General features: G+C 57.2%; 51 protein-coding genes, 1 tRNA gene and 1 pseudogene (1 of these 53 only partly in view). 21 read left to right on the plus strand and 32 right to left on the minus strand.

The features are described 5' to 3' along the window. A protein-coding gene (locus AB1724_16020; GenBank protein MEW6079315.1) for a PilC/PilY family type IV pilus protein crosses the window boundary here: on the plus strand, window positions 1-1139 show its end. 12157 nt of this gene lie to the left of the window's left edge; the window shows 1139 of its 13296 coding nt (coding positions 12158-13296); the start codon falls outside the window, past its left edge; it ends in the stop codon at window positions 1137-1139. A 61-nt stretch (window positions 1140-1200) separates the two neighbouring features. Further along, window positions 1201-1557, plus strand: a complete 357-nt coding sequence (locus AB1724_16025) for a hypothetical protein (protein ID MEW6079316.1) — start codon at window positions 1201-1203, stop codon at window positions 1555-1557. A gap of 60 nt (window positions 1558-1617) precedes the next feature. Here AB1724_16025 and AB1724_16030 read toward each other — a convergent pair whose 3' ends face one another. From AB1724_16030 to AB1724_16045, 4 genes are all read right to left on the minus strand, one after another. After that, window positions 1618-2112, minus strand: a complete 495-nt coding sequence (locus AB1724_16030) for a hypothetical protein (protein MEW6079317.1) — start codon at window positions 2110-2112, stop codon at window positions 1618-1620. A gap of 78 nt (window positions 2113-2190) precedes the next feature. Then, window positions 2191-3036: an HAD family hydrolase gene (locus AB1724_16035; GenBank protein MEW6079318.1), complete on the minus strand. Its 846-nt coding sequence runs from the start codon at window positions 3034-3036 to the stop codon at window positions 2191-2193. Beyond that, a complete protein-coding gene (locus tag AB1724_16040; protein MEW6079319.1) occupies window positions 3023-4438 on the minus strand; it encodes a hypothetical protein in 1416 nt (471 codons plus the stop codon). The genes AB1724_16035 and AB1724_16040 overlap by 14 nt, the downstream gene beginning before the upstream one ends. Window positions 4439-4632: 194 nt before the next feature. Continuing rightward, window positions 4633-5229: a hypothetical protein gene (locus AB1724_16045; GenBank protein ID MEW6079320.1), complete on the minus strand. Its 597-nt coding sequence runs from the start codon at window positions 5227-5229 to the stop codon at window positions 4633-4635. A 557-nt stretch (window positions 5230-5786) separates the two neighbouring features. On the opposite strand from AB1724_16045, the gene AB1724_16050 reads away from it, so the two are divergent. After that, window positions 5787-7019 (plus strand): M48 family metallopeptidase, encoded by a 1233-nt coding sequence (locus tag AB1724_16050; GenBank protein MEW6079321.1) that lies wholly within the window; start codon window positions 5787-5789, stop codon window positions 7017-7019. Here the strand turns inward: AB1724_16050 and queC are convergent. From queC to AB1724_16075, 5 genes are read right to left on the minus strand one after another with little or no spacing between them, the layout of a single operon-like run. Next, window positions 7010-7699, minus strand: coding sequence for a 7-cyano-7-deazaguanine synthase QueC (gene queC, locus AB1724_16055; protein ID MEW6079322.1), 690 nt, complete (start codon window positions 7697-7699; stop codon window positions 7010-7012). The genes AB1724_16050 and queC overlap by 10 nt on opposite strands. Next, window positions 7696-8334, minus strand: coding sequence for a radical SAM protein (locus AB1724_16060; GenBank protein MEW6079323.1), 639 nt, complete (start codon window positions 8332-8334; stop codon window positions 7696-7698). Before AB1724_16060 ends, queC begins: the two co-directional genes overlap by 4 nt. Next, window positions 8331-8528, minus strand: a complete 198-nt coding sequence (locus AB1724_16065) for a hypothetical protein (GenBank protein MEW6079324.1) — start codon at window positions 8526-8528, stop codon at window positions 8331-8333. The genes AB1724_16060 and AB1724_16065 overlap by 4 nt, the downstream gene beginning before the upstream one ends. Window positions 8529-8531: 3 nt before the next feature. Further along, window positions 8532-9329 carry a class I SAM-dependent methyltransferase gene (locus tag AB1724_16070; GenBank protein ID MEW6079325.1) on the minus strand — a complete coding sequence of 266 codons (798 nt, stop codon included), beginning with the start codon at window positions 9327-9329 and terminating at the stop codon, window positions 8532-8534. Then, window positions 9326-10087 (minus strand): glycosyltransferase family 2 protein, encoded by a 762-nt coding sequence (locus AB1724_16075; protein ID MEW6079326.1) that lies wholly within the window; start codon window positions 10085-10087, stop codon window positions 9326-9328. The genes AB1724_16070 and AB1724_16075 overlap by 4 nt, the downstream gene beginning before the upstream one ends. Window positions 10088-10278: 191 nt before the next feature. Here AB1724_16075 and AB1724_16080 point away from each other — a divergent pair, with 191 nt between their 5' ends. Further along, window positions 10279-12123: a hypothetical protein gene (locus AB1724_16080; GenBank protein ID MEW6079327.1), complete on the plus strand. Its 1845-nt coding sequence runs from the start codon at window positions 10279-10281 to the stop codon at window positions 12121-12123. 101 nt (window positions 12124-12224) lie between these two features. Here the strand turns inward: AB1724_16080 and AB1724_16085 are convergent. The 14 genes from AB1724_16085 to kdsA all read right to left on the minus strand — a co-directional run bounded on the left by AB1724_16085 (window position 12225) and on the right by kdsA (window position 21000). Next, window positions 12225-12310: transfer RNA gene (locus tag AB1724_16085), tRNA-Leu, on the minus strand. A gap of 17 nt (window positions 12311-12327) precedes the next feature. Then, a complete protein-coding gene (gene secG, locus AB1724_16090; protein MEW6079328.1) occupies window positions 12328-12654 on the minus strand; it encodes a preprotein translocase subunit SecG in 327 nt (108 codons plus the stop codon). Between the two features lie 11 nt (window positions 12655-12665). Beyond that, window positions 12666-13421, minus strand: coding sequence for a triose-phosphate isomerase (tpiA, locus tag AB1724_16095; protein ID MEW6079329.1), 756 nt, complete (start codon window positions 13419-13421; stop codon window positions 12666-12668). 14 nt (window positions 13422-13435) lie between these two features. Then, window positions 13436-13918 carry a ribosomal protein S18-alanine N-acetyltransferase gene (gene rimI / locus AB1724_16100; protein ID MEW6079330.1) on the minus strand — a complete coding sequence of 161 codons (483 nt, stop codon included), beginning with the start codon at window positions 13916-13918 and terminating at the stop codon, window positions 13436-13438. Beyond that, on the minus strand, window positions 13911-14324 hold the full coding sequence (locus tag AB1724_16105; protein MEW6079331.1) for a PTS fructose transporter subunit IIA: 414 nt from the start codon (window positions 14322-14324) through the stop codon (window positions 13911-13913). The genes rimI and AB1724_16105 overlap by 8 nt, the downstream gene beginning before the upstream one ends. Before the next feature lie 38 nt (window positions 14325-14362). After that, window positions 14363-15229, minus strand: a complete 867-nt coding sequence (rapZ, locus tag AB1724_16110; GenBank protein ID MEW6079332.1) for an RNase adapter RapZ — start codon at window positions 15227-15229, stop codon at window positions 14363-14365. 97 nt (window positions 15230-15326) lie between these two features. Then, window positions 15327-15785, minus strand: a complete 459-nt coding sequence (locus AB1724_16115; GenBank protein ID MEW6079333.1) for a PTS sugar transporter subunit IIA — start codon at window positions 15783-15785, stop codon at window positions 15327-15329. 79 nt (window positions 15786-15864) lie between these two features. Then, window positions 15865-16191, minus strand: a complete 327-nt coding sequence (gene raiA / locus AB1724_16120) for a ribosome-associated translation inhibitor RaiA (protein MEW6079334.1) — start codon at window positions 16189-16191, stop codon at window positions 15865-15867. A gap of 8 nt (window positions 16192-16199) precedes the next feature. Continuing rightward, window positions 16200-17633: an RNA polymerase factor sigma-54 gene (gene rpoN / locus AB1724_16125; protein ID MEW6079335.1), complete on the minus strand. Its 1434-nt coding sequence runs from the start codon at window positions 17631-17633 to the stop codon at window positions 16200-16202. Window positions 17634-17636: 3 nt separating this feature from the next. Continuing rightward, window positions 17637-18359, minus strand: a complete 723-nt coding sequence (lptB, locus tag AB1724_16130; GenBank protein MEW6079336.1) for an LPS export ABC transporter ATP-binding protein — start codon at window positions 18357-18359, stop codon at window positions 17637-17639. Between the two features lie 17 nt (window positions 18360-18376). Further along, window positions 18377-19024: an LptA/OstA family protein gene (locus tag AB1724_16135; protein MEW6079337.1), complete on the minus strand. Its 648-nt coding sequence runs from the start codon at window positions 19022-19024 to the stop codon at window positions 18377-18379. Between the two features lie 48 nt (window positions 19025-19072). Beyond that, window positions 19073-19642: an LPS export ABC transporter periplasmic protein LptC gene (gene lptC, locus AB1724_16140; protein MEW6079338.1), complete on the minus strand. Its 570-nt coding sequence runs from the start codon at window positions 19640-19642 to the stop codon at window positions 19073-19075. Between the two features lie 12 nt (window positions 19643-19654). Beyond that, window positions 19655-20182: an HAD hydrolase family protein gene (locus AB1724_16145; protein ID MEW6079339.1), complete on the minus strand. Its 528-nt coding sequence runs from the start codon at window positions 20180-20182 to the stop codon at window positions 19655-19657. Continuing rightward, complete coding sequence (gene kdsA, locus AB1724_16150) at window positions 20179-21000, minus strand: 3-deoxy-8-phosphooctulonate synthase (protein MEW6079340.1); 822 nt, start codon at window positions 20998-21000, stop codon at window positions 20179-20181. The genes AB1724_16145 and kdsA overlap by 4 nt, the downstream gene beginning before the upstream one ends. Before the next feature lie 309 nt (window positions 21001-21309). Here kdsA and AB1724_16155 point away from each other — a divergent pair, with 309 nt between their 5' ends. From AB1724_16155 to AB1724_16225, 15 genes and pseudogenes are all read left to right on the plus strand, one after another. Continuing rightward, window positions 21310-22665 (plus strand): M23 family metallopeptidase, encoded by a 1356-nt coding sequence (locus AB1724_16155; protein ID MEW6079341.1) that lies wholly within the window; start codon window positions 21310-21312, stop codon window positions 22663-22665. Window positions 22666-22696: 31 nt separating this feature from the next. After that, a complete protein-coding gene (gene lepB, locus AB1724_16160) occupies window positions 22697-23353 on the plus strand; it encodes a signal peptidase I (protein ID MEW6079342.1) in 657 nt (218 codons plus the stop codon). 8 nt (window positions 23354-23361) lie between these two features. Then, the gene (locus AB1724_16165; GenBank protein MEW6079343.1) at window positions 23362-24300 is read left to right on the plus strand and encodes an aspartate carbamoyltransferase catalytic subunit; all 939 of its coding nucleotides are present in this window, start codon (window positions 23362-23364) and stop codon (window positions 24298-24300) included. After that, window positions 24287-25594, plus strand: coding sequence for a dihydroorotase (locus tag AB1724_16170; GenBank protein ID MEW6079344.1), 1308 nt, complete (start codon window positions 24287-24289; stop codon window positions 25592-25594). The genes AB1724_16165 and AB1724_16170 overlap by 14 nt, the downstream gene beginning before the upstream one ends. A gap of 11 nt (window positions 25595-25605) precedes the next feature. Continuing rightward, the gene (locus tag AB1724_16175) at window positions 25606-27000 is read left to right on the plus strand and encodes a sigma-54 dependent transcriptional regulator (protein ID MEW6079345.1); all 1395 of its coding nucleotides are present in this window, start codon (window positions 25606-25608) and stop codon (window positions 26998-27000) included. A gap of 475 nt (window positions 27001-27475) precedes the next feature. Continuing rightward, window positions 27476-27586, plus strand: a pseudogene (locus tag AB1724_16180) (prepilin-type N-terminal cleavage/methylation domain-containing protein). Window positions 27587-28026: 440 nt separating this feature from the next. Beyond that, window positions 28027-30150: a hypothetical protein gene (locus AB1724_16185; protein ID MEW6079346.1), complete on the plus strand. Its 2124-nt coding sequence runs from the start codon at window positions 28027-28029 to the stop codon at window positions 30148-30150. After that, on the plus strand, window positions 30147-31304 hold the full coding sequence (locus AB1724_16190) for a vitamin K epoxide reductase family protein (protein MEW6079347.1): 1158 nt from the start codon (window positions 30147-30149) through the stop codon (window positions 31302-31304). The genes AB1724_16185 and AB1724_16190 overlap by 4 nt, the downstream gene beginning before the upstream one ends. A gap of 56 nt (window positions 31305-31360) precedes the next feature. Next, window positions 31361-33181, plus strand: coding sequence for a glycosyltransferase family 39 protein (locus AB1724_16195; GenBank protein MEW6079348.1), 1821 nt, complete (start codon window positions 31361-31363; stop codon window positions 33179-33181). Further along, window positions 33178-34425 (plus strand): glycosyltransferase family 9 protein, encoded by a 1248-nt coding sequence (locus AB1724_16200; protein MEW6079349.1) that lies wholly within the window; start codon window positions 33178-33180, stop codon window positions 34423-34425. Before AB1724_16195 ends, AB1724_16200 begins: the two co-directional genes overlap by 4 nt. Then, the gene (locus AB1724_16205; protein MEW6079350.1) at window positions 34422-36179 is read left to right on the plus strand and encodes a glycosyltransferase family 39 protein; all 1758 of its coding nucleotides are present in this window, start codon (window positions 34422-34424) and stop codon (window positions 36177-36179) included. Before AB1724_16200 ends, AB1724_16205 begins: the two co-directional genes overlap by 4 nt. A gap of 78 nt (window positions 36180-36257) precedes the next feature. Beyond that, window positions 36258-37424, plus strand: coding sequence for an HD domain-containing protein (locus AB1724_16210; protein MEW6079351.1), 1167 nt, complete (start codon window positions 36258-36260; stop codon window positions 37422-37424). A 194-nt stretch (window positions 37425-37618) separates the two neighbouring features. Continuing rightward, window positions 37619-37984: a LapA family protein gene (locus AB1724_16215; protein ID MEW6079352.1), complete on the plus strand. Its 366-nt coding sequence runs from the start codon at window positions 37619-37621 to the stop codon at window positions 37982-37984. Between the two features lie 58 nt (window positions 37985-38042). After that, window positions 38043-40682: a DNA mismatch repair protein MutS gene (gene mutS / locus AB1724_16220; GenBank protein ID MEW6079353.1), complete on the plus strand. Its 2640-nt coding sequence runs from the start codon at window positions 38043-38045 to the stop codon at window positions 40680-40682. Next, window positions 40679-42823: an N-acetylmuramoyl-L-alanine amidase gene (locus AB1724_16225; GenBank protein MEW6079354.1), complete on the plus strand. Its 2145-nt coding sequence runs from the start codon at window positions 40679-40681 to the stop codon at window positions 42821-42823. The genes mutS and AB1724_16225 overlap by 4 nt, the downstream gene beginning before the upstream one ends. 70 nt (window positions 42824-42893) lie before the next feature. On the opposite strand, the gene AB1724_16230 is transcribed toward AB1724_16225, so the two are convergent. Beyond that, window positions 42894-43832 (minus strand): glycosyltransferase family 2 protein, encoded by a 939-nt coding sequence (locus AB1724_16230; GenBank protein ID MEW6079355.1) that lies wholly within the window; start codon window positions 43830-43832, stop codon window positions 42894-42896. A 205-nt stretch (window positions 43833-44037) separates the two neighbouring features. On the opposite strand from AB1724_16230, the gene AB1724_16235 reads away from it, so the two are divergent. Continuing rightward, window positions 44038-45684, plus strand: coding sequence for a hypothetical protein (locus AB1724_16235; protein MEW6079356.1), 1647 nt, complete (start codon window positions 44038-44040; stop codon window positions 45682-45684). A 24-nt stretch (window positions 45685-45708) separates the two neighbouring features. On the opposite strand, the gene AB1724_16240 is transcribed toward AB1724_16235, so the two are convergent. The 7 genes from AB1724_16240 to AB1724_16270 all read right to left on the minus strand — a co-directional run bounded on the left by AB1724_16240 (window position 45709) and on the right by AB1724_16270 (window position 52225). Next, window positions 45709-46482, minus strand: a complete 774-nt coding sequence (locus AB1724_16240; protein MEW6079357.1) for a hypothetical protein — start codon at window positions 46480-46482, stop codon at window positions 45709-45711. A gap of 1 nt (window position 46483) precedes the next feature. Next, window positions 46484-47494: a transketolase C-terminal domain-containing protein gene (locus tag AB1724_16245; protein ID MEW6079358.1), complete on the minus strand. Its 1011-nt coding sequence runs from the start codon at window positions 47492-47494 to the stop codon at window positions 46484-46486. Between the two features lie 64 nt (window positions 47495-47558). Then, complete coding sequence (locus tag AB1724_16250; protein MEW6079359.1) at window positions 47559-48398, minus strand: transketolase; 840 nt, start codon at window positions 48396-48398, stop codon at window positions 47559-47561. 18 nt (window positions 48399-48416) lie between these two features. Further along, a complete protein-coding gene (locus tag AB1724_16255; protein MEW6079360.1) occupies window positions 48417-49655 on the minus strand; it encodes an aminotransferase class III-fold pyridoxal phosphate-dependent enzyme in 1239 nt (412 codons plus the stop codon). A 10-nt stretch (window positions 49656-49665) separates the two neighbouring features. Continuing rightward, a complete protein-coding gene (locus tag AB1724_16260) occupies window positions 49666-50430 on the minus strand; it encodes a hypothetical protein (GenBank protein MEW6079361.1) in 765 nt (254 codons plus the stop codon). A gap of 15 nt (window positions 50431-50445) precedes the next feature. Further along, complete coding sequence (ald, locus tag AB1724_16265) at window positions 50446-51558, minus strand: alanine dehydrogenase (protein MEW6079362.1); 1113 nt, start codon at window positions 51556-51558, stop codon at window positions 50446-50448. A 28-nt stretch (window positions 51559-51586) separates the two neighbouring features. Continuing rightward, window positions 51587-52225, minus strand: a complete 639-nt coding sequence (locus AB1724_16270) for a TetR/AcrR family transcriptional regulator (protein ID MEW6079363.1) — start codon at window positions 52223-52225, stop codon at window positions 51587-51589. Between the two features lie 235 nt (window positions 52226-52460). Here AB1724_16270 and AB1724_16275 point away from each other — a divergent pair, with 235 nt between their 5' ends. Continuing rightward, window positions 52461-53219, plus strand: coding sequence for a protein-glutamate O-methyltransferase CheR (locus tag AB1724_16275; protein ID MEW6079364.1), 759 nt, complete (start codon window positions 52461-52463; stop codon window positions 53217-53219). 13 nt (window positions 53220-53232) lie between these two features. Here the strand turns inward: AB1724_16275 and rfbC are convergent, their stop codons facing one another. Further along, window positions 53233-53787: a dTDP-4-dehydrorhamnose 3,5-epimerase gene (gene rfbC, locus AB1724_16280; GenBank protein ID MEW6079365.1), complete on the minus strand. Its 555-nt coding sequence runs from the start codon at window positions 53785-53787 to the stop codon at window positions 53233-53235. Window positions 53788-53882 lie beyond the last annotated feature (95 nt).

The following is a 53882-nucleotide window of genomic DNA, read 5'->3' on the forward strand; positions in this document are numbered from 1 at the left end:
GCAAAAACGGCCGGTCCGTGCTCTATGCCCTGCGGATCGACGCCAATAACGCCATCGTGGAGGTCAGGAAGATCGATACCCTGACCGGCAGCCAGTCCGGCGACCCGGCAAACCCCGGCGATTGTAACGGACTTTCCAATATCGCCCCAACGGACATGGATTACGATGGTAATGTGGATTATGTTTATGGCGGTGATCTTCAGGGCAATATGTGGAAGTTCGATTTGAACGCCCCCACTGCCGCCGGATGGAAGGTCGCGTACGGCACGGCCGCGGCGCCCCAGCCCCTGTTCCATGCCGAGCATACGGCCGGCGTTCCCCAGCCCATTGTCGGCATGCCCGATGTCATGCGGCACTGCCTGACCAACCGGGCCGGGTACATTGTGGTCTTCGGCACCGGCAGCTTTTTTGCCAACGGCGATTATCAGGATACGTCCACGCAGTCGATTTACGGCATCTGGGACTGGGCCGATGAACTGGCGGCGGGCGGTATCGTCAATCCGGAAAATTACCCTCTGGGCGCTCCCACCCGAATGACCGACTATGCTTCGCTGCCGGTCTCCCTGGGCGGGGCTTCGCCGGTCACGTTTGCCCTGCTGGGGCAGTCCGAGACGGCGGTATCCGACGAATTCCGGGTGACCAGCCAGGCCAAGCTGTATGACAAGTATATCGATCCGGACGGCATTCCCAATAATGCCGATGACCAGCGGGCCTGGTTTGACGCCGAACTCTGGGAGTCTGACGGCGCCGCTTATACCGGCGTCCGTTACGTGGGCTGGTATTTTGATTTGCCCGACAGCGGGGAGCGGGTCGTGGCCGATGCTACCATCCGGGCCGGCCTGGCCATCATGGTCTCGGTGGACCCGTCGCCGATGCCCTGCAAGATCGGCGGTCATTCCATCCTGCAACTCCTGCAGGCCTGCGACGGCAGCCGGCCGGATGACGAGGTTCTGGACACCAATGACGACGGGGTCATTGATGCCGATGATATTGAAGCCAACCGCAAGGACCTGGACGATATCTACTACAAGCCGGTCATTATCGAAGACAAGATGTATTTCAGCGAAGACGATCCCGAACAGGGGCCATCGGAGGCGCTGGGCGTGGCCTATTGGCGGTTCTTGAGAGTGTTGCGCTAATACGTATAAAAGCGGGGCCGTCGATCATCCGGCGGCTCCGCTTTATAGACAAGGAGGAAACATGAAAAAGGCGTTGTTCGTTCTGGGGATACTGGCGGTATTGTTGTCACCCGCGGTACTGCCGGCTGAAGAGCCGGCGGTATTTGACCCACTGCAGGGAGCGGTGAAGTTCGGGGAACACGAAGCCTGGACCGAGCTGATCTGGAAGTCCGGTCGTATCGAGGAGATCGATGCAGAGTACATGCGGGTAGCGGACCTCGGCTACGACTTTACGAAGGACACCAAATTTTACAGCGCCTCCGGGCAGCCATTGACATGGCAGAACTTCCCGCCGGGGACCGATGTCAAGTTTGTCATCCGGAGAAGTCCGAAAACCGGTTATCTTATCACCATTGTCTCGGTGGTAAAGGCAAAATAAACCGCCGGGGCTTTCATCATGCTGACGGCATGATGAAAGCCCCGTTTTTTTATAAATCCATTACGGATAATACATGTACAGCCGGTGAATGGTCTGGGCGTGCCAGCGGCCACGTCCGGAGAATGTAGGCACCTTGTTCTTGTCCAGATAGGCCGCCACTTCCTCGTAGGTCATGTTTTCATCCCGCAGTTTCTTGATCATGTCCAGCAGTTGCTGTTTGTGGGCGGAGATTTTTCTTTTTCTCGGTTCTCTCCGGAAGGGCGCGGCCTGGATCAGCTCGGGCATGGCGTCCACCACTTTCTGCAGGGCCTGGGCGTTCTTTTCGGCGGCTTCAGCCAGCCGTATCTGGCTTTCCGCGGCCTGGGCCAGATACTTCTTGACCACCGGGGCCAGGTCATCAAAAAGGGCCTTGAGGTAATCGGGGATGTCGCTGGTTTCCCTGGCGCCGCCGCCCTTGCCGCGAGGTTCGTTGCGCGGCTTTCCCTTGTGCTGGGCGTCATACTGCTTCTGGTTGAAGTTCTGGCTGTTCCGCAGATTTTTCAGGAATTCACTCATGGGTACTTCCTCCCTTTTAAAATATTTTTTAACATTAAATCAAGCTCAAACAAAAAAGCAAATATATTCGTCTCCGGATCACCCGATCCATGGTTCCAGCTGGCGCAGGGCGGTGATAATCAGATCCGGCCGACATTCCCGGTTGTTTGCCCCGCTTAAACGCAGCGAACCGGCGTCCCCGGCGAGCAGCGCCGTGAGAAAACCGGCGCCGGCGGCCGGTCCGATATCCTTGACCGGGTCATTGCCCACATAAAGGGTATCACCGGCGGAAATTCCTTTCCGGTTCAGGGCGGCGGCGGCCTGCTCGAAAAGGTACGCCGACGGCTTGGCCCGTCCGTGTTCAAAAGAGTAAAAGATCAGTTCCGGGTCGGCCCAGGAATCCTGGGGCAGCTCGCCGAAAAACCGTTTCAGCAGGTGTCCGGTGTAAAACTGGGCATTGGAAATAATCCCCGCCGGAATTTTTCGTTTCCGGATGGCCGACAGCACCGCGGCGGCGTCGGGCAGGGGGTAGACGGGATTGACCGTCATCTCAAAATCCAGGGCGAATTGCCGGGCGAAATCCCGGTTCCCGGTGCCCAGAACGGACTGCCAGACCCGGTCAATTACCACCTCCGGGTAGTCGATACCCCGGTCTTTCATCTGCGCGTGGATGGCCGCAATCTCTTCCCGCAGCGCCCGGCACAGCTCTTCGGCGGTACGGCGGACGGAATACTGGTCCAGCAGTATGGCCAGGGCCCGCCAGGGCGGGGCGACCCCACGATCGGCACCGATGTCGGCCGGAAGCGGCATCAGCAGGGTGCCGTAAACGTCGAACAGAAAGGCCGCGGGCCGGACCGGCAGGGATCCCATGGGCGTCAGCCCGTTTGCTGTTGCGGCCGCCGGCGTTGTCCGGCGGGTGTCGCGACGGCCTTCAGGCGTTGTCATACGAGCCCCACTGAAGCAGGCTGAACCGGCCGGGATGGAGAAACCGGGACAGCAGCCGTTCCCGGCTGATGTGGTGAAAAATTTTAGTCTCAGCTACTTGGCGATAGGCGGTCATCAGCCGTTCGCCGCACGTTCGTTCATTGAATTTTTCCCGGATCAGCCGATTGTTGTGAAGGACGGTGTCCCCGGTAACGGCGCTTTCCATGGCCGAGAGAAAGGGGTTCTCTTCGACCAGCCGCCGCCGGTCGGCCGGCCGGGTCAGGATCCGGTGGATGACCGGTTTTTGAAATGATTCATCCAGCAGACCGAAATCAATGTCCGGTTGGTCGGCCAGGGCCGCGAACGCTTCGGCATCGGCGGCACCGGGCAGGCCGAAGGCGCGGGTTCCGGCGGTTACGGCCTGGCTGATTTTTTTCCGCAGCCGGCCGGTATCCAGCCACTCGGCGGGCACCGACAGGCGGGGGTAGAGATGGTCCAGCCGCAGGCCGGCGGCTTCGGCTTCGGCGTGCAGATCGGGGATTTTACGTCCGAACAGGGGCTTTCGCGCGGTCCAGGGATCCAGAAAGGCGTAACCGAAGCCCTCGTTGACGCTGGTGGAAATCATGCCCCGGCAGGCGGCGACCCACTGGGAAAACGGTCGCCGGGACGAGGCCTCAAAGACCACCCTTACCGGATTGTCGCCGCAGAACGATTTCCATCCGTCGCGGGCGGCGATGTCCGCCGGTCCCCCGGGAGCCAGTGAAATGGCCAGGGTCGTCCGGTTTTCAAAGAACAAAGACAGCAGTAGGGCTTCACCGATGTTCTTGCGTCGGATAGCCCGGACCGGATAGAACATCACCGGTTCCGCGGCCGTTTCCTGTTCTGGTTCCGGCAGGGGGGTAACGGCGTTGCCGACATAATGAACCCCTTCCGGACTGGCGCCGGCGGCGATCAGGATCTCGCGGTCACGGGTATTGATGACCGCCAGATGGCAGTTGCCCGGGTATTCTTCTCCCCGGTAACAGGTGCCGGGCCTGCCGTCTTCGGCAAAATCATGGATCTGCAGCAGCAATCGCTGCCCCCTGGCCGCCAGGGCCCGGATAATCTCCAGGAAACGCCGGTTTTTGGCGATCCAGGGGTTGTGAACGTGAATCACATCACAGCCGTCCGGCCATTCCTTCTTCAACCGGCTGATGATGGCCGCGGCGGTTGCTTCCGGATCAGGACAGGCGAAACGGCCGTCAGGCCGGTCGTAAGCGATTTCCGGCACCACCGCCGTTGGCGCTGGCGCGCCGCCTTCGGGAGGTTTTTCGCCGGAGAAAATCAGGAAGCGGTTGCGGTCCCGGGTCGCCCGCACATGCTGCCCGATAACGGTCGTCACCCCGCCCATTTTCAGGTGATAATGAATGATGCCGATATTCATCAAAATGACGAAAGAACGATATTATGAAAAACGATCAATGCATGACAGACAGAAAGAAAGAGAATCAAGAATCACCCGCGCGAGAGAGGAATACGCCGCGTGTCATGACAAATGAACAGTGATGGTTAGTGAATATACCAATCCGCCGCTAAAGACAAGCGGTTTTTTATTTCTGTCACCCGGGAAGGGCGGCGTCAGATCGGGAGCGACATCTTGGCGATCTGGGTGCGGCTGGTCTGGAACATGCCGCGGGTCAGCGAGGCCATGTTGTCCGTCAGGCCGTCAAAGGGCTCCGGCTCGTAGTAATCGAAATAATCACCGGCCCGCTCCGTCGGTTCTTTTACAGGATTTTCCGACGCAAAGAGGCTGTCGGTATACAGGCATTTACGGGTCAGGATGAGCCAGGGTTTGTCCGGGTTGGTCCGGTCGACCACCAGCAGCGAAAGGCAAAGCGGCGAGTACTGGGGGTTGTTGACGATGCGGACTTCCGCGTCGCCGAAGTGAAATACCATCCCGGCCCGCGCCTTTTTGCCGTGATGCCGCTCCCGGCCTTCCAGGAAGTACACGGGTGCTCCGGTCAGTTCGGCCAGCTTCTCCTGGCCGCTTTTATGCCTGACGTGACCGGGCGTTTCGAAAATCGCGGTAATCCGCAGATCGTGCGCGGCGGCTGAATCAATATATTCACGAATATCTTTTTTGGGATTGACCACACAGGCTTTTTTCTCCCTGGGGCACCCGATGACGTAGGACAGGGCTCCGGAATCATCCATCATGATCTGCTTGAAAAACATGCCCGCCTCCTTTTCTCCAGAGGTCTGGATCCATGGACCCGGTCCTTTTCGCCCCTGGCAAAGCGCCGTCCCGGTTGTGAGTACGGTAAATTGTTTTTGGACGGCTGATATGCCTATATTCAAGAATTATGCCATCAATATGGAAATTATTTATTTAATATAACCTGTTGATATATATATAGTTCTAAAACCAAAAGCGGATCGGGCGCAAGCGCCGGTTGTTTGCCATGGCGCAATCGGGTTACGGGTTTGTGCCTTGATTTGCAAGGGCAGCGGGTAAACGAACAAAGGGATACCTTTTAATCTCAAAAAAACAGCATGTTAAATCCATGATTGACAATGCGCCCGCCGCTGTATAGGTTGACAAAAATGGGAATCCGGCTGCCAAATATTGCCAGCCGGACCATTTCCCTGTTTTGGTTCATCCACGAACCCTTTGAGTTCAGGGCTTTTGAATACTTGAACCTGTATTCCCCCCAAAACCGGGATAGTTTTTTTGATGCGATCGTAAAAACGACCTTTTTACGAGGATGTCATTTTTTGAAAGTAATGTTTTTATGAATGGGATGGCCGTCCTGATTCTCTGTGCCGTTCTGCTTCACGCCCTGATCGAGTGGATGGCGGACCGCTTGAACCTGTCGTTCCTTTCGCCCGCTCTTCCGGATGGTTTCAGGGACGTGTATGACGCGGACCAGTATGCCCGGTCCCAGCGCTACCTGCGCCAGCGGACTTTTCTGGGGCGGCTGTCGACCCTGGTCGAGCTGACGGCTTTTCTGGCCTTCTGGTTCTGGGGCGGATTCGGATGGCTGGATGAACAGGTGCGGGCCCTGGGATGGTCACCGGTCGGGTCCGGGCTGGTTTATATCGGGCTCCTGGCCGGGGCCGGAAGCCTGATGGGACTGCCCTTTTCCTGGTACGGAACGTTCGTGATCGAAGCCCGGTTCGGCTTTAACCGCACCACGCCGCGGCTGTTTATCGTTGACCGGCTGAAGGCCCTGGCCCTGGCCCTGGTCCTGGGCGCTCCGCTGCTGGCCGGGATCCTGGCGTTTTTTGAATATGCCGGGCCGCGGGCCTGGCTGTGGTGCTGGCTGACGGTGTCGGCGGTCCTGTTGATACTGCAGGTGATCGTGCCGGCCTGGATCATGCCCCTGTTCAACCGCTTTTCCCCCCTGGACGACGGTGAGTTGAAGGAGGCGGTCATGGATCTGGCCCGCCGGAACCGCTTTCCGCTGGCCAATGTCTTTGTCATGGACGGCTCCAGGCGTAGCGCCAAGTCAAACGCTTTTTTCGCCGGCATCGGCGCGAAAAAACGACTGGTTCTCTTTGATACCCTTATCCGTCAGCACCCGCCCGAAGAGATCGTCGCCATTGTCGCCCATGAAATCGGCCATTGCAAAAAGCGCCATCTGCCGGTGATGACCGCCGTGTCCATCCTGCAGACGGGACTGATGCTGTATCTATTGTCCTGGTTTATTTCCTGGCCGCCGCTGTTTGAGGCGTTTTTTGTGGAGCGGCCGTCGGTTTACGCCGGTCTGGTGCTTTTCAGCCTGCTTTACGGGGTCATTGATTTCTTCGCCGGCCTGGTCATGCTTCATGTTTCCCGGCGTCACGAGTATGCCGCCGACCGGTTCGCCGCCGAAGCCACCGGCCGCCCGGAAGTCATGACGGCGGCCTTGAAGCGGCTCAGCCGGGACAACCTGTCCAATCTGACGCCGCACCCGTTTTACGTTTTTCTGCACTATTCCCATCCGCCCGTCGCCGACCGGATCAGGGCACTGCTTCAGGCATAGCGGGTGGGATCGGGGACCCCCGCTTCCCGGAAGCCTTTCTCGCGGATGCGGCAGCTGTCGCACCGGCCGCAGGCCAGTCCTTCCGGGGTCGGGTCATAGCAGCTGACGGTAATCGAGTAGTCGACGCCCAGCGAGATTCCGGTGCGGATGATTTCCGCCTTGGTCATGCGGATCAGGGGCGTGCGGATGGAGACTTTCCCGCCGCCGGTAACGGCCGCCCGGGTGGCCAGAGCGGCCATTTTTTCAAAGGCCGCGATAAACGGGGGACGGCAGTCCGGGTAGCCGCTGTAGTCGACGGCGTTGACGCCGATGAAGATGTCGCCGGCGCCGACCACCTCGGCCCAGGCCAGGCCGCAGGAGAGGAAAATGGTGTTGCGCGCCGGTACATAGGTCACGGGGATTTCGTCCGGACCGGTGTTTCCGGATTTGGGCACGTCGATGGCGGCCGTCAGGGCCGAACCGCCGATTTTATCCAGACCGATGTCCAGGACCAGGTGCTCCCGGACGGCCATCATCCGGGCCACCGCCCGCGCCGCCGCCAGTTCCGCCCGGTGGCGCTGACCGTAATCGAAGCTGAGGCTGTACAGGTCGTATCCCCGGGACGCCGCCACGGCCATGGCGGTGGTGGAGTCGATGCCGCCGCTGGACAGGATAACCGCTTTTTTAGGCGTGGCGCTCATTTTCCCCGCTCTCCCTTCCAGATGATCCGGTGCAGTTGTACTTGCAGCCTCACCTCCAGATGATCCGTGAGGATCCAATCCGCCAGGGTAGCGGCGGAGAGAACATCTCCGACCGGAGAAAAAAGAATATTGCCCGGAGGCATATCGCGGATGTCCCGGGAAAACGCGCTGGCGAAAAGATAGTCGGTCCGGTCGGCGATGACGAATTTCACCTGGTCCCGGGCGGTGAGCTGCTCCAGAATGTCCGGCCGGTGCCGGCCGCTTTCGCCGCTGGCCGGGCACTTGATATCCACGATTTTCACGCATTCCGCCGGCAGGTCGCGCAGGTCGCGGGTGCCGTTGGTCTCCACCAGCACCTGATGCCCCGCCCGGATCAATTCCCGGGCCAGTTCCGGGGTTCGGTCCTGAAGCAGGGGCTCTCCGCCGGTAATTTCCACCAGCGGGCAGCCGTAGGCGGCTACCTGATCCATGACGCCGGCCAGGGGCATGTCCCGGCCTTCGTCATAGGCGTAACGGGTATCGCACCAGGCGCAACGCAGATTGCAGCCGGTCAGGCGGACAAAGACACAGGGCCGGCCGGCATCAAGGGATTCGCCCTGGATGCTGTAAAATATTTCGTTGACGTTCAGGGTCATGACGGGGTCTTTCCCGACGGTTCAAACAGGGGGCAGGGGCCGTCTTCGGGATGGAAAACCGTTTCGGCCGCCGGTTGTTTCCCCGCATATTCCATGGCCCGGCAGACATGGGGAAGCAACTCTCCCGGGTAAAAACCGTAATGCCGACAGGGCGTGCAGTCGGCCGTCTGGTCGGATTCCCTGATCAGTTTCATGCCTCAGCCCCGGAAAATGGTTTCATCGCCGTCGCGAACCGCTTCGATCAGCAAAACTGAACTCATGGACCGGGGCATGAGCTTCGCGTCCAGCCGGACCGGCAGCGAGAAAAGCCGGTTGCCCCACTTGAACGCGAATTCCACCAACCGGGCCGCCGCCGGCGGCATATCCGGCAGGGACCGGCGCGGCTTGCGGCGGTCGGTCAGGGAGGCCAGCCGCGTGACCGCCACCATGGTGATTTTTTCAAGCGGGCCCAGCACCTTGTGAATTCCCTTCGAAGAGAAACCCGCCCGGTTCAGCTTGCGGCTTATGTCCGCCAGGTCGTATCGGCGGTGGTGATGGACATAGACATCGTCATGGGCGAAGTAGGCGGTCCGGTGGGGGAAGGTAATGAAGCATCGCCCGCCGGGCGGCAGTATCCTGGCCATTTCCCGCAGCGCCAGCAGATCGTCGGCGATGTGTTCAATAACCTCCGAACAGACGCACCGGGAAACGGATCGGCCTTTAAAAGGCAGGGCGGTGCCGTCGGCCACGACATAATGCCCTTCCGGCATGGCAGCCTTTAATGAGCGCATACCCGTGAACGAGAGGTCGGTGTAAACCGTCCGCGCGCCGGGCAAGCAGATCGGCGATATGCCGGTGCCGACTTCGACGGTCCAGCCGGCGTTGTCCGGCGGCAGCAGGGACGTCACGGCTTTTTGTCGCAGCCGGTAATTATAGAGATGGTTTTTCAGCAGCACATAGGCGCCGGACCGGAAAAAGGCCTGAAACCGGTTGGCCTTGCGGGAGGAATCGTTCATGGGTTTTTCCGGATCGGTTTGAAAATCGCCGGCGATAGCCATCCCGTTTTTGCCAGCCGGTACAGGAGGGCGGTCTTCAGGCAGCCCAGGCCGTATTTAACGCTCGGCCAGAAACGGATGGAGGAGGCTTCGGCAAAGTAACGGGTGGGGCAGCTGATCTCGGCCACGGTGTAACCGGCCCAGAGAATCTGGGCGATCATCTGGTTGTCGAAAATAAAATCATTATCATTGGCGTCAAGGGGCAACGATTCCAACAGTTCCCGGGAGAAGGCCCGGTAGCCGGTGTGATATTCGGAAAGCTTGGCGCTCATGATAATATTTTCAGTAAAAGTCAGAAAGCGGTTGGCGATATATTTCCATACCGGCATGCCGTTTTTCAGCGCCCGCCCGCCCAGGATGCGGGAGCCCAGAACGCATTGATAGAGGCCGCTGCCGATCAGCGAGGCCATGGCCGGAACCAACAGGGGGGTGTACTGGTAGTCCGGATGTACCATGATGATGATGTCGGCCCCGTTTTCCAGCGCCAGACGGTAGCAGGACTTCTGGTTACCGCCGTATCCCTTGTTCCATTCGTGGGTATAGATGATGGCGCCGGGCAGGGTCCGGGCGATGGCGACGGTTGCATCGGTGCTGCAGTCGTCGACGATAATCACCTGATCGACGACGCCCTGGTCCATGACCTCGTCAAAGGTCTGCTTCAGGGTCGCGGCCGCGTTATAAGCGGGCATGACGACGATGACTTTTTTGTCACGATACATCTTTTAATCTCCGGTGAAGAACTGACGGCGGATGATTCCGGGCATGCCGCCACGCGCCGGATGAATCGCCGGTCGGTAAAAACATAGCAGATTCGAAAAAAAAATACCACCCGTCGCCCGATGAATTATGGTTGCAGCCGGTCGGCGGATCGGATACCTTGCTATCCATATTACCGGAGGAGCCATATCCCATGGCAGAAAACGCTTTCCGCATCACCCGGCGCGAGGGCCTGTACGCGACATTGCTGCTGCTGATCATCGGCGGCTTTCTGGCCACATCCCTGAAGACCCAGCTCAATCCGGACGGTATTTTATATGCCGCTTATCCGCGTTCGGCTTTTTTTGACCGGGACATTCTGCTGGTCAATGAGTTCAACGACATGCAGCTGCTCCCCCTGTCCCGGCATGTTTCCGCGACCGGCCTTGAAGGCAATCCGGTCGCCATCGGCACGTCTCTGCTGATGACACCGTTTTACGCCCTGGCCTTCCTGGCCGATCATGTCGCCGGCCTGGCCGGTCTGCGTCCCGGCGGTGATGGCTACCGGGGCGTTTACGCTTATGTCTTTCCGGTGGGGTCCCTGTTTTACGGTTTTCTGACCGCCCTGATGCTTTTTTCGCTGGCCAGCCGATATGGGGGCCGGGAACACGCCGTCGTATCCCTGCTGCATGTCGTGCTGGGAACGCCGTTCTTTTTTTACCTGGCCATTCATTATCACGTTTCCCATTTATGCTCGGCCTTCGGCGTAACATTGTTTCTGTACGCCTTTGAAATGATGAGCCGGGACCCCGACCTGCCCGCCCGCCGGTCGTCGTTTTTTGTGCTGGGGGCCTTCAGCGGGATCGCCATCCTCACCCGGACCCAGGACGGGCTGTTCTGGGTGATCCCGTTCTGCTTTCTGCTCTTTCAGTTGCAAAGCGGCCTTCGTTTCCGGCGGATTGTGGCCCAGGGGCTCTGTTTTCTGGCCGGAGCGGCAACCGCCGTATCTCCCCAGCTGGTCCTCTGGAAGGTGATGCACGGCCGCTGGATTCACGCGCCGGAAGCCGCCAACATCGATGTTTATAACCTTCACTTGCCGCAAATTCTGACGTCGTCCTACCATGGCCTGTTTGTCTGGACGCCGGTCGTGATGATCAGCCTGGCCGGCCTGATCCTGATGGCGCGCCACGACCCCCGGCGGGGCATCGCCCTGCTGCTGGCGGTGATGCTGCAGCTGGCCGTCAGCGCTTCCATGCGGATGTGGTGGCAGGGGGCTTCTTTTGGCCTGCGCCTGCTGGTCAATTGTACCCCCATTTTTTTTCTCGGGCTGACCTATGCCTATGCCCGGATCAGGATGGCCTGGATCCGCTGGCTGGGCGGATTGCTCGTTGTCTGGACGATCCTGCTGGGCCTGAATGTCGTGGCCGGCCGGATCGATCTTAACCGGTTCTATCCGCTGGCCGAGCTATGCCGGATTCAGGCCCGCCTGCTGGTCGATCCGGCGGGCTGGCAGCGAATGAAGGAATTTGCCGGTCTGATTCGTTATCCCGGCGGGGCCGCCATGGTGACGGCCGGAGTCGTTCTGGTCGTGACGATCCTGGTCCGGTACGGCAGGAGATTGCCCGGGGCCTGGCGACAGCGGGTTTTTTCGACCCGCGGCGCGACCGGGGCGTTGGCGACGGGCATCGCTCTTTCCGGGCTGATCGGGCTGCTGGGGGTTGCCGCGCATGACCACAAACGCCTCTGGCAGGAGGATCTGAAACGGATTGAAAACGGACTGAACAGCTATGAACGGTTTTACATAGACTATTCCTATTTCATTATGAACGGGGAATATCTGGTCGCCACCGGCCGTCTGTCGGAAGCGGCGGATGAATTTTCCCGGGCCAACGCTGTTTTCGCCATGCCGGCCTCTTTCTGGCGCCAGGCGGAAATTCTGGCGGCTGCCGGGCGGCAAGCGGAGGCCTGGGCGGTTATCGACCAGGCGCTGGAGCGGTGGCCCGACAATCAGCAGCTGCGGCGACGTGTAATGGGGGCCAGGGAACAATGGGGCAAGTGAACCCTCGACCCCTTGAATCCTTGAGCCCTCCGTACCAACTGAATTGGAGAAGAACCAAATAAAAAGGCTGCCGCCGGCTACGGTGACAGCCTTTAATTTTTTGGTGCCGAAGGCCGGACTTGAACCGGCACGGGTCGCCCCACTACCCCCTCAAGATAGCGTGTCTACCAAGTTCCACCACTTCGGCAGGAAACGATCAAGCAACTATTCTGACGCGGCCGGTGGCTGTGGCGCCGCGGGCGCTTTCTCCGCCGGCTGGCTTACCGGCGCCGGCTCATCCGTCAGAATGGATTCGGATTTCCGCGTGGCCGACGTATAGGCCAGGGTCAGGCAGGTCAGCATGAAAATAATGGCGGCGCCCGCCGTCAGCTTGGCCAGGAAGGACGTGCCGCCGGTGCTGCCGAAAAGGGTCTGGCTGCCACCGCCGCCGAAAGCCGCGCCCATGCCCGCTCCTTTTCCGGCCTGGAGCAGGATGATCACAATCAGCAGGATACAGACAATCACATGAATGAGGGTTATCAGAATACTCATTTTATTTTCCGTTAATAATTGACAATTTTGGCAAACGTATCGGCGTCCAGGCTGGCTCCGCCCACCAGGGCGCCGTCAATGTCGGCCATATTCATTAGTTCTCCGATATTGTTCGGTTTCACGCTCCCCCCGTAAAGAATGCGCAAGGCTGAAGCCAGGGGAGCACCGAACATGTTTCGGATCGCCGAACGGACATAGGCGTGAACTTCCTGGGCCTGTTCACTGGTGGCGGTTTTACCCGTGCCGATGGCCCAGACCGGTTCGTAGGCCACCACCAGATCCCGCATATCGTCCAAATCAAAGCCTTTTAATCCGTTTTGAATCTGTTTGTCAAGTACGGAAAACGTTTTTTTCGCCTCACGTTCTTCCCCGGTCTCCCCGATGCACATGACCGGAATCAGTCCGGCTGACCGGGCGGCCCTGATTTTCCTGTTGACGGTGTCGTCCGTTTCGCCGAAATACTGGCGGCGTTCGGAATGACCGATGATGGCGTAGCGGCATCCGGCGGCAGCCACCATCGACGGAGACACCTCACCCGTGTAAGCGCCTTCGGCTTCCCAGAAAAGGTCCTGAGCGCCGACACCGATGTTGCTGCCGGCCAGGGCCTGGCAGACCGGTACCAGGGCCGTGAACTGCGGGGCCACCATGATGTCCCGGCCGGCGGCGGCGGCCACCAGCCCGGCCAGGCGCACGGCCGTGTCTCTGGCTTCCTGCCAGGTCTTGAACATTTTCCAGTTTCCGGCGATGAGCGGGCGACGTTGGTCCATGATTTTTTCTCCTTTCATTGCGGTCGCGGACGAACCGGCCGTTTCCCGTCAAGTTTTCTGACCATTAAAATCGCGTCTTCCCGGTTGTCATAATAACCGGGTCTTCGTCCCGATTGGATAAAACCGTGCTTGACATACAGGTTGACGGCGGCCAGGTTCGATGCCCGCACTTCCAGGCACACCTGCCGCAGGCCTTTTTCTCCGGCCAGGGCCACCGTTTTTTCAAGAAGGCGGGAGGCGATGCGCCGGTTGCGCCAGGGATGGTCCGTGGCCACTTTCATGATGTGCATTTCATCCAGAACAATCCGGTAAAACAGATAACCGGCGATGGTCTCCGGCGGCCCCCCGATAGTGACGTAACCGCCTCCCGCGGAAAGTTCGGCCGCGCAGGCGGTCGGACTCCAGGGCGCCTGGAAGCACCGCTGCTCGACGGCCGCTATTTTGCTGATATCCGTCGCCGAGATGGGAACGGTATGCAGAATCCGCGGGTCATTCACGCTTGTTCCCCTTGAGAATACTGCTGGCGATGGAAATGCTTTTTTTGCCGAAGGCCTCGACTTCCCGGATCAAATCGGTCAGGGGCATGTCCTGGCGCGCCCTGATGGCTTTGAGCAGGATGGGCAGGTTGATGCCGGACAGAACTTCCACTCTGCCTTCCTCCAGAAAGGAGTAGCTCAGATTGGAAGGGGAGCCGCCGAACATATCGGTCAGAATCAGTACGCCTTTTTCACTTTTGACGCTTTTTATCCCCTCCGCGATTTTTTCCCGCAATTTTTCAGCCGGCTCCTTCAGATCGATGGAAACGGCTGCTACTCCTTCCGGTTTGAATCCCAGTACGAATTCGGCCGCTTCGATCATGGCTTCTCCCAGGCGCTGGTGGGTGACGATTAAAATTCCTGTCATGGCGTGTCCTGACTGTTGTTGATGATGTTGTGATCGTGTTACCGCAGCCGGATATTCCGGTGGGTGATTTCGACCGGTTGCTCCTGTTTCCGCAAATGATCATACACCGCCTCGGCGACGGCGACGCTCCGATGCAGACCGCCGGTGCAACCGATGGCGATGGTTAAATAGGCCTTGGGTTCATTGCGGTATAACGGCACCAGAAAGTCGATCATCTCCAGAAACCGGGACATAAACTCCCGGCCGGTGCCATTATGCAACACATAATTATTGACGCTTTGTGATTTTCCGTCAAGGTTTTTCAACTCGGGATCAAAGTAGGGGTTGGGCAGAAAACGGACGTCCATGATGATATCGGCGTCATGGGGCACGCCGTATTTGAAACCGAAGGAAAGAACATGGATCCGCATGGGCGAGCGGGCCGTGCTTTTCTGCAGCAGTTTAAAAATAAACGATTTGAGGTCATGGACGGTCAACCGGGACGTGTCGATGATGCGATCAGCGGACTGCCGCAGTTCCTCCAGTCGCTGCCGTTCTTCCCGGATGGCCGGAACCAGGCCTTTATCGTCGGCCAGGGGATGATGACGCCGGGTCTGACTGTACCGCTGGATGATGATTTTCTCATCGGCTTCCAGAAAGAGAATTTCCAACTGATACTGTTTGCTTTTCAGCTCCGCGAACACGGTCGGACAGGATGTCAGAAAGTCTTTTTCCCGCAGGTCCATGACAAAAGCAAGGCCCTGGACGCCTCCCGTGGCCTCCACCGGTATCTCCAGAAACTTGGGAAGCAGGGTAACCGGCATGTTGTCGACACAGTAGAAACCGGCGTCTTCAAAGGCCGCCAGAACTGTACTCTTGCCGGAACCGGACAGCCCGGTGATGATTTTTATGTCAAGACGCTGCATAAGTTATTCCGAGCAAGGTTCCGGCGTAAGACCACGGCGGTTATCGTCCGCCTCAGGCGGCGGAGTTGGCGGGAAAGGCGGCCATGAACGGTTCGCGTCAGTTGGCCTCGTCGAATTCCTCCACGATGTCGCAGATCGCGTCGGCGCTCGGCGCGTCCTGCAGGCGCTGCTTGAAGATATCATTTTTAAGCAGCTTGGATATGCGCGACAGCAGCATCAGGTGAAGGTCCGTGGCGCCTTCCGGGGTGAACAGCAGAAAAAAGATGTGGACCGGTTTCCCGTCCATGGCCTCAAACGAGACGCCCTTCTGGCTGATGCCCATGCACAGGATTTCCGCCGGCAGGTTCTGCAGTTTACCGTGGGGAATGGCGATACCGCCGCCGATGCCGGTAGTCCCGAGGCGCTCCCTCTCCATAAGCATCCGGACCAGCTGGCTGTGCTCGATTTTTGAGATGGCCGCAACCGGAACGGTCAACTCTTCCAGAACGCCCTTCTTGTCGGTTGCCTTGAGCCCTAAAATAACGGCTTCTTTTCTTAATACGTCAATTAATTTCATGCTGGACCGCCTTGCCTGTCAATGGCATCTGCCTGAAAAAGACACGCGTCTTCCCGAAAGATGTCAGAATACGATCGTTTTATTCGGTGCTTTTGGGTGAACGCCTGGCACCGGATCGATGATGGTCTTTAATCTTCTGTTTGTTCTTCTTGATCTGTTTTTCGAGCTTATCCACAACCAGGTCGACGGCGGAATGAATGTCTTCGGTCTCTTCCTTGCCGTTGATGACCAGCCGGTCTCCGGACAGGCTGACTTCCACAATGCTTCTGAATTTTTCCGTCGAGAGGATGACGTTGGCCTCGGCCGGGCCGTTAAAGAACTTGTCGAACTTGGACAGTTTTTCCTGAACAAAGGACTTGAGGCGTTCCGAGGGCTCGATGTTTTTAAAGGTAACGGATACCTGCATATGACCTCCTAAAATTGTTTTCGTTTGGTTGACGGTAAAATAGCCATAACCTCTCTGTACTTGGTAACGGTTCGCCGGGCGATGTCAATGCCGGACTGTTTCAGCATAGCGGCGATTTTATCGTCGCTGTAAGGTTTTTTCGTGTTTTCGGATTTGATGATTTGCCGGATTTGCTCCTGAACGCTGGCCGAGGCCATTGATTCCCCTTCAAGCCGGTTAATCGAACTGTTGAAAAAGTATTTCAGCTCAAACACCCCCTGGGGGGTATGCGCGTATTTGTTGGTCGTGACGCGGCTAATGGTCGATTCATGCATGCCGATATCATCCGCCACGTCCCGGAGAATCATCGGTTTTAAATGGGCGATGCCGTAATCGAAGAAATCCCGCTGGAATTTTAAAATGCTCTGCATCACGTTATAGATGGTTTTGCGTCGCTGTTGAATACTCTTTATCAGCCAGGAAGCGGAACGGATGCGCTCCCGCAGATATTCCTTGGCCTCCCTGGGCGTCCCCGAATTCCGCTGAACCGCTTTCCGGTAATAGGGATTGATATTCAGCCGGGGCAGATCGTCATCATTGAGCACGATGACAAAATCATTTTCGTGTTTGTATACGTAAATGTCCGGAATGATGTACCGGGGTTCATCTTCCCTGAACTGGCGGCCGGGCCGCGGCTCCAGATTCCGGATGACGCTGATGGCGGCCAGGGCTTCTTCCAGCCGGATTTTCAGCGCCCGGGTGATGGCCTTGTAGTTTTTGTTTTCCAGATCCTTCAAGTGGTGGGTGATGATGTCCCGGATGACGGGGTTGCTGATGCCGAGTTGATTCAACTGGATCATCAGGCACTCGGCCAGATTGGCCGCTCCGACTCCCGGCGGATCGAAGGTTTTAATGACCGTCAGCACCCCGCTGACTTTTTCCGGCGCGGCCGGTACGGCCAGGGCGATTTCCTCGATGCCGGCCTCCAGGTAACCGTCCTCATTAATATTGCCGATAATCAGGCTGGCGATCCTTTCCTCCTCCTCGCCGGGCCGGGTCATCAGAAATTGCCACAGGAGATGATCTTTCAGGGTCCGGGGAGAAGCGGTAAACGACTCGAACTGGGGCTTTTCCTTTTCTTCGGATTCAAACTGGGCGCTGCCGTAGGAATTGTATTCATTCAGATAGTTTTCCCACTCCACCTGATCGGTGATTTTATCCTCGATGGACACTTCCTTTTCGGCGCTGCTCTCATTTGTTTTTTCGGCCTCGGCTTCGGCCTGCTCCTCTCCGTCGGTTTCAGCAGGAGACTCCTCCAGCGCCGGATTCTCGGCCAGTTCCTGCTGGATGGCATCCACCAGTTCCAGACGGTTTAACTGCAGAAGGCGGATGGCCATCTGCAACTGGGGCGTCATGACCAGTTGCTGGGTTAATCCCAGTCGTTGTCTTAAATCAAGCACCATAAGCTACAGCCTGAACTCTTCCCCCAGGTAAATCCGCCGGGCGGTTTCGCTGGAGGCGATTTCCTCCGGCGTGCCGGATTCAATGACCCGTCCGTTGTTGAGAATATAGGCCCGGTGGCACACGCCCAGGGTTTCCCTGACATTGTGGTCGGAAATCATGACACCGATGTTGCGTTCGGTCAGGTGCGCGATGATGTTCCGTATGTCCACGATGGCCAGGGGATCGATTCCGGCGAAAGGTTCATCCAGCAGGATGAAAGCCGGGTCGATGGCCAGCACCCGGGATATTTCCAGGCGCCGTCGCTCTCCTCCGGAAAGGAGGCTGGCCCGCTGGCGCGACAGATGGCGGATACCCATTTCGTCGAGAATCGCGTCGGTCCGCCGGGACTGCTCCGCCCGGGTGTACTTCAGGCACTCCAGGACGATTTTGATGTTCTGCTCCACGGTCAGTTTGCGGAAGACCGATGATTCCTGGGGCAGGTAGCCGATTCCCCGGCGCGCCCGCAGATGCATGGGCAGGCCGGTAATTTCAGTCTCATCAATCAGAATACGACCGCTGTCGGCATGAATCATGCCGATGGAAATATAAAAAGTCGTGGTCTTGCCGGCGCCGTTGGGGCCAAGCAGGCCGACCACTTCATGACTGTGCAGTTCCAGACTGACCGCGTCGACAACCCGTCTGCCGCCGTAGCTTTTCTGCAAATCACGCAAAGAGAACAGGGCCATTGCGACGCCATATCCGATCAATTGTCTTTTTTCATGTCCCGTGGTTCGATAAACGCTTCCACCCGTTTGCCTTCGCCGCTTTCTACCGTGACCGTTTCGCTGTCCAGGTGCATGATAATTTTTTTGCCGGCGATGTAACTGTTGTTCTGCAGCACCATGGACTTGTCGCCGGATAGAATGATCGTTTGCTGGGCCTTATCATACACAGCCTCTTCCGTCTTTGCAATTTTTTCTCCGGAGGTGATGACGACATTTCCGCTGGCGATGATTTTTGTCAGACTGTTGCCACTGGTAATATCGTCTCCTTTTGTTTCCGGAGACGGCTGGTAGAAAATTTTCAGTTGATCGGCGGTAATATCAAAGCGGTCGCCGAAGGCATGGACGTTCCCTTTGAATTCCGCGTAATTTTCCGTGCCGCCGGGGACCGTAAGGGCGTCGGCGCTGATACGGATGGCTCCGATAACGGTCAGGTCGGCCAGATTGTTTTCACTGGCGGCGGGACCGGTCATGACGGTGATCGCCGCCAGCAGCGCCCAGAGAAATGCCGCCAGCGCGGTCCCCCCGTAGCGTCCTCTTTCCTTTCGGCCCGGCGACGGCACGGCGGCCGGGAGTCGAACCCCCTGGCACCGGTCATGCCGGAATCTATTGTTGCAAATCCTATTCAAGTAATCTGTCCTGTCGATGTCAACCGGCTTGATGAACCGCCCACTGGATCAGTTTCGGGTGAGGTTTCCGTTGATGATGCCGTTTACGTTTCCGAGCAGTTCGGCTGTCATGGAACGTAAATCATACCGCAGCCTGTTTCCCGTAAGGTGAAGAGAATCGCTTTCCACCTTAACCTGTTCATCGGCGGTTATTATATGGTCTTGATCCCGATAACGCAACGACTGTGTATATATTTTGCCTTCCGGAATATGGATAACGACGTTACCGGTGATTTCGGCGTCGCTGGAGTCAAGGGACAGCATCCCCTTGTCGGCGGTAACGCGGAAAGCGTCACCACCGGCGGTAAAGAGCGTCAGATCAATATCGGTCACCTGCGTCTGCCGGCTGCTTCGGGAGAGCCGGGCCGAGGCGGCTTTCAGCGACCATTTCCTGTCGCCGTTTTCGATAAAGGTTTGACGGATGCCCTCCAGTGACACGTCCGGCGCGGTTCGGATGAGTTTGGCCGCGCTTTCCCGCCGTTTTTCCCGGCCGCCGTCGTACAGCGCCAGGTAGGCGATCAGACCAAGAACCGGCAGGATCAGAAGCATCGGGAACAGAGAGCGTTTGGGAGAAGCCATCAGCCGGGACCTTCACAGATAGGTTGCCAGGGCCTGCTGCCAGAGCCCCTGCGACCGGAGAAGATTTTCGCAGACCTCCCGGACCGCGCCGCGGCCGCCTTCGGCCGTTGTCACCATAGCCGCCACGCGGATCACTTCCGGATGGGCGTTGGCTACCGCGATGGGCAGGCCGACCTTTTTCAACAGGGGGATGTCGGGCAGGTCGTCACCGATAAAGGCCACCTCCCGGAAGGAGCCGATCCCCGTTTCGGTCATGATGGGCGCGAGGGCCGCGCTTTTATCCCAGACATCATCATAAACGCAGGTGATGCCCAGCTCCCGGCAACGCCGGGAAAGCGCCGACGATGATCGGCCGGTGACGATACCCACCTGCAAACCGGCGGCCATCACCATTTTGATGCCGAGACCGTCCCGGACGGAAAAGGTTTTGGTCTCCGTCTCGGGACCGGAGTAGCTGATGCCGCCGTCCGTAAGCACGCCGTCGACGTCAAGCAGCAGCAGCCGGATTCCGGAAAAGAGCGTTTGAATGTCGGGCGTCATTTTACAACCTGCCGGATAGCGTCCCGGATGGCCTGCAGTTTAAGCAGGATGCCGCGAACGGAGTCCAGGTACAGGGAATTGGGCCCGTCACAAAGCGCCTTCTCCGGATCTTCGTGGACCTCCATGAAAATACCGTCCGCACCGGCGGCCACGGCCGCTCCGGCCAGAAGCGGCGCGAAGGCCCGTTCTCCACCGGAGCGCGATCCGCCGCCGCCGGGAAGCTGCACACTGTGCGTGGCGTCGAAAATGACCGGCTTGCGCGTTTCCTTCTGGATGATGGGAATGCCGCGGAAGTCCACCACCAGATTGTTGTAACCGAACATCGTGCCCCGCTCCGTGATCAGGATGTTGCGGTTACCGGAGGAGGAAGCTTTTTCCACGATGTTTTTGACATCCCAGGGCGCCAGAAACTGCCCTTTTTTAATGTTCAGCGTCTTGCCTGATCCGGCAGCCCGCAGGATGAAATCGGTCTGCCGGCACAGAAAAGCCGGGACCTGGATGATATCCAGCACCTCTGCCGCCGCCTCGACCTGCTCCGGGAGATGGACATCGGAAATGACAGCGACCCCCAGCGTCTCTTTTATCTTCTTCAGGATGGAGAGCCCTTCATCCAGCCCCGGACCGCGGAAGGAGTGAATGGAGGTTCGGTTGGCCTTGTCAAAGGACGCTTTGAAAACAAAGGGCAGGCGTAATTCGTTCGTGACGGATTTTAAAAATTCCGCCGTTCGGAAAGTGCTGTCCTCGTCCTCGATGACGCACGGACCGGCGATTAAAACCAGCGGCTCACCGCCGCCGATATGAATCCGGCCGACCGGAATCCGGTCGGTCGGGAATAGTGGTGTTGTCAACCAATTCTCCCTGATGAATTCATTATCACCTGCTCTAGGATTTACTGGACGCAAAGGGTGGCTTGTCAAACAGGGGGCGCACACAGGTGTTCCGTTCGACCCCTGACCCTTAAACCTTGAACCTAATACTATCTTCCTAACCCGACCGGCGGTGAAAGTCAAGCAGGCGGCAGTGGTTGAGGAATCCGGATATTTTAACCTTGAATATGCAGATATTGCCTGATACAGTGATAAAGATTTTTAAGGCCGGGCACATTTGCAAAGGAAGATCGAAAAAAAATGAAGAAAAAAACAGCCGCCGGGCTGCTCGCGTTACTGCTGATAATTATCATTGTTGCCGCTGTGATCTGGGTTTTCCCTAAAATGGAAGGCGAACCGCCGGCGGTGACCTTTCCCGGGCTGAAGCCGGCACTGGGGGCCGCGTCGGAATTCGCGGTGGTCATCGCCGATTCGAAGAACGGGCTGAAAAGCGCTTCCGTGACGCTGCTGGCCGCCGGTCAGGAACACGCCCTGGCCGATTTTTCTTCAGCCGGCTCCGGAGAAATTATCGCCAGCAAACAGTTCGATATCAGTCTGGCGCCGAAAAAGGCGGGAATCCCGGACGGGCCGGCCACCCTGCGGGTTCAGGCCCGGGACAGCGCCTGGCGGGGCTGGTTCAAAGGGAACCTGGCGTATGTTGAAAAAGAGGTGGCCATCGACACCAAAAAACCTGAAGTGGAGGTGCTGACCCCTCAACATTATATAAATAAGGGCGGGGTCGGCCTGGTCATCTACAGGGTGCTCGAGCCGGATACGGTTCACGGGGTTCAGGTGGGGGACAGGTTCTTCCCGGGTCGCGCCGGTCAGTTTGAGGACGCGAACATCTGCCTTGGCTTTTTCGCGGTGGCTTACGATCAACCACCGGACGTCAGCCCCATGGTGCAGGTCACCGACGCCGCGGGCAACATTACCCGGGCCGGTTTTTATCATTTGATCAAACCCAAGGTTTTCGCGGAGGATCTGATCCCCCTCTCCGACGGCTTCTTAAACACCGTCATGCCGGCTTTTGACGTTCCGGTACCGGATGACCGGCCGATCGAGACATTCAAATACGTTAATACCGAACTGCGGATCAAGAACGATGAAACCATCCGTTCCGTCTGTCGTCAATCCGACAACCAGCAGCACTGGCAGGGCGTTTTCGTGAGTTTTCCCAACGCCACCTGCCGGGCCGCCTTCGGAGATCATCGCACTTATCAATATCAGGGGCAGGTCGTCAGCCAGGCTTATCATCTGGGCGTCGATCTGGCGTCCCTGGCCAAGTCACCGGTTCCGGCCGGTAATGCCGGCCGGGTGGCCTTTGCCGGAGACCTCGGTATTTACGGCCGGGCCGTCATCATTGATCATGGCCTCGGTCTGTTCAGCCTGTATGGCCATCTCAGCCAGATCAGCGTGGCGGAGGACCAGATGGTCTCCCGGGGGGAAACGATCGGCCTGTCCGGGCAGACGGGGCTGGCGGGAGGCGACCATCTTCACTACAGCATGCTGCTTCAGGATACCTTCATCAATCCCATCGAATGGTGGGATGAATCCTGGATTACCAACAACATCAACAGTAAAAAGGACATGATCCGGAATCCGCCGGCCGGCTCTTAACCGGGATATCAGAGGGAATATCGTTACGGGAATGAAAAAACAGCAGGGGCAAAACAAGGAAAACGAAGCGACAGCGAGGTCTTCCGGCACCAGCAGTTGGCGGGAGAACGTTGAAGCGGTATTAATCGCCGTTCTGCTGGCGCTGTTTATCCGGACGTTTGTGGTTCAGGCGTTTAAAATTCCTTCCGGATCGATGAAAGATACCCTGCTCATCGGGGATCATATTCTGGTCAATAAATTCGCTTACGGTATCGACATCCCTTTCCTTCATATTTCCCTGATAAAGGGGGAACCCCCGCGGCGGGGTGATATCATCGTCTTTAAATACCCCGGCAACCCCGACAAGGATTACATCAAGCGGGTCGTGGCCGTGGCCGGCGATGTGGTTTCCGTCCGGGACAAGCAGCTTTACGTCAACCAGCAGCCCATGCAGGAAAAATACATTATTCATACCGACACCGCCGTTCAGCCGGTAAGGGATGACTTCGGTCCGGTGCAGGTGCCGGATCACCAGCTATTCGTGATGGGCGACAACCGCGATAACAGCAGTGACAGCCGGTTTTGGGGATTTCTCGATCTGGAGGCGGTCCGGGGGAAAGCGTTCCTGATATACTGGTCCTGGAACGGTGAATCGGAGTCTTTGGCGGGCCGGGTCCGCTGGTCGAGAATCGGCAATGTCGTGAAATAGGGGGCGTCATGGGGGGCTTGTCGACCAAACACATCCTGGAGATGGCGTCGCTGTCGTGCGATGACATCACGCTGATCCTGGACACGGCCGTGAACATGAAGGAGATTTCAAGGCGGCCCGTCAAAAAAGTACCGACCCTGCGGGGCAAGACCGTGGTGAGCTTTTTCTATGAATCCAGTACCCGCACCCGGGTGTCCTTCGATCTTGCCGCCAAACGCCTCAGTGCGGATTCGGTGGCGCTGACTGCCGGGGCCAGCAGCATGACCAAGGGGGAAACGCTGGTCGATACCGTCCGGAATCTGGAGGTCATGTCCCCGGATATAATCGTTATCCGGCACTCTTCCGCCGGCGCGCCTCACCTGCTGGCCCGCCATGTTTCCCTGCCAGTGATCAACGCCGGCGACGGCATGCACGCCCATCCCTCACAGGCCCTGCTGGACCTGATGACCGTTCGGGAGAAAAAAGGCCGCATCGCCGGTCTGCGGCTGGCCATCATCGGCGATATCGCCCGTAGCCGGGTCGCCCGGTGCAACATAGCGGGCTTTCGCAAGATGGGGGCCAGCGTCGTGGTGGCGGCGCCGCCGACCATGCTGCCGTTCGGCATCGATTCTCTGGGCGCGGAGGTGACGCACAGCGCGGATGAGGCCATTGACGGAGCGGACGTGATTATGATGTTGAGGATCCAGAAGGAGCGCCTGGCAGCCCATCTGTTTTCATCGGCGCGGGAGTACGCCAGAACCTTCGGGCTGACGGTGGAGCGGGTGAAGCGGGCGCGTCCGGACGCGCTGATCATGCATCCCGGCCCGTTGAACCGGGGCGTGGAAATCGCGCCGGAGGTGGCTGACGGACCGTGTTCGGTGATTCTGGATCAGGTGGAAAACGGTGTGGCGGTTAGGATGGCGCTGTTTTATCTGGTATTGGGAGGCCAGCGGGATGGTGGTGATTAGAGGCGGTCGGGTGGTTGACCCGGGACATCTGGACGGGATTTACGACATTTATATTTCCGAAGGCCGGATTGTCGATATTGCCGCCCCGTCTGCCGGGGCGGCGTCTTCTCCGGCCGTGACCGAAGAAATTCAGGCCGCCGGCAAAATCGTCACGCCCGGTCTGATTGACATGCATGTTCATCTGCGGGAGCCGGGATACGAATACAAGGAGACCATCGCCACCGGCTGCCTGGCCGCGGCCTGTGGAGGATTTACGGCGGTTTGCCCCATGCCCAATACGGAGCCGGTGAATGACAGGGCCGAGGTCTGTCGGTTTATGATTTCCCAGGCGGCCGCGAGCGGGGTTGGCGTCCGCGTGCTTCCCATCGGCGCCATCAGCCGGGACCAGGAGGGGAAAGACCTGGCCGAATTCGCCGGTCTGAAAGAAGCCGGCGCTGTGGCGGTATCCGATGACGGCAAGCCGGTTTCCGATGATCTGCTCATGCGTCGGGCCATGGAATACGCCAAAGGATTCGGCCTGCCGGTTATTTCCCACTGCGAGGTGGTCAGCCTGGCGGCCGGGGGCGCCATGAACGAGGGACTGGCGTCGACGCGGCTGGGGCTGGCCGGGATCCCCAACGCGGCGGAACGCATCATGGTGGAACGGGACATCGCCCTGTGCGAACTGACCGGCGCCGCGTTGCATATCGCCCACGTAAGCGCCCGGGAGTCAGTCCGGGCCATAAGGGAGGCAAAAAAAAGAGGCGTGCCGGTGACGGCGGAAACAGCGCCCCATTTTTTCATGCTGACGGACGAAGCGGTGGGGGAATATGACACGGCCGCCAAGGTCAACCCGCCCCTGCGGTCGGAAGCGGACCGGGAAGCCGTCTGTGAGGGGCTGGCCGATGGCACCATTGACGCCATTGCCAGCGATCACGCGCCTCATTCCGTCATGGAAAAAGAGGTGGAGTTCGATCTCGCGGCCAACGGCATCAGCGGACTGGAGACTTCTCTGGCATTGTCCCTGTCGCTGGTAAGGCGCAACCTGATCTCCATCAGCCGCCTGGTGGAGGCCATGTCGCTTGCCCCGGCCCGGATTCTGGGTCTTCCCGGCGGTCTGGCCGTCGGCGGTCCCGCGGATATTACCGTGATCGATCCGGATATGGCCTGGCGGGTGGATGCGGCATCGTTCCGTTCCCTGGGAAAGAATACGCCGTTCGATCGATGGGAGCTTCAGGGAAAGGCGGTTCTGACCATGGTGGGCGGCCGGGTCGTATACTACGGGCTGGCGCCCGGCGCCGGACGCTGCCGATAGAGGAAAAACCGATGGCCGAGAAACAGGCGCATATCCTTGTCGTCGACGACGAGTTGAGCATGCGTGAACTGCTGGATGTCATGCTTTCCCGGGAAGGTTACCGAATTTCCCTGGCGGAGGACGGCCGCAAGGCCATCGCCATGATCGGTGAGATCAAGTTTGATCTGGTGCTGTGCGATGTCCGGCTGGGAGATCTGTCCGGGATCGAGGTGCTGAAGGCCGCTAAAAAGGCCGACCCGGAAACCGTGGTGATCATGATTTCCGCTTATGCCGCAACCGAGACGGCAGTCGAAGCCATGAACGCCGGCGCCTATGATTTCGTGCCCAAGCCCCTGGACAGCAACGAACTGAAAAAAACCATCGAAAGCGCTCTTCTGCTAAAGACCGTGGAGCAGGAGAAAAAAGCCATCGATAAACGCCTTGAGAACAATCTGCACTTCCATAATATTGTCGGCGATCATCCCAAGATGCATCATATTTACCGTCTCATCCGTCAAGTGGCCAGAACCAAGACCCGGGTTCTGATCAGCGGTGAGAGCGGCACCGGTAAGGAGTTGATCGCCCGCGCCATTCACCGGGAGAGCGCCCGCACCGACAAACCGTTTGTAGTGGTCAACTGCGGCGGGATTCCGGAGAATTTGATGGAAAGCGAACTGTTCGGTCACAAGAAAGGTTCCTTTACCGGCGCGACCAACGACAAAAAGGGTCTTTTCACCATGGCCCATTCCGGGACGATTTTTCTGGATGAAATCGGGGAATTGAGCCTGCCCCTGCAGGTCAAGCTCCTGCGCGTTGTCCAGGACGGTGCGTTCAAACAGGTCGGCGGCACCGAGGATATCGTGGTGGACGCCAGGATTCTGGCCGCTACCAACAAGAATTTGTCCAAGGAAGTTATCGCGGGCAATTTCCGCGAAGATTTGTTTTACCGGTTGAACGTGATCGAACTGAAAGTCCCGCCTTTACGTGAGCGCAAGAGTGACATCCGACTGCTGGCGCAGTACTATCTGGAAAAATTTTCCGCCGAATTCGACAAAAAGGTCTCCAAGATATCATCTTATGCTATTGATATGTTGGAGAAATATGATTTTCCGGGAAATGTCCGCGAACTGGAGAACCTGATCGAGCGCAGCGTCGCCCTGACGGAAACCAATATCATTCTGCCGGAGAGCCTGTCGATTTCAACCTACAAACGGCGCTGGATCGAAGGGCTTCCGGGAAGGCGGTTCGATCTGGATGAGGTGACCAACGGCGTTCAACTCGACGAGATTCTGTCGGAAATTGAAAAAGCCTATCTGAATAAAGCCATGGAGGTCAGCGGCGGCAACAAGAACCGGGCCTGCGAACTTCTGGGGATCAGCCCGCGTTCTTTTCGCTATCGGCTTGACAAATTGGATCTGGAACGATAATATATAAATTGTTATCGATACTGAAAAATGGCGGGTATCCGAAAACGACGAGTATCCTCTGGCAAAATTATTAAAAAATCCGTCAATGAAGACAGCGATTATGGGACCGATCATGACTATCCGGGTGGACAATTTTCGCGTCGATGATGACAATAATTGTCGTTTCCTGTCTTTCAGCGTTGTGCCGGTGTTTTCGGCAAAAAGGATGCTTGTTTGTTTTTTCAGGGAAAACAAGTGGTTTTGTACTTAACCGACAACCTGCTGCTAAATGGCACCCTTATTGCATATGGGAAAGGCAACGTCAGGAAAAATGAACGGAGCCAAAACAAGAGAGGGAAATATCCTAAATTAAACACGGCTTGATTTAAACTAGAAACATATATGAAAGGAGGGAGGAGGCGTAAAAAAGGTTCAAAATACAGGGTAAATGGTACATTTCAAAAGAACTCAAACCAAAGGCATAAAGGAGACAACCATGTTACGTAAACTTCAGTTGAAAAAAGGCACCCAGGGTTTTACATTGATCGAATTGATGATCGTTATCGCCATCATCGGTATTCTGGCGGCTATCGCTATCCCCAACTTCATCGCTTACCGGAATAAATCCTTCTGCAGCCAGGCGGAATCCGATGCCAACAACATCGCCGCCGCCCTGTCGGATCATTTTTCCATTCCGTCCAATACCGATCTTCCTGCCAACACTTCTACTTGGGCAACCAATCTCTGCACCGGCCAAAACACTGCTGACGTTGAGGCGGCGGATCCCAACCTGAACATTACCGTTCTGGTTACTGACGCATCCGGAAGATGTCCGGTAGATTACCGGAATGCCGCCGGCGGCGCCTGGGGTACCGATTCCTTTATTTTCACCAAGACGCTGGAAATTTAACTTTATCTGCTGACGAGAAAAAGGGCGGGCCGTTGCGGCCCGCCCTTTTTTTATTTTGCCTGTACCCGTAAAAATTGATTATATTACAAAATAACTTCTGAAAATTAAACCGAACAACCGCCATCATCAATTTATATATGACCGTAATTGAGAACAGCATCAACACCAAGGTCTCCGGTCGCCGCCGGTCGTTGATGGCGCTGGCCGTTCTGGTGTGTTTGATCCTTCCCATCTATTCCAACACGTTTGATGTTCCCTGGCATTATGACGACCAGCCGAACATTCTGGCCAACGAGCGGTTGCATTTGACTTCCCTGGATACCTCATCAATCCGGGAGACTTTTTTCGCTCAGCCGGGCCGGCAACGCTTGTTCCGGCCTCTTCCCAACCTTTCCTTCGCTATAAACTGGTTTTTCGGCGGTGACGATCCCGCCGGATATCATACCGTCAATATGACCGTTCATATTCTGACGGCTTTTTTTTTGTATCTGACGGTTTATCAGATATTCAACACGCCGCTGCTCCTGTCGCAGTTTTCCAGGGATGATGTTTTTTCTGTTTCCCTGTTTAGCGCCGTCCTGTGGGCGATCAATCCTATTCAAACCCAAGCGGTCACATATATCGTTCAGCGCATGGCGCAGATGGCCGCCTTGTTTTATGTGGCCGGCATGTATTTTTATCTGAAGGCCAGATTACGTTCATCCCGATTCGCGATGGTTTACCGGGCACTGGTGGCGCTGATGTTTCTCTGCGCTGTTTTCTCAAAGGAAAACGCCATCATGTTCCCGGTAGCACTATTGCTGATGGAGACACTGTTGTTTGACTCTCCGAAGGGGGCAAAATCCCGGCAGCGTATTTTACTCTGGGGCGGCATTATCCTGATCGTCGGTATTGCCGGTATCTTTGTTTTTGTCCCTTTCAATCCATTGGTCTTTCTGGAGAGCTATCACTTCCGGTCTTTTTCTTTTCAAGAGCGGATCCTGTCGGAACCGCGGATTGTACTCTTTTATCTGTCTCAAATATTTTTTCCGCTTCCTTCCCGGTTATCTTTGGCGCACGACTTTTCTCTTTCACGCTCCCTGTTTGATCCCCCGATCACTTTTCTGGCTGTTTTTTCAATCCTCGGTCTGATCGCTGCGGCGATATTGTTTCGTCGCCGCCGGCCTTTATTCTCTTTCGCGACCCTGTTTTTTTTCGTCAATCATATTGTGGAATCTTCGATTTTTCCGCTGGAACTAATGTTTGAACATCGCAATTATCTGCCTTCTTTGTTTTTGTTTATGCCGGTCGCGGTCGGGGTTCGATGTCTGATGAATCGCTGTCGCCATGACCGCCGTATTGACTACCCGGCCATAGCGGTCTGTATTCCGGCGGTTATCGTGGCCCTGGGCATGTTTACCTATGAGCGAAACGCGGTCTGGGGATCTACGGTTGTCCTGTGGTATGACGCCATGAAAAAAGCGCCCAAACAGGCCGGACCGGTCAATAACATCGCCACCTATATCGGCTGGGGGAAGGACGCTTCTCCGCGGGAAAAGGAAGTGGCCATCGGGTTGTTTAACCGGGCCGCGACCATGGATCATCCCACGCCCAACTTCCGGGCCAGAATTTATGATAATATCGGTGTGTTGTCGGCGGAGCTGGGGAAATCGGGGCAGGCGGAAGAGGCTTACCGTACGGCCATCGGGCTGGATCCTCAATTCCTGAAAGCAAGGCATAACCTGGCCCGACTGCTGGCGGCCACGGCCCAGTGGGAAAAAGCCCTGACCGCGGCGGATGAGTTGATCGTCGCCTCCCGGGGAAAAGCCCTCCCGGATTATTATGAAACGCGGGGATTGATCCGGTTATGGATGGACGAACCCGAAAACGCCCTGGCCGATTTGAATCAGTCGCTGAACATGTCCCCTTTCCGTTCACCGGTGACGTTGCTGTATGCCGGGTGCGCCTTGAGCCGCACGGGCCGATACGAAATGGCCGAGCGGTTCTACAAGTTGTCTCAAAACCGGCAGCCGCCGCAGATTCTGGTCTGTTTTTTCCTGATTGAAAACAGCGCCAGGGCCGGGGACCAGGCGGCTGCTGAACAGTTCGCACGGGTTTTGTTCTCCGAGAAGAATGTTTATGATATACTGAAAACCTTTAAGAAACTTCCGGAGCCCGGACGAACGGCGCCTCTGGACAAGGCCCTGGTGGCGCCGATAATCAAAACCGTTTATCAGGCCATCGGCCGGGAAGCAGAAGAAAAGGCGATATTGCCCAGATGAGCGGATCCAGACGCATTAAACCCCATCCGTTCCGTGTGTACTATGTGCCGGTACTGTTGCTGGCCCTGGCCGGTTTACTCGATTCCGCTTACCTCTCCTATTCTCATTACCGGGTTTATACGGATATTTCGTACAGCAGTTTCTGCGCCGTTTCCAAGGCCATCAACTGCGATACGGTGTCTCAAAGCCCTTATGCGATTTTTCTGGATATTCCGGTGCCGGTCTGGGGCGTTATCGGCTACCTGTTTCTGGTGATACTGGTCGTTTTTGCCGGTCTGGACAAGAGCCGCGATAAATCCGGGTGGACGCTGCTGACGGTCATCTGCGGCGCTTATTCGGCGTACAGTATTGTGCTGGCGCTGATTTCCAACTATCTCATCCACAGTTACTGCATCATGTGCATCGCCAGCTACGGGATAAATTTCGCCCTGCTGGTATACTGCTGGCTGATCCGGCGCCGGTTTTCCGTGGATCCTTTCTGGAAAGGGTTATACGGCGATGCGCTGTTTTTCGCCTCGCTGCCGAAACACCAGGTGGTCACAGGCATTTTCGGACTGGCGGTAATATCGACGCTGGTGTTTCTTCCGGAATACTGGAAGATGGGCTACGGCACTTTGAATATAAATCTTCCCCACGGGATGACGGAAGACGGGCATCCCTGGATCGGTGCTGAAAACCCGGAACTGACGATCGTTGAGTTTACGGACTATCTTTGTTTCCAGTGCCGGAAGATGCATTATTACTTAAGAAGACTTGTTGAGGCCCATCCGGATAAGATTCGCCTGGTACACCGGCATTTTCCGGTTGATAATAAATTTAATCCCCTTATCAAGGACAAGTTTCACGTCGGGTCGGGCAAATTGGCCCTGCTGGCCATTTATGCCGCTCAAAAGGGAAAATTCTGGGAAGCAAGCGACCTGTTGTTCCAGGTTCCCCGGGAGAACCTGCCTCTGCCCGCGGTGGCTGAAATGACCGGGTTGGACGCTAGAGAACTGGCCTGGGCATTGCGGAGCGAGTGGATCAGATACCTGCTGCTGAATGATATCCGGGAAGGGCTGAAACTGGGGGTGGTTGGAACCCCCACTTATGTAATCAACAATGAAATGTATCTGGGTATTATTCCCCAGCATGTTGTCAGCGCGATCGTTGATTGATTCAATTTCACGCCGCTTTTCATAAAGCCGACAGGAATAACCGAAATGGGGTCCCGATGATGGCTGATGAGGTAAGATCCCGTAGTGAAATTGACGGCCGGCTGAAATCATTTTTGCCGCTGATCACCATCCTGTTGATGACGCTCGCTGTATACGGCTGCCTGTCCGGTTTTGATTTTGTCACGGTGGATGATCCGCTGTATGTGGTCAACAATGAGCGGGTACGGTCCGGTTTCAGCCCGGGTAATGTCGCCTGGGCGTTTCAGACCATGGAGGCGGAGTTCTGGCATCCCCTGACCTGGCTTTCCTTCATGCTGGACACGGAAATATACGGAACCGGTCCGCGTGGTTATCATCTGACCAACCTGCTGCTTCACCTGATTAACAGCGCCCTGCTGTTCATTTTCTGCCGTCGCTGCCTGGGCGGACTGTGGGAGAGCTGGCTGGTGGCGGGGCTCTTTGCGCTTCATCCCCTGCATGTGGAGCCGGTCGCCTGGGTTTCGGGGAGGAAGGAGATCCTGTGCGCCTGTTTCTGGCTTTTGGCCCTGCTGGCCTATGAGCGACACGTCAGGCGTCCCGGATGGCGGCGGTTTATTCCGGTCATGGTTTTTTTTGTACTGGGGATGATGGCCAAACCCATGATTGTCACCCTGCCTTTTCTTCTCCTCCTTCTGGATTACTGGCCGTATCGCCGTGACCGGAACGGGGGGCCGGTGACAGGGTGGATCAAGAGCCCCTGGCGGCGCTGGCGCCCGCTGGTGGCGGAGAAGATCCCGCTGTTTCTGTTTGCCGCGGCGGGGATGGCCGTCGCCATGATTGCTCAACAACGGGGCGGCGGACTGGTGTCGACGATGGATCTGCCGCCGGCATCCCGTGCTTTCCAGGTGCTGGCGGCTTATGCCGTCTATCTGAAGAAAAGCGTCTGGCCGGCGCCCATGGCTGTTTTTTATCCTCAGCCGGCCTTTACCGGCTGCGGGATGGCGGCCGCCGCCACCGGGATTCTGCTGGCCGTCACCGTCATGATCGTCCGGATCGGTCGGCACCGGCGTTACCTGTTCACCGGCTGGTTCTGGTTTCTGGGCACCCTGGTTCCGGTCATCGGCATTGTCAAGGTGGGGGATTTTTTTATCGCCGACCGATACATGTACATGCCCCTGGCGGGGATTTTGATAGTGATCGTTTTCAGCCTGAAAGCCATGATAGACAAGCTGGTTCGCCGACGGACATGGCTGACCATCGTCCCGGTTTTGCTGGCCGGCATTTACGCGCCCCTGACATGGGCACAGGTTCAGACCTGGCGTGACAGCGAGACGCTGTACCGGCACGCGCTGGCGGTGACCGGGGATAATTTCCTGGCTCATCACGCCCTGGGGCATACCCTGGCCATGCGGAACGATATGACCGGGGCCATCGATCATTTTTACCGGGCGGCGGTTACCCGGCCGGACAAGGCGCCCCTGTGGGTTTCGCTGGGCAAGGCGCTGGTGCTTGATGACCAGTGGCAACCGGCGGAGCAGGCGTTCTGGCGGGCCGCCCGACTGGCGCCGGATCGCCCTGCCGTATGGTTTTATCTGGGTTGCGTCCGGATCGTTCAACAGGATTCGCGGATGGCGCTGAATTTCCTGGCTGACAGCCTGGTAATGGCACGGGAGCAAAATCCCCTGGCCGGTCCGGTATACGCGAAGCTCATGGACTTTTATGAAAATGGCTTATACTATGACGAACAGGGACAGTGGCCGCTGGCCGGGTCATATTATCTCAAGGCCCTGGCGCTGGCCTGCGGAGATCTGTCCCGGCGGGGGATAACCCGTCTGGTTGTCGATGGTTATGACCAATGGCTGAAGGGCGTTACGGGTATTCAGGAGGGCGCTGATTGAAGGTATCCACCCAGCGAATGATCGACCGCGCCGTCGGACCGGCGGCATGCCGGATACTGTCCCTGATGGCACGGATTCGTGGGGCGGAAACCGTCGCGTTGCCGGTCAAACGGATACTGCTGATTCTGCTGTCGGAAATGGGCAGTCTGACCATGACCTGGCCCATGATCCGGCGTCTGCGGGAAAAGTACCCGCAGGCCGCACTGGATATCCTGACCTTCAGCCGCAACGTGGAAATTATCGATCTCATCGGCCTGACGGGCCGTGACCACATCATCGCCATCAATGACCGGACGTTGGCCGGGATTGCGGCCGACAGCGTCAAGTACCTTGCCCGCATGAGACGGAACCGTCCGGAGCTCGTCATTGACTGCGAACTGTTTTCAAGGATCAGCAGTATTTATTCTTTCTTTTCCGGCGCGCCTGTTCGTGTCGGGTTTCACCGTCACACCCAGGAAGGGCTTTACCGGGGCAATTTTATCAACCGGCCGGTACTGTATAACCCCTACCTGCATATTTCCCGGCAGTTTGTCCATTTGGCGGAAGCCGTGGACGCGGCTGAAACGCCCCGATGCAAAATTCCCGTGCCCGACGAGATGCCGGCACTGCCCGACGTCGTCGTCTCCGGGGAGGAACGGGCGGCGATCATCGGCCGTATCCGGGAAAAGTTTCCCGAGGTAGAGGCGGCCGGCCGGCCGATGGTCGTTCTCCATCCCGGCGGCGGGTTGCTGGCCATCCGGGCCTGGCCGCCGGAATACTACAGTCGGGTGGCCGAGTCCCTGGCAAAGTCCGGCTTCCTGGTTGCCGTCACCGGACCTCCCGAGGACGGGCCTCTGGCGCGGCGGATCGTCGGCTGCTGTCCCCGGGGAGCGGCCATGGACCTGACGGGTTTTACACGGTCTCTCCGGGAGCTGTTGACCGTATTCAGCCTGTCGGAGCTGCTGATCACCAATGACGGCGGGCCGGGCCATTTCGCCGGCCTGATTTCCCTGCCGAGTATTATCCTCTATGGCCCGGAGACGCCGGTTCTATACGGCTCTTTAAACCGGAACGCCGTCAACCTCTTTGCCGGATGGGCCTGCTCCCCCTGTCTGACGGCCTATAATCACCGCAACTCTCCCTGTGACGGCAATAACCGCTGCCTGCGGGCCATTTCCCCGGAAACGGTCCTGGGGAAAGCCATGACGATTCTGGAGGACAAATCCGAAAAGGGCAAAGCCGTCGTTACCGGAGAAGGCGAATGAAGAAGGGGATGGACAATTCCTTGGAACAAGGCCTGAAGGCGATGGCGCCCCGTATCACATTCTTTTTGGTGACCGTCGGCCTGACGGCAGCGGCGGGGATGATTCCGCCGCGCTCCTGGGTGCTGCCGGTATTCAACCACGGCGGGTACTATTTTATTCTGACCGCGTTTGTCATCTGGGTGATGCTGATCATCCGGGAAACCAGCGGCCGCATCGGCGCCCTGTGCCGGGCATATTACCCGGGCTTTATCCTTTCCCTGGGAATCATGGCGCTGGCGTTTCACCTGACGCCGCCTCAGTTCAAAATTCTCTCGGACGAAACCAATCTGGTCGGCGTTTCCATGGCCATGCACGAGGACAAAACCGTATCCCTGCCTCACCAGGGCCTGGGCATCGATTACTCGGATTATGATTATACCGGCAGTATCGATCAGCGGCCCCTGGGGTTCCCTTTCTTTATTTCCCTGTGCCACGGGTTCCTGGGGTACAGCCCGTATAACGGGTTTGTGGTGAACTTCGCGGCCGGTGTTCTGACTCTGGTCCTGATTTATGTCATGCTGACCATGGCGTTTTCATCCTTTTACGGCATCCTGGGCATATTCCTGACGGTCGCCTGCCCGGTTTTTATTTTCTGGGCCACTTCCGGCGGTTTTGAAACCCTCAACCTGTTTTTCGTGGTGTTCGTCTTGTTCTCATTGTACCGGTTCATGCGGTCCCGGCGGGTCGACCGGGCCGAACTCCTGTTTCTGTCCCTGGTGCTGCTGGCCCATTGCCGTTACGAATCAGCGATTTTTATCGCGGGACTGCTGGTGCTGGCGCCATATTTTATTGACCGGCAAACGATCGGTCAATACCGCCTGCCGACCCTGCTCTGTCCGGTGCTGCTGCTGCCGCTGATCTGGCAGCGGCGCCTGTGCTTTTTCAGCCCGGGAGTTCAATCCGGTGACGCACGGCTGATGCCGGACTCGCTCTTCGGTCTCGGCAACCTGGCGGATCATTTTGGTTCCAATTTTTTTGTCCTTTTCGGGCTGGATGCCGGTTACGGTTTTGTGCCGGCGGTGTTTATCCTGGCAGCGGCCGGCATTTACAGCATCGTTAAAAGGATGATTCAGACGGATGACCGCCTGGCCGGCGGCCCGGCCCGGTCCGTCATTGTCTACGCCCTGGTTTGCGGGATTTCCCTGTTCCTCCTGTATGCCGCCTTCTACTGGGGGGATTTCACCACGGCCGTGGACAACCGCCTGGCCATGGTCTTTCTGCCGTTTCTGGTAATACCCGCGGTGTATGCCGTCTACCGTCTGTCGCGTCAGACGGATTCGTCCTGGCGGGGGGCCATTATTCTCCTGGTAATCGTCCAGGTCGTTTATTACTGGCCCGTGGCCGAAAAACAGACCCTGGTTCAGGGCAAGGCCTTAACCTATGAGTATAAGCGGGTCCTGGATTACCTTGAGCGCAGTTATCAGCTGGACAGGGAAAAGCTGCTGATCATATCCGACCGCACCAACCTCTATACCATCCACCGTCTGGGGTCGGTCGATTTCAACTTTGCCAATGGACAGGTTCCGCTGCTGCGTTTTCTAAAACAGATTTATTTTGACCATATTCTGGTGCTGCAGCGTCCTGACGTCCATACCCGGGAGGTGCGTTCGGACCAGTCTCTGCTGATAGATTATCGCCTGCGGCCATTGGCGGAAATTCCGGTGGGACCCGACTATTTCGTGCGTGTCTCAGAAGCGGATATGCCCGCGCCATGACGGTTTTGACATTTGCCCCGGTTCTTTCTACTATTTCCGCATCGGTAGTGAACCGTCACCATTGGTCTTGAGAAGCAGATGCCCGCATTACTGGACAACATGAGAGAAGTGCTGAACCGGCGTGAAGGCCGGATCCTGTCGCCGGCGGCCGCCCGCAGCGCTGACGGTGTCCGCCGCCGGGAAGATCGGCTGCTGGAAAACGACTATCGCCAGCCCTTTGCCGTGGACGTGGACCGGATTCTCCATTCTCTGGCGTATACCCGCTATATTGACAAAACCCAGGTGTTTTATCTGGTTGAAAACGACCATATTACTCATCGGGTACTGCACGTGCAGCTGGTTTCCCGGGTGGCCCGGACCATCGGCCGCCTGCTGGAGCTGAACGAGGACCTGATCGAGGCCATCGCCCTGGGACACGATATCGGTCACGCTCCTTTCGGTCACGAGGGCGAGATGTATCTCTCCCGGCTCTGCCGGGAGGCGGGCATCGACTGTTTTCTGCACAATGTCCAGAGCGTTCAGTTTTTAGACCGGGTGGAACGCAAGGGCAAGGGCTGCAATCTGTGCCTGCAGACCCTGGACGGCATTCTGTGCCACGACGGTGAGGTCCATAACCGGACCCTGAAACCGGTCAGAGTCAAGACTTTTGAAGTATTTGAAGATGAGATCTTACGCAAAAAGAAGGAGCCGGACCTTCCCCTGGTGCCAATGACAATGGAGGGTTGCGTGGTCCGTTTCGCGGACACGATCAGCTATATCGGCCGGGATATCGAAGACGCCATCCGGTTGAAGCTGATCAGCCGGGAGGATCTTCCCCGGCCCTGCACCCGGCTGCTGGGGGATACCAACGGCAAGATTGTTTTCGCCCTGGTGACGGATATCATCCGGACCAGCATGAACCGCGACAGTATCGCTTTCAGCGAGGAGATATCCCAGACCCTGCAGACGCTGAAGGCCTTTAATTACGAGCGGATTTATCGGAATCCGAAAATAAAGGCCGCCTCCGACACGATCCGGCGGCTGTTTGAAATGCTTTTCGAGCGGTATTGCCGTGATATTGAAACCGGCAACAGCGCTTCCGTCATTTTTACCAGCTTTCTGCATGACATGTCCGAAGCGTATGTGGCGTCCCATCGGACGGCGGAAATCGTCAGGGACTTCCTGGCCGGAATGACGGATCAGTATTTTATCCGTCAGTGCCCGCCGGACATACGCCCGGCCCTTGTCTGGCAGGAGCAGCCATAGACGGCCGGGATAATGGCCGGAGATATTTCTCTGCCGGCGGGGGAAGGGGGGGGCGGTAAAAAAAGGTTGATGGTTTTTAAAAAAGTGAATATTGTCGGTTCAACAGTTGCATAAAAACCGGACAGGTATCGGACGCAACAGGATGCTTGCCGCCTGCCGCCGGGACAACGAATTTGTGTGGGAGAGATGGGGCTATGAAAAAGGTAAAAATTATCGTCTTGCTGATCGTCGTGGGGCTGATCGGTTTGATCGGTTTCCAGAATCGGGAAGTTGTTCTGGATGCCCAACAATTCGGCATTAATCTGTTATTCTATTCCTACCAGTCCCCTGAAATCCCTAATTTCGCCCTGCTCATCGCTTTTTTCCTGGCTGGTCTGCTGCTGGCCTATTTTTCCAGCCTGAAGGGACGGTTCCAGTCCGGACGGACCATAAAGGAACTGACCGGGCAGCTGGATGACTGCCGTGAAAAGATCGCCGTCCTGGAGAAAGATCGGGGGGGCCTCAAAGCCGTTCCCAACACCCCCGAGGTTGTGGAGACCGGCCCCGACGCCGGCGCCTGATGGGCGGCTGGGGGCAGGGAGTATTGGCCGTAATGTTTAATCCCCGGGCGTGCAGGCGATGGGCTCCGTGAACGCGACTCCCATGATGCAGCAGTACCTGTCCATCAAGGACCAGTATCCGGATGCCATTCTGTTTTACCGCATGGGCGATTTCTACGAGATGTTTTTCGAGGATGCGCAAACGGCCTCGGCCGTGCTGGAAATCACCCTGACCTCCCGCAACAAGAACGATCCCCACCCCATTCCCATGTGCGGCGTCCCCGTCAAGGCCGCGGACGGCTATATCGGCCGGCTCATCGGCAACGGATATAAAGTGGCGGTCTGCGAGCAGGTGCAGGATCCCTCAACCGCCAGGGGCCTGGTGGACCGCGAGGTTGTCCGCATTGTCACGCCCGGCATGATCGTCGACAATGATCTGCTGGAGCGGGATGCCAATAATTACGTTCTGGCCGTTGCCCGCCGGGACCAGGTCATCGGACTGTCCGTTGTTGATATCTCCACCGGCGCCTTTCGTCTCTGTGAATCCAATGATGCCCGCGCGATCAGGGATGAATTGCTGCGGATCGGCCCCAGGGAAATTATCCTGCCTGAATCCGCCCGGGCGGATTCGTCCTGGGACGACGTGCTGTCGCTGTTTGGCGAGAAAACCCTGACCTGCCTGGCGGACGGGGAGTTCGAGTATGCTCCCGCCCGCGACCGGCTGATCCGGCAGTTTTCGACCCGCTCCCTGGAAGGCTACGGCTGTGAGGGGATGGCGGCCGGCGTCGGCGCCGCCGGCGCCCTGCTGGGCTATGTGCTGCACACCCAGAAGCAGCAGGTCGGCCAGATTACGGGAATCGAAACCTACCATCTTCACCATTATCTCCTGATTGACGACACGACCTGCCGCAATCTGGAGCTTTTCGAAAATCTGCGAAACGGCACCAGGCGGGGCACCCTGATGGAGGTGCTGGACGGCTGCGTCACCGCCATGGGCAGCCGCCTGCTGCGGCAATGGCTGTCTTATCCTCTGCTGGATCCGGAAAAGATTGTCGGCCGGCACGATGCCGTGACGGAGGCGGCCGGCAACTTCGCCGCACGTCATCAAGCCCGGGAGCACCTCAAATCCGTTTACGACATGGAACGGCTCACCAGCAGGGCCGTTATGGGCCGGGCCAACGCCCGGGATCTGGTGGCGTTGAAACGATCGTTACAGGCGCTGCCGGATATTCTGCGGATCCTGGCGGTTTTTCACAGCCGCTTTTTTTCGCTTACGGACTGTCTGAGCGATGCTGAACAGAAACAACTGGCCGGCCTGGCCGGCCTGCTGGAAGCGGCCCTGCGGGAAGACGCGCCGCCGACCATCCAGGAAGGCGGCCTGATCCGGGAAGACTACCACCCGGAACTGCGGGAACTGATTGCCATCAGCCGGGACAGCAAGAGCTGGCTGGCGGGCATGGAAGCCCGGGAGAAGGCGCGGACCGGCATAAATTCTCTGAAGGTGCGATACAACCGGGTTTTCGGCTATTACCTGGAGGTTCCCAGAAGTCAGACCGGTGCCGTGCCCGGGGATTACGTCCGCAAGCAAACCCTGGCCAATGCCGAGCGGTATGTTACCGATGAACTGAAGGCGTTTGAGAGCCGGGCGTTGGGGGCCGAGGAGCAGCGGTTGGCCCTGGAGTTGTCCATATTCAATGATATCCGGCGACAGGTGGCGGATGTCAGCCGCCTGATTTTTTCAGCCGCGGCCTTTGCCGCCCGGGTCGACGTTCTGTGCAGTCTGGCCGAGACGGCCGTCAATAATCATTATGTCCGCCCGGAAATTACCGGCGGCGGTGAGATCCATATGACCGACGGCCGCCATCCGGTAGTCGAGAAGATGCTGACCGCCGAACGGTATGTCCCCAATACCGTCCGGCTGGATGATACCGAAAACCAGCTGCTGATCATCACCGGTCCGAACATGGCGGGAAAATCGACGATCCTGCGGCAGGTGGCCCTGTGCGCTATCATGGCCCAGATGGGTTCGTTCGTGCCGGCCCGGCAGTACCGCACCGGAATTGTCGACCGGATTTTTTCAAGGGTGGGCGCCCTGGACAACCTCGCCTCCGGTCAAAGCACCTTCATGGTGGAGATGGAGGAAACCGCCAACATCATCAACAACGCCACTCCCCGGAGCCTGATCATTATTGATGAAATCGGCCGGGGGACCAGCACCTATGACGGCCTCAGCATTGCCTGGGCCGTGGCCGAACATCTGCACGACCTGGGCGGCAAGGGCGTCAAGACGTTGTTCGCCACCCATTACCATGAGTTGACGGATCTGGCCGCCGTAAAGACCCGCGCCAAAAATTTCAATATCGCCGTCAAGGAATGGAACGATGATATCATTTTTTTAAGGCGGCTGGTCGAGGGCAGCACCAACCGCAGCTATGGCATACAGGTGGCCAGGCTGGCGGGAATTCCCGCGGCAGTTATTGCCCGGGCCAAGCAGATATTGTATGATATTGAACAGGGCAAATTCGGGTTCGAGGCTTCGGCGGTTCCACAAAAGGCCAAGGCCGGCAAGGGGCCCGTGCAGCTGTCGTTTTTCGACGCCCCTGAGAATATACTGGCCCGGACGCTGGACCGTCTGGATATATCCGGGATGACGCCGCTGGAGGCCCTGAATTGCCTGAACGATTTAAAGCAGAAGGCGGAAAAACTTTTACCATCATGACCATTAGCAAAAGAAAACTTATCTTTCTTTTTGTGGCCGTCTGCTGCCTGGCGTCTGTTATATTTTCCGGCTCCGCGCCGGCCGCCGATGTCAAGGCGATTTATTTCAAGGCGGAAAACTGCGCCAAGGCACTGGAAAAGAGCCCGGAAAAAAAGAAATACCGCTCCAACTGGTTAAACTGCATCCAGCAGTTTACCAAGGTCCATCAGGACGACCCCGCGGGTCCCTATGCGGCGGCCAGCCTTTATCAGGCCGGTGTCCTTTATCAGGAGATGTATACGTTTTCCCGTAAATCATCCGACCGGCAGTCGGCCGCTGACCTGTTCCAGAAAATTATCACCGGCTATCCGAAAAGCGCTTACCGGAACCGGGCCCGGGAACGCCTGGACGGGCTGGTCCGGGAAGCCCCGGACAGTCAGCCGGCGGCCGATCCGAAAAAATCAGGCAAGGCCGTGGCCAAACCGACCGAACCGGAATCAGGCAAGGCCCCTGCTCCCCAACCGGACAAGGACGGGCAAAAAAGCCCGGATCCGGAAAAGGCGGCGGTGAAGCTCCCGGATCCGGCAAAAGCCGGAGACAAGTATGCCGAAGCGGAGGCCTGCCATCAGAAACTGCGGGACAGTGCCGCCAGGAAAAAGTACCGCTGCTTCTGGCTGGAATGCATCAATGCTTATTATGATGCCTACCATTATGATCCTTCCGGGCCCAGGGCTGAAGCCGGGCTGTATATGGCGGGGACGCTTTATGAAGAGCTCTACAAGTCTTCATACAAGGAGGAGGACCGGGAGGAGGGGCGCCGTCTGTTGCAGAAGGTGATAACCGAATTTCCCCAGGGCGAATACCGGGAAAAAGCAGCGGCCGTTCTGCTGGACAAGGACATTTCCGGGGTGGTCGCCGCGGACAAGACGCTTGGAACCTGCCCGGGAGAAGAAGAAAACGTCCAGCCGTCGCCGGCTCCTTCTCCTGCCGTCGACGCTTCCATACCGGGCGGAATGGCTGTCGTCAGGGAGCTGCGCTACTGGTCCAACCCCAGCTATACCCGGGTGGTCATTGATACCTCCGAGCCGGTTGAATTTACCAGTAATCTGTTGAAAGGCGACCCGGTCAGCGGTAAACCGCCCCGGCTTTACATTGATTTACAGAAAAGCCGCCTGCACCGGGAGCTGTCCCGCCAAATCACCGTTGACGACAACCTGCTCAAAGATATCCGGGCCGGGCAATACACGACCAGTTCCGTTCGGGTGGTGGTAGATATTAAATCATTTAAAAGCTACAAAGTGTTCTCTCTGCAGGATCCCTTCCGCCTGGTCATTGATGTCAGCGGAGAAGAGGACAAATCATCCGTTACTGAAACGGTAGAACGCAGCATGCCGATTCCAGGAAAAGGGGAAAAAACAACCCTGGCCCAGCAGCTGGGACTTTCGGTCGGACGGATCGTCATCGACCCCGGCCATGGCGGAAAAGACAGCGGCGCGCCGGGCTCTCTCAAGGGGATCCAGGAAAAAAAGGTGGTGCTGGATATCTGCCGGATGCTGGCGGACCGTATTCGGAAGGAGTTGGGCTGCGAGGTCATCCTGACCCGCAATTCGGACACGTTTCTGACCCTGGAGGAGCGTACCGCCATCGCCAACATGAAGAACGCCGATCTGTTTATCTCAGTTCACACCAATGCCAGCAGGAACCGGAACGCGTACGGCATTGAAACCTACATACTGAACCTGGCTACCGACGAAGACGCCATGCAGGTGGCCGCCCTGGAAAACAGTACATCCCGGAAGAACATCAGCGACCTTCAGACCATACTGCAGGACCTGATGCAGAACGCGAAGAAGGACGAATCACTCCGCCTGGCCGGTTATGTCCAGAACGCTTTATGCGGGCATATGCAGAAGGGGAACAGCAGGGTCAAGAACAAGGGGGTCAAGCAGGCCCCGTTTTACGTGCTGATCGGCGCCCAGATGCCGTCCATTCTGATCGAGACCGGCTTTATCAGCAACAAGGAAGAGTGTCAGCGGTTGATTTCCCCCGAATACCAGCGACAACTCTGCGACGGTATTCTCAAGGGCATCAAAACCTATATCGAGCGGACAACCTCGACCGGGTTTGCGCCTCCGGCCGAAAAAGCCCCGGCTTCCATGTAGAACGGGAGCCGCGAATCAGGTTAACCCCTCCCGAACCCGCATCCTGAAGACGTCGATTTTCGGGCGGAGGTTATTCGATTATTTCCCGAATGAGGTAGACCGGCCGGTTTCGTGATTCATGGTAGGTCCGGAAAAGGTATTCACCCAGTATGCCCAGGAATATCAGCTGAATGAACCCCATGAAGTAAATGCTCAGGGTGGTGGATGACCAGCCGAAGGGCGCGATGCCGGTAAACTTGGAGACCAGAACGTAGATAAAGGCCGCGAAACAGATGATGACGCCGGTCAGCCCGATCAGCAGGCAGAGGCGGATGGGAATTTCGGAAAAGGAAAAGAGCGCGTCCAGGGCCAGCTTGTAAAGGGCCGACAGGCTCATTTTGGCCCGGCCGGCATGACGGTCGTCCCGCTCATAATCGACAAAGCCCTGGCGGAAGCCGATGAAAAATCGCAGCCCCGGCAGATAACGGGTTTTCTCTTTAAAAGACAGCAGGGCGTTTAACGCCTGACGGTTCATCAGAGAAAAGTTGCCGATGTTTCTAATATTCTCCATCCCGGACAGACGGTTAAAGACATGATGAAATATATACAGGAGGATCCTCTTGAAAAGGGTTTCCCTGCGACCGGTTCTTCTGGCATGAATGATATCCAGACGGCGGGTTTGAGCCGCTTCGACCATTTGGGGGATCAGTTCCGGCGGATCCTGCAGGTCGCCGTCCATCATGACCACATAGTCGCCCCGGGCGTTTTCAAGCCCGGCGGTATAGGCGGCCTGATGGCCAAAATTGCGCGACAGCGAGATAATTTTCAGCCGCTGTTCCCGGCGGCGGAAATCGAGCATCCGTTCCAGGCTGCGGTCACTGCTGCCGTCATCCACACAGATGATTTCAAAATCTTCGGTGATCGCGGCCATGATGGCTACGGTTCGCTGCAGCAGCGGTGCGATCAATGCCTCTTCGTTGTATATGGGAATGACCAGGGACAGTTTCACGGCAGACGCTGATCCTTCCACGGAATTTCCGTTCTAGGGGTAAGGATAAAAAAGGGCAACCCGCTGCTTTCTCCGGTCATTATCTATAGCAATGACGGGGTTTTGTGTCAAGGCCTTACCTGCCGGTGGGCGCAATAACGATTGATCATTCATCGCTTCCATAGTATGTAGGTGAAAAAAGAGAAGAATTTATATCGGAAAACTCAATTCAACAGAATTTATGATTATGCGGAAAGAAAAAGGCAGAAAAGACCAGCGGCTCTGGTTAATTTTTTCCTTCCTGCTGTTTTATGTTCTTCTTGGTTACTCGAAAAATCTGATTTTCCACCTGAATGACGACGTCTACGTCATGCTGCTCGCTAAAAGCGGTGAATACCATACACCGGATACGCATTCCATATTGGGCTGGATTTTCAAAACGCTTTATTCCTGGAAGGCGGATTTTTTCTGGTATGACTTTTTTCTGGTGATGTTCTACATCGTCTGCGTAAGTCGGTTGATTTTCATTTTCACCGCCGATGAAACGCTTTCCTTCCCGCTCGGGGCGCTGCTGATATCCTGTATTTTTCTGGGGTTTCTGCCATTCCAGCCGAATTTTACAATCATTTCAATCTTTCTGGCCGCTACCGCATTGTTGCCGTATTTTACCGAAGGGGTTAAAGAAGCCAATGCGTTTAAACCAAAAGACCTGATCATATCAGGGGGGTTGTTCTTTTTCGCCTGCCTTTACCGGAGTCCAGCGGCTTTTCTGGCGGCAGGCTGTGCCGTGATCATTTTTTCCGGCCTGGCCCTTTACGAAAGAATCGGCAAGAAGAAGCGGACAGGGAGAAAATATTTTTTAAAGGTAGCGGCCATAATGGCGGGGATGATGGTTTTTTCGTTATGGATGCATATTCTGAATATTTATATGTACAAAACAGACGCTGGATATGAGCGTGTCATTGAGTATGACGCGTATCGTCGAGGCTTTGTGGATTACTTCCGATATTCATATGATCCGTCTTATCCGGCATATGGTATTTCCGTAAACGACTTTAATCTGATGCGTCACTTCATGGGCATTGATTCACCGCCGCTGCACCTGGAAAATCTCAAGGAATTGCCGAAGGTGTCATGGTTCAGTACCCGGCGGATGGCGCATGGTTTTTCCAATACCCTTCATTGTTTCAGGCATTCATGTGCGTTAATGCTGGTTTTAATCCTTCTGGGCATGAGTGTTGTTTCCCGCCGGGCACGGATTTGCGCGGCCGTTCCCATCCTCATGATATTTCTTGTCGGGACGGTAACCTGCCGAATGCCTTTAAGGGTGTGCCTGCCGTTTCTGTCTTTGGGCTTTTTGACTGCCCTGATATCTATCCGCCCCGAACTTCAGGGCCGTGACCGGCTTAAGCGCAATGTTTTTCTTTACGGTTTTGTCGCCATCGTGTCGATATTATCGTTATCAGTGGCCGGTCTTTATCACCATGAAAAAGTCAACGGCTATAACAATGATTTAAAGTCAGCCGAACGGCTTTGGAAATTCGCCGGCGAAAGACATATCAGCAGCATGGCCTACTGGCCCCTGGCCGCCACTTTTGACAACTGGATATTATTTTCTCCGGCCCCGCTGCCGGCCTCGATCCAGTTGAACCGAATCGGCGGCTGGGCCGGTTCCTACCCCCATACGATTAAACACTTTCAACAGATCTATGGCCAGAACATTTATAAGGGGCTGGCCCAACCCGGAACTTTTCACGCGGTTATGAACCATCCGGTGTCAATTCCTTACTTTGAAGCGTTTATCAAAGAACACGGGCCTGATCACGCTGTGCCGACGGTTGTGTTTAAAACACAGCGAACGGTTTTTTACGTAATTTCAACCGCGCCGGGTTGAACCGGTGCCGCCTCATCCGCCGGGCTAGGTGATCATTTCCTGGATCCGCATCATGAAGATGCCGATGTCCCGGCCGTATTCCGGCGGACCTTCCACCGACAGGAATCCGTTTTTGACGGCCATGACCATGTCCACGTCGTTTAAGACCACCGGCATGGCGCCGTCCACCCCGTTGAATTTCATGTGCACAAAGGGACGCCGCTTGGTGTATTTTCCCCGGCCGGCTTTTGTCTTCCCGGCCTTGACCCGCAGGTAGGCGGCGATGTCGTCGTCGACCGTGATCTGGTAAATGCGCTCCGGCTGCGAGGCGGTCCATTTAACCATGTCCGGGTCACCCCCCTTGTTGAACTGGGACAGGGCGGTGGTGATCATGTAAAAGGTCATTTTGACCTTGAGCCGTCTTTTTCCCGGGTCCGTGGGCCGGTTGTTGGGCATCAGCAGCTTTAAAGCCAGCAGCAGGGTCAGCACCTTGACCAGCAGGCCCACCTTTGTCAGACCCTTGATTTTCGGCAGGGCCGGTTTGCCGGCGAACAGGGCGTTCATGGACGCCACCCGGCCGAAGGAAAAGGTGATATCGGCCGCTTCGGCCACGCCCTGGTCGACCCGGAATTCTCCCTGGTCGAACACCAGGCAGGCGCCGACATCGCCGGCCGGGTCTTTGGCCACAAACTGCACCTTGGCGGTTACGCCGGCAAATTTTGCCCCTATCTTGGGATCTTCTTCCAGCAGCACTTTGATCACGGGCAGGACGGCTCTTAAAAATATCCGGGCCGCCATGAGTTCTTTTTCAGTCGCCATGTTATACCTCGTCTTCCCAGTCTTCATCCTCTTCAAATTCGATTTTCATGACATCCCGCACGGTCTGAATGATGCCATCGGTGTCAAGCCGGTAATGGGTATAGAGGTCTTCCGGATAACCGACCTCGCAGAAGCAGTCGGGAATGCCGACTTTGCGGAAGGCGCAGCCCTTGCCGCTCTGGGCGATGACGTCGGCCACGGCGCTGCCCAGGCCGCCCTGGACGTTGTGTTCCTCAAAAACAATGATGCGGCGGGTGTCCATGACGGCTCGCATGACGGCCTCTTCATCCAGGGGCTTGATGGTGTGCATGTTGAGCACGCGCACCGACAGCTTGTCATCCTCTTTGAGCACCTTGGCCGCCTCCATGGCATGAAACACGGTCACGCCGCAGCAGATGATGGTGACGTCGGTGCCGGAGGAAAGCTCCACGGCCTTGCCGATGGTAAATCCGTAATCCTCATTTTCGTAATGGCGGGGTTCGAATCCCCGGCCGATGCGGATGTAGACCGGGCCGGGATAATCCACGCACTGCTTGACGACATTGGCCATTTCGATGCCGTCGGCCGGCACGATAACGGTCATGTTGGCGAACGACCGCATGATGGCGATATCCTCGGTGCAGTGATGGGTGGTGCCCGCCTGGCCGAACGAGGCGCCGCCGTGGGTGGCGATGATTTTGACGTTCAGTTTCTGGTAACAGATATCGGTCCGGATCTGCTCCGCGGCCCGCATGGACGAAAACACCGCCATGGTGGACACGAAGGGCAGCAGGCCGGACTTGGCCAGGCCCGCGGCCACGCCGAACAGGTTCTGCTCGGCGATGCCGACGTTGAAAAACCGTTCCGGGAAATGGTCCTGGAACCGCCCGATCTTGGTGGATTTGGCCAGATCGGCCGATAACCCGACAATCCTGGGGTTGATTTTCCCCAGATCGCACAACACCTGACCGTAGATCTCCGCCTGGGTCATGGTGTCGGCGTCATATACCGTCCAGGTAATTCCTTCGCTCATGGTTGACTCCTCTATTTTATGGAATTTCGTATTTGTTAAAAGACGGCCGGTTCTGACAACGGCTCTATCCGGCGTACATCTTGTCGATGGACTGGTGGGCCTTTTCCACCAGCGCCGTGTCCAGGCCGCCGTAATGCCACTTGACCTGGTTCTCCATGAAATCGACGCCCTTGCCCTTGACGGTGTTGGCGATGATGACCACCGGCTTACCGGGCCGGGTGTGGGCGTATTCGATGGCGCCGGCCAGGTCCTCGAAATCGTGTCCATTCACTTCCCTGACGATAAAACCGAAGGCGGTCCACTTGTCGGCAAAGGGTTCCAGGCCCATGACCTCTTCGGTGGTGCCGTCGATCATCAGCCGGTTTTTATCCACGATGGTGACCAGGTTGTTCAATTTATAGTGGCTGGCGGCCATGGCCGCCTCCCAGATGGTTCCCTCGTTGCATTCACCATCGCCCAGGACGCAGTAGGTCCACCAGTTCTTCTTCTGAAGCCTGGCGCCCAGGGCCATGCCCACCGCCATGGGCAGGCCGTGGCCCAGCGAGCCGGTCGAAGCGTCCACGCCCCTTACCTTGTTGCCGTCCAGGTGCATGCCGAAGGGCGACTTGAACTTGTTGAAGGACTTGAGCTGGTCGAAGGCGAAGTATCCCTTCCGGGCCAGTATCGCCGCGTAGGCCACTCCGGCGTGGCCCTTGCTGAGGATGAACCGGTCCCGGTCCTCCCAGCCGGGGTCCTGCGGCTTCACGTTCAGGTACTTGTAGTAGAGGATGATCATGATGTCCGTCACCGATAATCCGCCGCCGATGTGGGCGCCGCCGGACCAGCCGGTGATATCGACGATATCCTTGCGGGCCTGGCGGGCCATTTCCTTGAGTGTCTTCATTTCCTGTGGGGTCAGTGCCATATGGGTTCCTCCATGGTGTTAGGATTGCTTTTTAACCGCTTCGAAGGCCTCGTCGGCGATCTGCAGCGTCAGGGCCAGGTCCTCCGCGGTGTGGGCGGAAGAAACGAACCAGTTGTGATGAGAGGTGAAAAAAGCCCCCCGCCGGGTGCATTCCCCGCACCATTTCTGATGCAGCATGAGCGAGGGGTCGTCGGTGATGCGCAGGTAGGGCATGGACGGGTGGCCGGTGACTTTGAGGTCGAAGCCGTGACGTTTCGCGGTCGCGATCAATCCGTCCCGCAGCTTTTCGCCGTAGGCGAGCATGAGGCCGACGGCGTCGATACGCTTCATCTCGTCGATGGTGGCCATGGCCGCGGCCATGGGAACCGCCGAAAACCAGTAGCTGCCGGTGTAGAACACCTTGGCGGCGTCATTTTTGATGGCGTCCGTGCCGACCAGGGCCGAAATGGGGTAGCCGTTGGCGATGGCTTTGCAGAAACAGATCAGGTCCGGCTTGAACCCGAAATATTCGTTGGATCCCCGGATGTCCAGGCGGAAGCCGCAGCGGATGTCGTCGACCATCAGCACGATACCGTGCTGGCGGCAGAGGCGCTCCACGTTCTGCCAGTAGCCGTCCGCCGGCATGACGTTGTCCACGAAGGTGGGGTGATGGTAAGGACAGGCCATGAAGCCGGCGATGTCTCCGGGATTCTGGTCGATGGCGGCTTGCAGGGCGGGAATGTCGTTCCAGGGAATGCGGATGATATGTCGGCCGTCGTCTTCGGTGATGCCGTGATGGCCGTATCCTTGGGTCCAAGGCGCCACCCCGTGGTAACCGCCCTTGATGAGGATGATCTTGTTGCGGCCGGTGGCCTTGCGGGCGACCATGGTGGCGTAGGTGGTGACGTCGCCGCCGTTCTTGGCGAAATAAGCCCAGTCGGCGATGGCCACCGTGTCGACCAGTTTTTCGGCCAGTTCCACCATGACCGGGGATGGGGCCGAAAGACAGTTGCCTTTGCGAAGCTGCTCGGCGGCGGCCCGGTCCACGCCTTCATGGTTGTAGCCCAGCACCATGGGGCCGTAGGCGCACATGTAGTCGATGAATTCATTGCCGTCCACGTCGGTGAAGCGGGATCCGGCCGCCTTTTCGGCGTAAAAAGGATAATGGTCCGGCGGAATCAGCGGGGCCGGACTGAAATGGCCGTATATACCGCAGGGGATGAGCCGGGCGGCCTTTTCAAACAGTTCACGGGATCGTTGATAGGTATAGGTTTTCATGTTGCCTCGCTCATGGTTGTAAGTAATGGGGAATGCGTTCCAGAATCAGGTCCAGGCAGTCGATCATGGGGGTCTGGCCCCAGATCCTGACATCGCCCAGGGCGATGGCCGCGAAGGGGTCGAGCTTCTGGTTCAGCAGGTCGTTGGCGGTTTTCAGATCCTTCATCAGCATCAGGGCCGAAGGCTTTTCCGTTTCCCCGGCGGTCATGGTCGCCCGTCGGTTGCGGAAGGTAATCCCCGCCGCCGGGCCGTCGGGAAGCACTTTCAGCAGGAGGGTGCCGTCGGGCATGCCGGCCGCCACATTCCTGGCGGCCTTGTCGCCCTCCACCAGAATACAGATAGCCCGGGCCGCCGTGTTCAGGGTCAGCAGGGTGTTGAGGGCCATATAGTCGGGCTGCGCCAGGGCGTTATCGTTCGGGGTCAGGAAGTGTTCCATCCGCGCGGTGATTTTTTTGAATTCTTTCGTTAAATAACCGATGCGGGTCAGGCCTTTGATGGGAACAGGGTTGGCCTGATTCTTGAACATCCGGTTGAGATGACGGCAGGAGGCAAACCAGAGCTTCACGTCGGCGTCGGCCCTTTGGCCGTTTTCTACCGTACAGGCCCCGTTTTTAAAAGCGACGTAAGCCGCCGGTCCGCCTCTGACCAGGAACTGAATGCAGATGTCCCGACTGGCGGCGATGGCGGCTGCGGTCGGGTCATGCCGGACCAGGTCCATGAGATTGGGCAGCACTGCTTGAAGGTTTAAGGCTGCCAGGGTGGTTTCGTAGTTCACGGTATCCTCCTTAAATTACAAAAACGCTTCAATGGCGACACACGCCGTCGCGAAGGCTTCGGCCACGCCGCGGCAGGTGACTTTCCCTTCGATTATATTGGCGCCGCCACGGATTTCCTCGTTTTCCTTCATGGCCCGACGCCAGCCCTTGTCCGCGATTTCCAGGGCATAGGGCAGGGTGGCGTTGGTCAGCGCCAGGGTGGATGTCTTGGCCACCGCGCCGGGCATGTTGGCCACGCAGTAGTGCACCACGCCTTCCTCCACGAAAACCGGGTTGCCGTGGGTCGTCGGCCGGGAAGTTTCAAAACAGCCCCCCTGGTCAATGGCCACGTCCACCAGGACTGATCCGTGCTTCATGGTTTTAAGGATGTCGCGGGTAATCAGCCGCGGCGCCCGGGCACCCGGCAGCAGGACTGCTCCGATGACCACATCGGCCGTTTTCGCCAAATCCCGGATGGCGGCCGGGGTGGACATGAGCAGGAAGCAATTCCTGGGCATCACATCCGACAGGTAACGCAGCCGGGCCAGATCGGTGTCCAGCAGCGTCACCCGGGCGCCGAGTCCGCAGGCCATCTTGGCGGCGTTGACGCCGACCACGCCGCCGCCGATGATGACGACGTGACCGGGCTCAACTCCGGGTACGCCTCCCAGAAGAATGCCCCGGCCGCCGTTGGCCATTTCCAGGTATTTGGCTGCTTCCTGGACGGCCATGCGGCCGGCCACTTCGCTCATGGGGGTCAGCAACGGCAGGCTCCGGTCCGGCTTCTGGATGGTTTCGTAGGCGATGCACACGGCGCCGCTCTTGACCAGGGCGTCGGTCAGTTCCCGGTTGGCCGCCAGGTGCAGGTAGGTGAACAGTATCTGCCCCGGCCGCAGGAGGCCGTATTCGCTTTTCAGCGGCTCCTTGACGTGCATGACCATTTCAGCCCGGGAGAAAATTTCCTCCGGCGTGGCGATGATGTCGGCCCCGGCCTGGCGGTAACGGCTGTCTTCAAATCCGCTGCCGAGGCCGGCGTCTTTTTCCACCAGCACCTGGTGCCCGCGCTGACGCATTATTTCCACGCCGGCCGGCGTCATGGCCACCCGGTGCTCTTCCTGTTTTATTTCCTTTAGAATGCCGATGATCATTGTTGTCTCTTTCTCGATTTGAAAAGGGTTATTCGATTCCGTCGCCGCCTGTTTCGGGGGCGGATACCCGCCTGCTGTCGGCGACAATCATATCGATAATCTGGCGGCTCAGGGCGGCGGCTTTTTTTAAGGACACGGCCCTGGGATCTATATACCATTGCAGCTCCAGTCCTTCATGGACGGCGATCATCATGGAGGCGTAGTTCTCTTTCTGCTGTTTTGTCAGGTCGTTCAGGATGTCCATTGCTTCTATATTGGCGATAATGGTCTGCCGGAAGCGGCTGAAGGTTCTGGCCAGGGTTTCCCGCACCCGGGGGTTGCGCCGGGCCTCCACGCAGCACTCCAGAAAGAACCCGGAGTATTCCTCGTTGATCATGCCGGGGCTGTACATGAATTCCAGGGCCTTGAAGAATCGTGTCTCGGGATTCTTGTAGCGATCCATCTTGCGGATAAAATCAGTAAAGATGGTGTCGCTGAAAAAGGTCACCATCTGTGCGATCATTTCATCCCGGTCCTTGAAGTAATGATGAATGACGCTCGGCTGGACCCCGGCCTGGCCGGCGATTTTGCGGATGGAAGCACTGGCCAGTCCCTCGCTGTTGACGCACCGGTAGAAGGCGTCGATGATTTCCTGTCGGCGGGTATCCGCCATGCTTTTTCTGCCCATGCTCCGCTCTCGTCCGATGACGAATGTCGTCTGATTTATAAATTGTTCGGGCAACCGTCCAATAAATTATCAGACTGGCGGCGGATGTCAACAGGAAATTTTCAATTATTTTTTTCGGGACTTTTTTGCCGGGACCTTTTATATTCGAAAACCGTCCCTGGTGAGAATCACCGGAGGCGGGAACCGGAAAACGGAGAAGGAATAAAGGCTTTTGAATACCACCGGCAGTGTTTCCATGAAGTTAAATGAGGCGCAGTATGCCCTGCTGATCGATCTGGCCTACCGGGAGGCCGGCATCAACCTCAAGGGCAAGCACCGCCTCATTGAAACCCGCCTTTTTCAGCGGTTCCGCCAGCTCGGGCTGACATCGGTGGACGACTATTTCCGGCGGTTGCGCTCCGACCCCGCGGAGCGGTCTTCCTTTATCGACGCCATTGCCACTACCCATACATTCTTCTTCAGGGAAAGCGGCACCTTCAAGTATCTTCGGAAGGGGTCCGCCGCCAGTATCTGGTGCGCCGCCTGTTCCAGCGGTGAAGAACCCTATTCGGTGGCAATGGACTGCCTGGAAAAGGGGTTTGCCCCCCAGGTACTGGCCACGGATCTGTCCCGGAACATGCTGGACCTGGCCCAGAAAGGCGTCTACCCCCCGGACAAAATCAAGAAGATGGACGAGCGGATGCTGGCAAAATATTTCCGGATCAGCGGTGAGGGACCGTTGCGGACCGTTTCCGTCCGGGAGGAAGTCAGGAGACAGGTCACCTTCAAAGCCTTTAATTTGGTAACTGACGACATGCCGGGACGACGGTTTGACGTGATTTTCTGCCGTAACGTCATGATCTATTTTGATCTGCCCACCCGGAAAAAGGTTCTGGATAAGCTCCATGAGTCGCTTAAACAAAAGGGATACCTGATTGTCGGCGGTGCCGAAAGCCTGAGTTTTCTGGATCATCCCTACCGGTTTATCGAACCGAGCGTCTACCAGAAAGTCTGACGGGTATTTATTCTTACCCCGGCAAAAGATCGGCCGGGATCTGATCCAGGGCCGGATTTTTCAGGTCCTTGTCGGAAAGAATTGGTGAAACAACCGGCCAGTCGATCCCGATGGCCGGGTCGGACCAGAACAGGCCGAACTCATCGCCGGGCGCGTAGAAGTCCGTGCATTTGTAGATCACATCCGCAAAATCACTGATCACCACAAAACCGTGGGCAAATCCTTCCGGGACATAGATCTGCCGCCGGTTCTCCGCCGACAGTTCGGCGCCGGTCCAGCGGCCGAAGGTGGGAGATCCTTTCCGGATATCCACGGCCACGTCAAAAATCGTTCCGGTCACCGCATAGACCAGTTTGGCCTGGGGATGGCGGAGCTGATAATGCAGCCCCCGCAGCACGCCCTTTTTCGAATGGGAGCGGTTGTCCTGGACAAAGTCCCGGTCGATACCGGCCTCCCGGTAAACATCCCGGCGCCAGGTCTCCAGGAAGAATCCGCGCTGGTCCTTAAAACAGGCCGGCTGGATCAGCCGGACGCCGGGAATCGATAATTCGTTTACGGTTATACCCATTTGACCATCTCCGTGGGCGTCAGCTCGGCGATTTCATAAAGATAGCGGCCGTAATCGTTTTTGGCCATTTCCGCGGCGATTTCTTTCAACTGCTC

It is taken from the genome of Thermodesulfobacteriota bacterium, from assembly GCA_040753795.1.
In the GTDB taxonomy this organism is placed as follows: Bacteria; Desulfobacterota; Desulfobacteria; order Desulfobacterales; family Desulfosudaceae; genus JBFMDX01.

What these genes read in the sequence shown, in the direction of transcription:
- ald (MEW6079362.1), bottom strand. Translation starts at nt 51,558, where the DNA reads ATGATCATCGGCATTCTAAAGGAAATAAAACAGGAAGAGCACCGGGTG.
- tpiA (MEW6079329.1), bottom strand. Translation starts at nt 13,421, where the DNA reads ATGGACCAACGTCGCCCGCTCATCGCCGGAAACTGGAAAATGTTCAAG.
- AB1724_16175 (MEW6079345.1), top strand. Translation starts at nt 25,606, where the DNA reads ATGGCCGAGAAACAGGCGCATATCCTTGTCGTCGACGACGAGTTGAGC.
- secG (MEW6079328.1), bottom strand. Translation starts at nt 12,654, where the DNA reads ATGAGTATTCTGATAACCCTCATTCATGTGATTGTCTGTATCCTGCTG.
- lptC (MEW6079338.1), bottom strand. Translation starts at nt 19,642, where the DNA reads ATGGCTTCTCCCAAACGCTCTCTGTTCCCGATGCTTCTGATCCTGCCG.
- AB1724_16065 (MEW6079324.1), bottom strand. Translation starts at nt 8,528, where the DNA reads ATGAAACTGATCAGGGAATCCGACCAGACGGCCGACTGCACGCCCTGT.
- AB1724_16235 (MEW6079356.1), top strand. Translation starts at nt 44,038, where the DNA reads ATGCGGAAAGAAAAAGGCAGAAAAGACCAGCGGCTCTGGTTAATTTTT.
- mutS (MEW6079353.1), top strand. Translation starts at nt 38,043, where the DNA reads ATGGGCTCCGTGAACGCGACTCCCATGATGCAGCAGTACCTGTCCATC.
- AB1724_16050 (MEW6079321.1), top strand. Translation starts at nt 5,787, where the DNA reads ATGAATGGGATGGCCGTCCTGATTCTCTGTGCCGTTCTGCTTCACGCC.
- AB1724_16165 (MEW6079343.1), top strand. Translation starts at nt 23,362, where the DNA reads ATGGGGGGCTTGTCGACCAAACACATCCTGGAGATGGCGTCGCTGTCG.
- AB1724_16205 (MEW6079350.1), top strand. Translation starts at nt 34,422, where the DNA reads ATGAAGAAGGGGATGGACAATTCCTTGGAACAAGGCCTGAAGGCGATG.
- AB1724_16275 (MEW6079364.1), top strand. Translation starts at nt 52,461, where the DNA reads ATGAAGTTAAATGAGGCGCAGTATGCCCTGCTGATCGATCTGGCCTAC.
- AB1724_16270 (MEW6079363.1), bottom strand. Translation starts at nt 52,225, where the DNA reads ATGGGCAGAAAAAGCATGGCGGATACCCGCCGACAGGAAATCATCGAC.
- AB1724_16155 (MEW6079341.1), top strand. Translation starts at nt 21,310, where the DNA reads ATGAAGAAAAAAACAGCCGCCGGGCTGCTCGCGTTACTGCTGATAATT.
- AB1724_16250 (MEW6079359.1), bottom strand. Translation starts at nt 48,398, where the DNA reads ATGGCACTGACCCCACAGGAAATGAAGACACTCAAGGAAATGGCCCGC.
- AB1724_16185 (MEW6079346.1), top strand. Translation starts at nt 28,027, where the DNA reads ATGACCGTAATTGAGAACAGCATCAACACCAAGGTCTCCGGTCGCCGC.
- queC (MEW6079322.1), bottom strand. Translation starts at nt 7,699, where the DNA reads ATGAGCGCCACGCCTAAAAAAGCGGTTATCCTGTCCAGCGGCGGCATC.
- lepB (MEW6079342.1), top strand. Translation starts at nt 22,697, where the DNA reads ATGAAAAAACAGCAGGGGCAAAACAAGGAAAACGAAGCGACAGCGAGG.
- AB1724_16080 (MEW6079327.1), top strand. Translation starts at nt 10,279, where the DNA reads ATGGCAGAAAACGCTTTCCGCATCACCCGGCGCGAGGGCCTGTACGCG.
- AB1724_16045 (MEW6079320.1), bottom strand. Translation starts at nt 5,229, where the DNA reads ATGTTTTTCAAGCAGATCATGATGGATGATTCCGGAGCCCTGTCCTAC.
- raiA (MEW6079334.1), bottom strand. Translation starts at nt 16,191, where the DNA reads ATGCAGGTATCCGTTACCTTTAAAAACATCGAGCCCTCGGAACGCCTC.
- rpoN (MEW6079335.1), bottom strand. Translation starts at nt 17,633, where the DNA reads ATGGTGCTTGATTTAAGACAACGACTGGGATTAACCCAGCAACTGGTC.
- AB1724_16255 (MEW6079360.1), bottom strand. Translation starts at nt 49,655, where the DNA reads ATGAAAACCTATACCTATCAACGATCCCGTGAACTGTTTGAAAAGGCC.
- AB1724_16030 (MEW6079317.1), bottom strand. Translation starts at nt 2,112, where the DNA reads ATGAGTGAATTCCTGAAAAATCTGCGGAACAGCCAGAACTTCAACCAG.
- AB1724_16035 (MEW6079318.1), bottom strand. Translation starts at nt 3,036, where the DNA reads ATGACAACGCCTGAAGGCCGTCGCGACACCCGCCGGACAACGCCGGCG.
- AB1724_16215 (MEW6079352.1), top strand. Translation starts at nt 37,619, where the DNA reads ATGAAAAAGGTAAAAATTATCGTCTTGCTGATCGTCGTGGGGCTGATC.
- AB1724_16210 (MEW6079351.1), top strand. Translation starts at nt 36,258, where the DNA reads ATGCCCGCATTACTGGACAACATGAGAGAAGTGCTGAACCGGCGTGAA.
- rfbC (MEW6079365.1), bottom strand. Translation starts at nt 53,787, where the DNA reads ATGGGTATAACCGTAAACGAATTATCGATTCCCGGCGTCCGGCTGATC.
- AB1724_16060 (MEW6079323.1), bottom strand. Translation starts at nt 8,334, where the DNA reads ATGACCCTGAACGTCAACGAAATATTTTACAGCATCCAGGGCGAATCC.
- AB1724_16225 (MEW6079354.1), top strand. Translation starts at nt 40,679, where the DNA reads ATGACCATTAGCAAAAGAAAACTTATCTTTCTTTTTGTGGCCGTCTGC.
- AB1724_16115 (MEW6079333.1), bottom strand. Translation starts at nt 15,785, where the DNA reads ATGAAATTAATTGACGTATTAAGAAAAGAAGCCGTTATTTTAGGGCTC.
- AB1724_16190 (MEW6079347.1), top strand. Translation starts at nt 30,147, where the DNA reads ATGAGCGGATCCAGACGCATTAAACCCCATCCGTTCCGTGTGTACTAT.
- AB1724_16040 (MEW6079319.1), bottom strand. Translation starts at nt 4,438, where the DNA reads ATGAATATCGGCATCATTCATTATCACCTGAAAATGGGCGGGGTGACG.
- AB1724_16195 (MEW6079348.1), top strand. Translation starts at nt 31,361, where the DNA reads ATGATGGCTGATGAGGTAAGATCCCGTAGTGAAATTGACGGCCGGCTG.
- AB1724_16145 (MEW6079339.1), bottom strand. Translation starts at nt 20,182, where the DNA reads ATGACGCCCGACATTCAAACGCTCTTTTCCGGAATCCGGCTGCTGCTG.
- AB1724_16025 (MEW6079316.1), top strand. Translation starts at nt 1,201, where the DNA reads ATGAAAAAGGCGTTGTTCGTTCTGGGGATACTGGCGGTATTGTTGTCA.
- AB1724_16240 (MEW6079357.1), bottom strand. Translation starts at nt 46,482, where the DNA reads ATGGCGACTGAAAAAGAACTCATGGCGGCCCGGATATTTTTAAGAGCC.
- AB1724_16070 (MEW6079325.1), bottom strand. Translation starts at nt 9,329, where the DNA reads ATGAACGATTCCTCCCGCAAGGCCAACCGGTTTCAGGCCTTTTTCCGG.
- lptB (MEW6079336.1), bottom strand. Translation starts at nt 18,359, where the DNA reads ATGGCCCTGTTCTCTTTGCGTGATTTGCAGAAAAGCTACGGCGGCAGA.
- rapZ (MEW6079332.1), bottom strand. Translation starts at nt 15,229, where the DNA reads ATGCAGCGTCTTGACATAAAAATCATCACCGGGCTGTCCGGTTCCGGC.
- AB1724_16245 (MEW6079358.1), bottom strand. Translation starts at nt 47,494, where the DNA reads ATGAGCGAAGGAATTACCTGGACGGTATATGACGCCGACACCATGACC.
- AB1724_16075 (MEW6079326.1), bottom strand. Translation starts at nt 10,087, where the DNA reads ATGTATCGTGACAAAAAAGTCATCGTCGTCATGCCCGCTTATAACGCG.
- AB1724_16105 (MEW6079331.1), bottom strand. Translation starts at nt 14,324, where the DNA reads ATGACAGGAATTTTAATCGTCACCCACCAGCGCCTGGGAGAAGCCATG.
- AB1724_16170 (MEW6079344.1), top strand. Translation starts at nt 24,287, where the DNA reads ATGGTGGTGATTAGAGGCGGTCGGGTGGTTGACCCGGGACATCTGGAC.